Origin of the sequence: Desulfopila inferna (assembly GCF_016919005.1) — a bacterium.
GTDB classification, from domain to species: Bacteria; Desulfobacterota; Desulfobulbia; order Desulfobulbales; family Desulfocapsaceae; genus Desulfopila_A; species Desulfopila_A inferna.
Genome location: NZ_JAFFQE010000007.1, coordinates 229,912 through 287,582, shown reverse-complemented (window position 1 = coordinate 287,582; position 57,671 = coordinate 229,912). Strand labels below are relative to the sequence as shown.

Annotated in this window: 53 protein-coding genes, 3 tRNA genes and 1 other RNA gene (2 of these 57 only partly in view); 22 read left to right on the top strand and 35 right to left on the bottom strand. The window is 49.2% G+C overall.

What is annotated here, in order from left to right:
• From JWG88_RS21695 to JWG88_RS17315, 11 genes are all read right to left on the bottom strand, one after another.
• Positions 1-3,751, bottom strand: the 5' end (the start) of a protein-coding gene (locus JWG88_RS21695) for a calcium-binding protein (RefSeq protein WP_240194543.1). Its footprint begins 4,736 nt before the window's first position; 3,751 of the gene's 8,487 nt are visible here — the first part of the coding sequence; its start codon is at positions 3,749-3,751; its stop codon lies beyond the left edge, outside the window.
• A 3-nt stretch (positions 3,752-3,754) separates the two neighbouring features.
• The gene (locus JWG88_RS17360) at positions 3,755-4,333 is read right to left on the bottom strand and encodes a hypothetical protein (protein ID WP_205235063.1); all 579 of its coding nucleotides are present in this window, start codon (positions 4,331-4,333) and stop codon (positions 3,755-3,757) included.
• A gap of 72 nt (positions 4,334-4,405) precedes the next feature.
• The gene (locus tag JWG88_RS17355) at positions 4,406-4,585 is read right to left on the bottom strand and encodes a hypothetical protein (protein ID WP_205235062.1); all 180 of its coding nucleotides are present in this window, start codon (positions 4,583-4,585) and stop codon (positions 4,406-4,408) included.
• Positions 4,586-5,148: 563 nt separating this feature from the next.
• A complete protein-coding gene (locus tag JWG88_RS17350) occupies positions 5,149-5,388 on the bottom strand; it encodes a hypothetical protein (RefSeq protein ID WP_205235061.1) in 240 nt (79 codons plus the stop codon).
• Positions 5,389-5,603: 215 nt separating this feature from the next.
• A complete protein-coding gene (locus tag JWG88_RS17345) occupies positions 5,604-7,028 on the bottom strand; it encodes a sigma-54 interaction domain-containing protein (RefSeq protein WP_205235060.1) in 1,425 nt (474 codons plus the stop codon).
• A 118-nt stretch (positions 7,029-7,146) separates the two neighbouring features.
• Entirely contained in the window at positions 7,147-7,629 is a 483-nt protein-coding gene (locus JWG88_RS17340) for a response regulator transcription factor (protein WP_205235059.1), read from the bottom strand.
• Positions 7,630-8,075: 446 nt separating this feature from the next.
• A complete protein-coding gene (locus JWG88_RS17335) occupies positions 8,076-10,817 on the bottom strand; it encodes an ATP-binding protein (protein ID WP_205235058.1) in 2,742 nt (913 codons plus the stop codon).
• 166 nt (positions 10,818-10,983) lie between these two features.
• Complete coding sequence (locus JWG88_RS17330; RefSeq protein WP_205235057.1) at positions 10,984-12,099, bottom strand: ABC transporter substrate-binding protein; 1,116 nt, start codon at positions 12,097-12,099, stop codon at positions 10,984-10,986.
• A 292-nt stretch (positions 12,100-12,391) separates the two neighbouring features.
• Entirely contained in the window at positions 12,392-13,522 is a 1,131-nt protein-coding gene (locus JWG88_RS17325) for a 6-phosphofructokinase (protein ID WP_205235056.1), read from the bottom strand.
• A gap of 143 nt (positions 13,523-13,665) precedes the next feature.
• On the bottom strand, positions 13,666-14,805 hold the full coding sequence (locus JWG88_RS17320; RefSeq protein ID WP_205235055.1) for an SO_0444 family Cu/Zn efflux transporter: 1,140 nt from the start codon (positions 14,803-14,805) through the stop codon (positions 13,666-13,668).
• Positions 14,806-14,825: 20 nt separating this feature from the next.
• Positions 14,826-15,176 (bottom strand): ArsR/SmtB family transcription factor, encoded by a 351-nt coding sequence (locus JWG88_RS17315; protein ID WP_205235054.1) that lies wholly within the window; start codon positions 15,174-15,176, stop codon positions 14,826-14,828.
• A gap of 265 nt (positions 15,177-15,441) precedes the next feature.
• Between JWG88_RS17315 and rsmI the strand changes: the two genes are divergently transcribed.
• The 6 genes from rsmI to JWG88_RS17285 all read left to right on the top strand — a co-directional run bounded on the left by rsmI (position 15,442) and on the right by JWG88_RS17285 (position 23,145).
• Positions 15,442-16,314 (top strand): 16S rRNA (cytidine(1402)-2'-O)-methyltransferase, encoded by an 873-nt coding sequence (rsmI, locus tag JWG88_RS17310; protein WP_205235053.1) that lies wholly within the window; start codon positions 15,442-15,444, stop codon positions 16,312-16,314.
• Between the two features lie 19 nt (positions 16,315-16,333).
• Positions 16,334-17,965 (top strand): hypothetical protein, encoded by a 1,632-nt coding sequence (locus JWG88_RS17305; RefSeq protein WP_205235052.1) that lies wholly within the window; start codon positions 16,334-16,336, stop codon positions 17,963-17,965.
• Positions 17,966-18,238: 273 nt separating this feature from the next.
• A complete protein-coding gene (trpB, locus tag JWG88_RS17300; protein WP_205235051.1) occupies positions 18,239-19,474 on the top strand; it encodes a tryptophan synthase subunit beta in 1,236 nt (411 codons plus the stop codon).
• Positions 19,475-19,567: 93 nt separating this feature from the next.
• On the top strand, positions 19,568-20,335 hold the full coding sequence (gene trpA, locus JWG88_RS17295) for a tryptophan synthase subunit alpha (protein WP_205235050.1): 768 nt from the start codon (positions 19,568-19,570) through the stop codon (positions 20,333-20,335).
• A 5-nt stretch (positions 20,336-20,340) separates the two neighbouring features.
• Positions 20,341-22,119: a M3 family oligoendopeptidase gene (locus JWG88_RS17290; RefSeq protein WP_205235049.1), complete on the top strand. Its 1,779-nt coding sequence runs from the start codon at positions 20,341-20,343 to the stop codon at positions 22,117-22,119.
• A 72-nt stretch (positions 22,120-22,191) separates the two neighbouring features.
• Positions 22,192-23,145, top strand: a complete 954-nt coding sequence (locus JWG88_RS17285) for a D-2-hydroxyacid dehydrogenase (RefSeq protein WP_205235048.1) — start codon at positions 22,192-22,194, stop codon at positions 23,143-23,145.
• A 24-nt stretch (positions 23,146-23,169) separates the two neighbouring features.
• Here JWG88_RS17285 and JWG88_RS17280 read toward each other — a convergent pair whose 3' ends face one another.
• The 14 genes from JWG88_RS17280 to JWG88_RS17215 form a co-directional block, all read right to left on the bottom strand.
• Positions 23,170-23,547, bottom strand: a complete 378-nt coding sequence (locus JWG88_RS17280) for a RidA family protein (protein WP_205235047.1) — start codon at positions 23,545-23,547, stop codon at positions 23,170-23,172.
• A 77-nt stretch (positions 23,548-23,624) separates the two neighbouring features.
• A complete protein-coding gene (locus JWG88_RS17275; protein ID WP_205235046.1) occupies positions 23,625-24,806 on the bottom strand; it encodes a M24 family metallopeptidase in 1,182 nt (393 codons plus the stop codon).
• A gap of 84 nt (positions 24,807-24,890) precedes the next feature.
• Complete coding sequence (locus JWG88_RS17270) at positions 24,891-25,877, bottom strand: threonine/serine dehydratase (protein ID WP_205235045.1); 987 nt, start codon at positions 25,875-25,877, stop codon at positions 24,891-24,893.
• Positions 25,878-26,188: 311 nt separating this feature from the next.
• The gene (locus JWG88_RS17265; protein WP_205235044.1) at positions 26,189-27,484 is read right to left on the bottom strand and encodes a TRAP transporter large permease; all 1,296 of its coding nucleotides are present in this window, start codon (positions 27,482-27,484) and stop codon (positions 26,189-26,191) included.
• A complete protein-coding gene (locus JWG88_RS17260) occupies positions 27,481-28,062 on the bottom strand; it encodes a TRAP transporter small permease (RefSeq protein WP_205235043.1) in 582 nt (193 codons plus the stop codon). Before JWG88_RS17260 ends, JWG88_RS17265 begins: the two co-directional genes overlap by 4 nt.
• A gap of 75 nt (positions 28,063-28,137) precedes the next feature.
• Positions 28,138-29,187 (bottom strand): TRAP transporter substrate-binding protein DctP, encoded by a 1,050-nt coding sequence (gene dctP, locus JWG88_RS17255; RefSeq protein WP_240194540.1) that lies wholly within the window; start codon positions 29,185-29,187, stop codon positions 28,138-28,140.
• An 84-nt stretch (positions 29,188-29,271) separates the two neighbouring features.
• A complete protein-coding gene (locus JWG88_RS17250; protein ID WP_240194539.1) occupies positions 29,272-30,468 on the bottom strand; it encodes a M20 metallopeptidase family protein in 1,197 nt (398 codons plus the stop codon).
• Between the two features lie 38 nt (positions 30,469-30,506).
• Positions 30,507-31,235, bottom strand: a complete 729-nt coding sequence (locus JWG88_RS17245; protein ID WP_205235041.1) for an aspartate/glutamate racemase family protein — start codon at positions 31,233-31,235, stop codon at positions 30,507-30,509.
• A 117-nt stretch (positions 31,236-31,352) separates the two neighbouring features.
• Positions 31,353-32,528 (bottom strand): M24 family metallopeptidase, encoded by a 1,176-nt coding sequence (locus JWG88_RS17240; protein ID WP_205235040.1) that lies wholly within the window; start codon positions 32,526-32,528, stop codon positions 31,353-31,355.
• 48 nt (positions 32,529-32,576) lie between these two features.
• On the bottom strand, positions 32,577-33,815 hold the full coding sequence (locus JWG88_RS17235) for a Glu/Leu/Phe/Val family dehydrogenase (protein WP_205235039.1): 1,239 nt from the start codon (positions 33,813-33,815) through the stop codon (positions 32,577-32,579).
• Between the two features lie 65 nt (positions 33,816-33,880).
• On the bottom strand, positions 33,881-34,831 hold the full coding sequence (locus JWG88_RS17230; RefSeq protein ID WP_205235038.1) for a hypothetical protein: 951 nt from the start codon (positions 34,829-34,831) through the stop codon (positions 33,881-33,883).
• A gap of 96 nt (positions 34,832-34,927) precedes the next feature.
• Complete coding sequence (gene panB, locus JWG88_RS17225; RefSeq protein ID WP_205235037.1) at positions 34,928-35,779, bottom strand: 3-methyl-2-oxobutanoate hydroxymethyltransferase; 852 nt, start codon at positions 35,777-35,779, stop codon at positions 34,928-34,930.
• Positions 35,780-35,799: 20 nt separating this feature from the next.
• Positions 35,800-36,606, bottom strand: a complete 807-nt coding sequence (locus tag JWG88_RS17220; RefSeq protein WP_205235036.1) for an IclR family transcriptional regulator — start codon at positions 36,604-36,606, stop codon at positions 35,800-35,802.
• Between the two features lie 448 nt (positions 36,607-37,054).
• Entirely contained in the window at positions 37,055-38,455 is a 1,401-nt protein-coding gene (locus JWG88_RS17215) for a sigma-54-dependent transcriptional regulator (protein ID WP_205235035.1), read from the bottom strand.
• Positions 38,456-38,587: 132 nt separating this feature from the next.
• Here JWG88_RS17215 and tadA point away from each other — a divergent pair, with 132 nt between their 5' ends.
• From tadA to JWG88_RS17135, 16 genes are all read left to right on the top strand, one after another.
• Positions 38,588-39,058, top strand: a complete 471-nt coding sequence (gene tadA, locus JWG88_RS17210; RefSeq protein WP_205235034.1) for a tRNA adenosine(34) deaminase TadA — start codon at positions 38,588-38,590, stop codon at positions 39,056-39,058.
• 95 nt (positions 39,059-39,153) lie between these two features.
• Positions 39,154-39,239: transfer RNA gene (locus JWG88_RS17205), tRNA-Ser, on the top strand.
• Between the two features lie 50 nt (positions 39,240-39,289).
• An RNA gene (gene ffs / locus JWG88_RS17200) (signal recognition particle sRNA small type) lies at positions 39,290-39,388 on the top strand.
• 76 nt (positions 39,389-39,464) lie between these two features.
• Positions 39,465-41,279, top strand: a complete 1,815-nt coding sequence (gene dnaX / locus JWG88_RS17195; RefSeq protein ID WP_205235033.1) for a DNA polymerase III subunit gamma/tau — start codon at positions 39,465-39,467, stop codon at positions 41,277-41,279.
• 23 nt (positions 41,280-41,302) lie between these two features.
• Positions 41,303-41,620: a YbaB/EbfC family nucleoid-associated protein gene (locus JWG88_RS17190; protein WP_205235032.1), complete on the top strand. Its 318-nt coding sequence runs from the start codon at positions 41,303-41,305 to the stop codon at positions 41,618-41,620.
• A gap of 6 nt (positions 41,621-41,626) precedes the next feature.
• Positions 41,627-42,229, top strand: a complete 603-nt coding sequence (gene recR / locus JWG88_RS17185; protein ID WP_205235031.1) for a recombination mediator RecR — start codon at positions 41,627-41,629, stop codon at positions 42,227-42,229.
• A gap of 147 nt (positions 42,230-42,376) precedes the next feature.
• Positions 42,377-42,451 (top strand) — tRNA-Val (locus tag JWG88_RS17180).
• Positions 42,452-42,532: 81 nt separating this feature from the next.
• The gene (gene thrS, locus JWG88_RS17175; RefSeq protein WP_205235030.1) at positions 42,533-44,461 is read left to right on the top strand and encodes a threonine--tRNA ligase; all 1,929 of its coding nucleotides are present in this window, start codon (positions 42,533-42,535) and stop codon (positions 44,459-44,461) included.
• Between the two features lie 57 nt (positions 44,462-44,518).
• Positions 44,519-45,070 (top strand): translation initiation factor IF-3, encoded by a 552-nt coding sequence (gene infC, locus JWG88_RS17170; RefSeq protein WP_205235077.1) that lies wholly within the window; start codon positions 44,519-44,521, stop codon positions 45,068-45,070.
• Between the two features lie 62 nt (positions 45,071-45,132).
• The gene (gene rpmI / locus JWG88_RS17165) at positions 45,133-45,330 is read left to right on the top strand and encodes a 50S ribosomal protein L35 (RefSeq protein WP_205235029.1); all 198 of its coding nucleotides are present in this window, start codon (positions 45,133-45,135) and stop codon (positions 45,328-45,330) included.
• A 93-nt stretch (positions 45,331-45,423) separates the two neighbouring features.
• Positions 45,424-45,777 carry a 50S ribosomal protein L20 gene (rplT, locus tag JWG88_RS17160; RefSeq protein WP_205235028.1) on the top strand — a complete coding sequence of 118 codons (354 nt, stop codon included), beginning with the start codon at positions 45,424-45,426 and terminating at the stop codon, positions 45,775-45,777.
• Positions 45,778-45,875: 98 nt separating this feature from the next.
• Positions 45,876-46,889 (top strand): phenylalanine--tRNA ligase subunit alpha, encoded by a 1,014-nt coding sequence (gene pheS / locus JWG88_RS17155; RefSeq protein WP_205235027.1) that lies wholly within the window; start codon positions 45,876-45,878, stop codon positions 46,887-46,889.
• A gap of 29 nt (positions 46,890-46,918) precedes the next feature.
• Complete coding sequence (gene pheT / locus JWG88_RS17150; protein ID WP_205235026.1) at positions 46,919-49,360, top strand: phenylalanine--tRNA ligase subunit beta; 2,442 nt, start codon at positions 46,919-46,921, stop codon at positions 49,358-49,360.
• A gap of 1 nt (position 49,361) precedes the next feature.
• Complete coding sequence (locus tag JWG88_RS17145) at positions 49,362-49,652, top strand: integration host factor subunit alpha (protein WP_205235025.1); 291 nt, start codon at positions 49,362-49,364, stop codon at positions 49,650-49,652.
• A 17-nt stretch (positions 49,653-49,669) separates the two neighbouring features.
• Complete coding sequence (locus JWG88_RS17140; protein WP_205235024.1) at positions 49,670-50,026, top strand: MerR family transcriptional regulator; 357 nt, start codon at positions 49,670-49,672, stop codon at positions 50,024-50,026.
• Between the two features lie 77 nt (positions 50,027-50,103).
• Positions 50,104-50,180 (top strand) — tRNA-Pro (locus JWG88_RS17135).
• 179 nt (positions 50,181-50,359) lie between these two features.
• Here JWG88_RS17135 and JWG88_RS17130 read toward each other — a convergent pair.
• The 10 genes from JWG88_RS17130 to JWG88_RS17085 all read right to left on the bottom strand — a co-directional run.
• Entirely contained in the window at positions 50,360-50,860 is a 501-nt protein-coding gene (locus JWG88_RS17130) for a hypothetical protein (protein ID WP_205235023.1), read from the bottom strand.
• A gap of 222 nt (positions 50,861-51,082) precedes the next feature.
• Complete coding sequence (locus tag JWG88_RS17125; RefSeq protein WP_205235022.1) at positions 51,083-52,027, bottom strand: HD-GYP domain-containing protein; 945 nt, start codon at positions 52,025-52,027, stop codon at positions 51,083-51,085.
• Positions 52,028-52,041: 14 nt separating this feature from the next.
• Positions 52,042-52,356 carry a DNA adenine methylase gene (locus tag JWG88_RS22220; protein WP_353740690.1) on the bottom strand — a complete coding sequence of 105 codons (315 nt, stop codon included), beginning with the start codon at positions 52,354-52,356 and terminating at the stop codon, positions 52,042-52,044.
• Positions 52,357-52,454: 98 nt separating this feature from the next.
• Positions 52,455-52,805, bottom strand: a complete 351-nt coding sequence (locus JWG88_RS21990; RefSeq protein WP_205235021.1) for a DNA adenine methylase — start codon at positions 52,803-52,805, stop codon at positions 52,455-52,457.
• 151 nt (positions 52,806-52,956) lie between these two features.
• The gene (locus tag JWG88_RS17110) at positions 52,957-53,187 is read right to left on the bottom strand and encodes a hypothetical protein (RefSeq protein WP_205235020.1); all 231 of its coding nucleotides are present in this window, start codon (positions 53,185-53,187) and stop codon (positions 52,957-52,959) included.
• On the bottom strand, positions 53,184-53,678 hold the full coding sequence (locus JWG88_RS17105) for a DUF4376 domain-containing protein (protein WP_205235019.1): 495 nt from the start codon (positions 53,676-53,678) through the stop codon (positions 53,184-53,186). The genes JWG88_RS17110 and JWG88_RS17105 overlap by 4 nt, the downstream gene beginning before the upstream one ends.
• A gap of 10 nt (positions 53,679-53,688) precedes the next feature.
• Positions 53,689-55,053 carry a hypothetical protein gene (locus tag JWG88_RS17100; protein ID WP_205235018.1) on the bottom strand — a complete coding sequence of 455 codons (1,365 nt, stop codon included), beginning with the start codon at positions 55,051-55,053 and terminating at the stop codon, positions 53,689-53,691.
• 9 nt (positions 55,054-55,062) lie between these two features.
• The gene (locus JWG88_RS17095) at positions 55,063-55,629 is read right to left on the bottom strand and encodes a phage tail protein (protein ID WP_205235017.1); all 567 of its coding nucleotides are present in this window, start codon (positions 55,627-55,629) and stop codon (positions 55,063-55,065) included.
• Complete coding sequence (locus JWG88_RS17090; protein ID WP_205235016.1) at positions 55,626-55,886, bottom strand: hypothetical protein; 261 nt, start codon at positions 55,884-55,886, stop codon at positions 55,626-55,628. Before JWG88_RS17090 ends, JWG88_RS17095 begins: the two co-directional genes overlap by 4 nt.
• Positions 55,887-55,895: 9 nt before the next feature.
• On the bottom strand, positions 55,896-57,671 hold the 3' portion of the coding sequence (locus JWG88_RS17085) for a hypothetical protein (RefSeq protein WP_205235015.1). It continues 1,608 nt past the right edge of the window; 1,776 of the gene's 3,384 nt are visible here — the last part of the coding sequence; its start codon lies off the right edge, out of view; it ends in the stop codon at positions 55,896-55,898.

Here is a 57,671-nt window from a genome sequence, read left to right as displayed (position 1 = left end):
CTGCACCGCCGTACAAGGAGTCCTTGCCATTTCCCGTATGATCTCCGTTGTCTCCAAACAAAAGATCATTGTTTGCTCCGCCATAGAGAACATCATCACCCAGATTTCCGATTAAGGTATCATCACCTGCATCACCATAAAGAGTATCATTGTTCTCCTCTCCATACAGCGTGTCGTTTTCACTGCCTCCGTAGAGTCTATCGTCACCTGATCCTCCCATGAGTTCATCAACACCGGTCCCTCCAGATAAGTGATCATTGCCGCTGTCTCCAAAGAGAATATCCATGCCGTTTCCGCCGAAAAGATGGTCCTCACCACTCCCACCCACTAACTCATCGTCATCGTCTTCGCCATAAAGATAGTCGTCATTCCCCATTCCGTATACAATGTCATTACCGCTACCGCCATACAGATGATCTATGCCATCGCCGGCGGTTTCAGCCATATCGTAGCGATCACCAATGAGCAAATCACTCCCGCTTCCGCCCTCAAGACGATCATCACCTACACCTCCGATAAGGGTGTCATGATCATCGCCGCCAAATAGAATATCGTTACCGGCGCCACCCTCGAGATAATCCCTGCCTGCGCCACCGTCCAGAATATCATTTCCGGGCTCTGGAGCATCATTGTTGATGGTAAATCCTACTTCATGATAACCACTTGCGTATCCAGCGGCAGAAAAGCTGAGAGTGACATAAAACTGATCAATATTATCGAGGCTTAAAGAATTACTTCCAGTAAAATAACCGTCGCCGAATAATGCATCGTCACCCACCCCGCCCAGGAGTACAGCATCATGGGATCCGCCGGCCAAAACATCATTACCGCTGCCGCCGCTTATTTGGTCTTCTCCATCATAGCTTTGCATATAATCATGGCCACTGCCGCCATTGATGCGGTCTGAGCCGTTTCCGCCTCGTATCCAATCATTTCCTCCACCGCCTTCGAGCAGGTCACCTTCCGAGGTTTCATTATGATAAAGCGGTGTTCCTCCCCACCAGCCCATGTGGCCGGTAATGATATCACTTCCTTCACCGCCATCGATATGATCATGCCCTGCAAAACCGAAAAGAAAATCACCAGAACCACCGCCGGAAATTTTCAAGCTGGGGGCATTAGCCGTCAGCGGCTGAGCAAATAAATTATTTGAATCATCGCCGGAAAAAGAGGTTAGATATAGCCCCCACGCCGTGGGATTACTTCCACCGACAATCATCCACATCTCGTCTCTGAGAGATGATCCTGTAATATTAAAATCATAACTGTCCGACGGCGGCTCATACTCCTGAAGCGTGATGCCGAGGGCGGAGTCGGTGGTAAAGTTTTCGATGGAAAAACTTTGTATAGTTCCATCTATCTTTTTACTCACCGTGAGAATGTTGCTGCTGTTTTTAGATGCGGTAAAAGCACCATCTTCGGTCTTGTAGATGTTGCTGCCTACCGCTGTCTGGATGAATACCAAAGAAGATATGGTCTGATTGTCAAAGATGATGGTCCCTGTTTGATCTGAGTCGTTAATGATATCACCAGCACCGATATAATAGGTGTCATTTCCAGCTCCGCCTTCCAGGATATCCCTGGCATCGTCATCTGTCAGGTCATCTCTGGTGCCGTAGAGATGGTCATCACCGCCCATGCCGCGCAGGGTATCGCCACCCTCACCGCCATAGAGATGATCTGCATAGTTGCCCTTGCCGCCGGTGAGGGTATCCTCATTCCCGCCGCCATATACGCTATGGATGTCAATCAGGGTGGTGCCGGAAAGATCTATAGTGTCCCCGTCACCCGTGCCGGCGATGATATTATCTCCAGCCAGGCCATTGACCTCTTCGATGGAATTAATGGCGTAGTTAAAATTATGCAAACGGATTACATCCTTCACTCCGCTATTGTTACCACCCAAGATTTTGTCATGTTCGCTACCGCCGTAGAAGATGTCGTAGTCGGTGTCTTCACCCTGGATGAAGAAGGTATCTATACCGGCTCCGCCGTGCATGGTGTCAAGGCCCTGACCGCCTTCTATGTAGTCGTTGCCGCCATGGCCTTTGATGGTATCATTGCCACCCATGCCGTACAGGTGATCGTCTTTGGACCCGCCGGCAATATCCAAATCTCCTTCGTTTGAGCCGAAAATGAATTGCTGATAATTGTCTTTCTTTGCCTCCAAATCAGAATACACTGCATTAAGGGACTGATTTCCGGTAGCTAAATCAGCATGATAATAAGCTGGGAGATTTGGATAAACATCAATATTCATCGGGTCGTATGGATTCTTCGCGCCGGTATCATTAATATTTTCATAAAGAAGCTGGACCAGGAAATTGGCACGGTCCTGGAGATATTTTTCACTTAGTTGACCGTCTGGAGTTGAGGAAGTATAAAGATCAAGCTCCCCATTCTTATTAAATTTCGAATAATCCGCTGCGATAAGGGCAAAGGGATTGAGATTCATCAAGGCATAGCGATAGGCAATATTGTTTTGGGCAAGTATGTTTATTTCCGAGGCGGACAATGGGACATAATTGCCTTCGGCGTCGATAGTGCAAAATGATTTGATAGTTTGGTTTGGAAGCTTGGAGATTGTCGCAGTTATATCTTTGATATCTTGATAGAGTTGATCACGATCAGCATTATATTCGCTCCCTGTTCGTTTGTTCAAATCAGTAACAAAAAGGCCCCCCAACGAGGAAACGACCGATTCGAGGCTATATTCCCCTATATTTGACGATGCTTTGAGAATACCCGTTATTGAATCAAGGGTAAGGTTTGAATCTATCTGTGCTATAAGATCGTATACGGCAAGGGCATCAGCTATTGCCTTCATGTCATGTGCATCAATAGGGCCTTCATTAATGCTTTCGGAAAAGAGCTGCAGCTGATCGCCGGCTCCCTGCAAATCGCCGATTAAGGAAACTACATCTCCTTCGATGCGAGTATTGGTGATTTTACGAAGAGTCCATGAATCACCAGTTAGAGTATTAGTGACATAATTTTCTAATTCAGCAGCACTTAATAAATCAAAAAAGCCTTCACAAGTCAGAGCGGTCGTACTGAGTGTTAATTGTGGAAATGGAATGACTGACCAATCAAGAGCAAAGTTTGTATCAAATCGTGGTGCGTTGAATGTCAATGTTGATGTCACAAGATCTGGAGCAATTCTACTCATGATCATTGCCAGATGACCACCCAGGGAATGACCTGTGACCGCAATGTCCGACTTACCAACCAAACCACCGCCTTCATTTACACCAGCCCCTTCAACAGTTACTTTTTTGCACTCCAACCACGCAGGGTTTATAATTTTACCTAAGGCGCTAATTTCCTTGTGATAAACAAACTGAACCGCCTCTGAACCTACCGGTGTTATCAGACGTTGATACCAGTTGTACATCGCAATGCCCTGATCAATTGCTATGCCATCGGAACCGATATCAGCAATGTTGGTAGGCCAGTCAGTAAGAAATGCAGTTGGTTGCGTCCCACGCATCGCCATGACTACCTTTCCGGATGTATCCTGGAAAACTGTGCCTGAAAAGCCGCTCTCTGGATCTTCATATTGGTCGACTACAGTGTATTTGTTTGCGAAGTCGATAGCTTGGGTTTCGGACATACCACCGTCAATAAGCAAATCTGCGTAGCCGCTGGGATCACCTGTATTTCCGCCACCCAACATATCTTTTATTAAACCTGAAGCGTATGCAGCCTGTGACAATTGGGCTTGTTCAGAATATTCACTTATTGTTGCCATAGCTTATTCCCCACCTTTCGCCATTGTTTGTGTAAATTGTTTTTCTACAAACTCATCCCAATCGCCACCACATCTAATCGCACTATTGTGAGGAGTAAAGTTCTTTAAAATGTACCCTCTCCAATATCGAAATAGCAGTTTTTCGCCTATTATTTCGTTAGTATTTTTATCCAAAATAAATGCACGACGCTCTTGGACACCAAATAGACGATTTACTTTCTTTGAGTCAACCTTATAGAATTTTTTTGATGGTAGCGTAAAATTTCCATTTTTTTCATCGTAAAACCTTGGGCCCCCATCCTCTTCCCAATACTCAGCAGGCAGCTCAATGGTTTGATAAACCTTCACTCCAGCTTCAGTTTCACAAAGGTGATTGAAGTAGATTCTCCCGGCAATTTCGTCGGAGACGGGAAGAAGCAGCATGATCAGAAAAACCGTAACTCCCCCTATAATTTTTAGAGTCAGAGATTTTTTGACTAACTTCTTTCCTACCAAAAACGCTAAGGCAATACACACCGGCACCCATAACACAATCAGAAATAACGGGCCGGTTAATACAGCAAGGCCTAGTAATTGTTTCAATTTTTTCTACCTCTTTTCTCTGTCTGTTGTCTGGATAAATAATACCAGACCAATGTTACACTTGTTTAAGTTTTAACCGCCAATCAACCATGGGAACACATTCTGCGGGTCTTGTTTTTCAACTTTTAGACGCTGCCACATTTCAACTCCACCAATACCAATCCACACTTCCACAACAACATACTTTCGATTTCCCACATTTTTCTCACATTCTTCAATCGGAAGAAAAAATTCTTCTGATGAATTATTCATAGCAGTTCAATCGCTTAAATCAGAGGCAGAAACCGTTACGGTCCCAGTAAAATGTCTTGCAACCTCACTGCTTTTGTTATTCGGCGAACATAGATGATGAAAATATCATCACATCTATGGGATAGGTGGGGCACGCCTGGGATTCAATGAATGAAGGTTGCCGCTTGGAATTCGGGATCTGGTGATGAGATTTACTGCAGATGATCAGATGAGGAAGAATATTGAAGAGGATAAGGACAGGTCCATTTCCAGCAATGAAACCAGATCGCAAGGTCAGGACATTCCTCTGCCCGAATTGATTTGGCGGTGCTAGATGGGGAAAGAGGTCGCACCTCTGTATTTAATATTGAAGAGAAACCAATGCCAAGATGAGAACCCCCGCAATCTATCGCTTGCAGCATTTGAAAAGCATATAGAGAAAATATGAATATTAATATGGAGGCTTGGCGTACTGTCTGAGATTTCCGAAAGGATAACTGAATTATTTCGGTAATGCAGCTTTCCCGCCCAGGGCAAAAACTACCTGCAACGGGAAAGCTGCCGATCAGATAAACCTGAATAAGTTATTTATCCCAGCCGGTATTGAAAAGAAATTCATCATCCAAACCGTCGGGATCAAACACACCTTCAGATAGGTTTAATTTCACGGGGTTTTTTGATTCAATAACATACTCGCTTCCGCATCCATAACACATAATGGTGTCGCCAATGCCAAAGTAATATTCTATAGGAATATACTCCAGACAAATCTGGCATTTCCCAAATCGTTCTCTATCACCGTGATGCTTGTTGAATGTACTCATTTTTCCCCCTCCAATTATAAGACTTAGGAAATAATTGTTTTACTCAATTTTACTAGCAATCGCGGTGCCAGTTTATAAATGGAGGTAACAGGCCGAAATGTTGATATTTACAGAGGAGGCTCACGCCGAAAATAAGTGATATTTGTTCCGAAGAACCAATAAGGATATGGATATATCAGAAGATATATTATTGATAATATGTGTATTTATTTTGATTAAGGAATAGTTCCGATCGGAATCATTGTTCCGTTTTTTTTGAAGTTTTCTTTTTTGAGGCCGTAAATTTTCATTTTATTATAGAGTGCGCGTGGTGTCAGACCCGCAAGCTGAGCTGATTCACCGATTCTGCCGCCGGTGTATTCAAGAAGCTCTACCAGGTATTTTCGCTCTGCCGACTGCTCCAGCACAGCTTTATAGGTTTTAAGTGTCGTGCCGGGTCTGAAAGCCTGATCATCAGGAAGCGAATAGTTTCTCTCTTGGGTAGGCAGAGACGGGATCTGGATTAAATCGGCATCAATCAATTCTGAATCCGCCAGCATTACCGCCCTTTCGATCACATTCTGCAATTCTCTGATATTCCCGAACCAGGGCGCAGACAGTAAAATTTTCATGACCTTGCTGTCAACGCCTTTAACATAGTCTCTGCCGTCTTTTTTCTTTCTGTTGACAAAGTGTCTGGTCAACAGGGGAATATCTTCCATTCTGTTTCTTAAGGGAGGTATATGGATAGGGAAAACGGAAAGTCTATAGTAAAGATCCGATCGTAATTTGCCTGTGGAGAGCAGCTCATCGGGGTGGGTATTGGTAGCTGCGATCAGTCTGAAATCAACACCTATCTCCTGATTACCACCCAGGCGCTGAAATGACTTCTCCTGAAGCACCCTCAAAAGGCGGACCTGCATAGCCTCCGACATCGACTCTATTTCATCGAGAAAGAGCGTCCCTCCCGAAGCCGACTCGATCTTCCCCGTCCTTCTGGTACTAGCTCCTGTAAAAGCTCCTTTTTCATAACCGAAGAGTTCGGACTCAAGAAGGGAATCAGGCAATGCTCCACAGTTAACGGCCATAAAAGGACCGCACTTTCTTTTCGATTCATTGTGGAGAATATTGGCGATCAATTCTTTGCCTGTGCCGGTTTCCCCATTCAATAAGATCGCCGACTCTGTCGGGGCAATATCCTTGATAAGATTGATCAGTTTGAACATCAGCGGGCTTTTGGTCACGAGGGTATCGATATCAGGATGACTTGCAAAGACTCCCGCAAGGTATTTTTCAAAATTGCGCGCGACCTTATTCTCCATCATCTCCTTAAAGATAGCGGCAGATCTGGTCATCACCTCTTCTGTGGTAAGTTGACGCAGAACTACTGATTCTTTTTTTATCTTTGAGATGTAGGACAATCCGGGATCGTTGATAATAATAAGCGGTAATTTCTGATTAGCAAAAAGATCGGGCAGTGACAGGTCCGAGAAATCAGGATGCTCACAATCAATGAGCCAGAGATCATAAACTCTTGAAAAGGCAGTTGAATAAAATTCTGCTGAACTGTTTGCCTTGAGAATTTTCGACGGAAAATCTGAGTAGGCACGGCGAAGCGTTTCAAGTTCATTTTCAAATCCGAATATGAGGATATTGTACATTTTCACCCCCTGTACAAAAAAGACAAGCCGATGAAACTACTGTACAGTTTTCCCCGCAGGACTGTCCATATTTTTTACGGTTAAAGCCCGTTTCGGATAATCAAAAAAAAATATTTGCCTATTCTGACAGATATGCCCCCGGCCCCTCGCGGTCGGCTTTCCGGTTGACCTCGGGAATAGCTTCGCGTTTCAGTTGATGAGAGCGGATAAGATCGGCCAATTCTACTATGGAGAAAGGTTTCTGCAGGTACTCATCAGCACCGCTGTCAAAAGCTGCAGTTTTATAGCTGTCGTCCCGGCTGGCGGTGATCAGAAAAATAATGGCTTCACAATTCAATTCCTTAGCTTTTTTGACCACCTCTATGCCGTTTATTTTTCCCATGTGCAGATCAGTGATAATCAAAGAAAAATCCAGATCGTCACAGAGGATGTCTATCGCCTGCTCACCATCTGCAGCTTCAATGACTTCAAAACCCTTTTTGACGAGGACCATTTCCAGTAATCTCCTGACTATTTCTTCATCATCTACAACAAGCGCTCTCGAGATCATTGTCTGTCCCTCATCTGTTATTTTGAACAGCGGAATTCCACACCGCTGCATTATCTCCCCTTCTTCTCTTTGATTATGCACAAAGTATTCCATTTGTTGCATTTCGTTAATCGTGAATCAAATAAATCTTTATCAACCCGTGTACGGATATGATGATGTGATACCCTCGTAAAAATCATCTAAGCTGCCGAGGTGGATTCTGGAAACAGCTCGACATACCAGGAGCAGTATATAAAACAGAGATCAGACCCTGTATGCGGTATAGGAATTTGCCATTCCGGATTTACAATGCGTAGATCGAGGTTTTTACCAAATCTATCATTATAACAATCATTGGGCAGGAAAAAGGGGGCATTGGCAGGTTTGCGAACACGACAAGGTTGTATGCAGCTCTGTCGTTTTCTGCAAATAAGGCATGTTCCAAATTCTTGAAGTGTGCAAAAAAGGTTAAAATATTTATCCAGGTGGGGAACAAATTGTACTTATCGATTGGGGCCTCAGTTTTTCCAATCGAATCCTAATATCTTCCTAACCGTTAAAGCCAGATCGAGCTTAGTCAGCGGCTTCATCATCAACTCGCGTACTCCCATCTCCTCTGCCTTCAACTCATCAATTCTCTCACTATACCCGGTGCACAGAATTATAGGGATATCATCGCGCTTCTCCAGCATTTTTCGAGCAAGCACGTCTCCGGTTATCTCCGGCATGGTTATATCCGATATGATAAGATCATATTTCTCCGGTTGCTTGGAAAAATGAGCCAATGCACTGATGCTGGAAGAAAATGTGGATACCGTATAGCCCAGGCTTTCCAAAATTCTGCTGTTGACAACGGCAATGGCCTCGTCATCGTCGACATAGAGAATATGCTCACTGCCTCCGGGAAGTCTCCCGGTTACGACTTCCTCTTCATTCTGTGTCTCTATTTTGGCCACAGGCAGATAGACAAAAAAGGTAGATCCTTCACCCGGCCTGCTGTCTACTGTTATTGCGCCCTTCAAGCCTTTGACGATACCGTGCACCACTGCAAGCCCTAAACCGGTTCCCTGTCCTTTTTCCCGGGTTGAAAAATATGGTTCGAATATCCTGTTCATCATTTGCTCAGGAATTCCCTTGCCGCTGTCACCAACGACAAGACGCATATACTCTCCGGCAGCGGCAACCTTTTTCCCTCTGTTGAAAAGATCATGCTTCAGTTTCACATAGTGAAGGTTTATTGAAAGTGTGCCGTCTTTCCCCTCCATGGACTGATAGGCATTGGTGCATAAGTTCATGATCAACTGGTTGATCTTGTCTGGTTCCGAAACCACGGGATATGACTCCGTACCAATATCCTGCGTGATCACAATATTTGCAGGTATGGAAGATCTGAGCAGCTTCAGGGCTTCTTTCACAATAGGCTTGATATCCAGAGGCTTGAGTCCTTCGGCATTATTGCGGCTGAAGGCCAGAATCTGGTTGACCAGGTCCCGTGCACGCAATGCACCTTTGAATATCTGATCAAGATCCTGTTGTATCCTTTCAGGTTTATCGATATTATCCCTGGCCAACTCTGTATTGCCGATTATCACCATCAAGACATTGTTGAAATCATGAGCAATCCCACCGGCAAGGGTCCCTATCGCCTCCAGCTTCTGGGCATGGGCAAGCTGCTCTGCCAGATAGCTTTTGTCTTGCTCATACCTTTTTTGCTGCAGGATATCCCAGGTGTGATTGAAATAGAGTGAAAGCTGCCGGGCATCGGTTTTATCATAGGCCGATTCTTTATTGAGAACACCTATAACGGCCACCATCTCTTTGCCATCGAAAATAGGAACATTCAGTTGCCGCAATACTGCCTCACCTACTGCATTCAGAGTGCCATGTACCGCCCTATATCTTGTGTTTTCAATTAAATGTCTGCGCTTCTCTATACAGTCTCTGCCAAAACCATGGTGTTTCAACCCCTCCAGGGAAAAACCATTTCTTTGACAGAAGGTTTCAACATCTTTCGACCAGAAAGTGTTGACGATATTCCTTTCCTCATCATTGACAATATGGAGGTATCCTATTTCACTCCTGGTCAGATTGACAGCCTGCTCCAGGGCAAATTCCAGCAGCTCGTTTTCTTCCAGCTCTTTAAGATTATGAACGTCAAGGAGCGAAATAAGTCTTTCCTCGTTGATTTCAAGAAGTTGCTCTCGTTTTTCGATGGCAGCGGCCATGTAACGAAACAGGGTCGCCACCTCTTCAAACTCTTCATGTGACTGCCTGGAAATACTGGCCTGATAATCACCTTCGGCCACGGCCTGAATATTTTCCTGGAACAGTCGCAGGGGCTTCAGTAACCTTTGCGACTGGCGAAATGCCAGTATTATGACGACAATCGCCGAAAACAGCGCGGCAAAAATAAATAAACCGGTCATATTCTGAAGAGGCTTTTCGGCATCGGCAAGCCGTTGAACAATGACTACCAGCCACTTTGTTTCCGCTATATTAGCGGTGCTGCCAAGGTATGGCACGTTGTTCAATTCGATTTCATGGGTGCCGAACTTGCCGATTTGCGATTCCCGAAAAGGAATCATATTGGCGAAGCTCTGCTGTTCCTCAACTATCTGTAACTGTGGGTGAAACACCGGAGTTCCGTTTTCATCCAGAATTATGGTAGAGGTATTTCTCCTCCCCGATCGTTCCAGAATGGAGCTATGTAAATGTTCGATATTGATAAGGCCTATGAGGTACCTTCTCTGATCAATCGGGTATATCAAGGCAATGCTGTTTTTCCCGGAAACTGGAGAAAGGAAGGAATTGGACCAATATGGACCCTGCAGAAACTCAATATTTTTCAACATGCTCAATCCAGATAAATCCAGATCCAGGTAATTATCGGCAACGCTCCTATATTCGGGATCCAGTCCAATGTTAATGACATGTTTTTCTGCATTTATAACATATACGGTCTCGAGATAATCCGATTCCGAAACAATCTCATCCAAAATGTCATCGATTTCCGTGACTGCCGGCCTCTCCGGTTTCAACAGGATCATGACCTGCTCCAGAACAATCAGCGGATTTCTCAAGAAAGATGATATTTCAGTCGCCACTGTTTCCGCCAGCAGCTCATTGCTCTGCTTGCCGAACTCCTCGATTTTATAGTTCAAATAGGAGTAACTGAAATAACCGAATAAAATCAGGGGCAAAAATGTGGAAAGCATGAACCCCAGCAGAAGCGAACTCCTGAATGTTTTTATTTTCAACATGATTTTAATCCTGCGGAGCTGCACAAGTGTTTAGGAGGCATGAAAAGGAGTAGATTTTAATATACATTGCGTCAGACGAGCAGGGCGTGAGACACTAGCCGATTAAACCCGGATAAGATCTTGAGACAGATTGTCTTCTCCAAAATGAAAAAAAATCTGCAACTTACTAAAGTGTCACTACTTTACCATTGTCAATCTGCAGCAGGAAGTAATCCCGTTCGGCATCGCCATACCGATCGAAATGAATTTTTCCCTGAACGCCTTCATAGGGGCTGTTGCTTAGAATAAAATTCTTCATGTGCTCAGCAGAAGTCCCTTCCTCCAAGGCCTTAAGGAGGATATTCGTGGCATTATAGGCATAGGCCGAAGCAAAATCGGCCGTATATCCGAACCTATCCTGGAATCTTCTCTTGAATTCAAGATAGACAGGGGCAACGCTGTTACGATCAAAGGAGTGAAAAATTTCCAACCCTTCCACGGCCTTTCCGCCATATTCTAAAATATCTTCGGTAAGCGCCCATTCACTGGCAATCCTGGGAACCTTCACCCCTAGTTTGGCGAGCTGCTGGCTGATCATTGCAGTATCCAGGGCATTGGCGAGAATGACCAGACAATCCATCTTCTTTTTGGAAATGACCCTGGCTAGTTCCAGAAAGTCGTAGCCATTGGTGGAGATATAGCTGAGTCCTTCGATTTTTCCGTTGCCAAGTATCTCATAGTGTTCCTTTAACGTCATATACCATGATTTCGTATAGGAACTGTTACCTTTGTCATATATGACGAAAATATTTTTATAGTTTTTTTCCAATGATACATATTCAGCTGTTTTGATAGCTGCTATGGAGTTTTCAGGAATGACTCTAAAAAAATAATCGTCCAGGTTGGCGAGTTCACTTGAACTCACTGTTGGACTGATTGTGGGAATTTTATATCTGTTTATCTCCGGCACGACTTCGAGGGCCATGGAGCTGGTCATTGGGCCGACAACAGCCACAACCTGTTCTGCCATGAGATCGGCGATGGCTTCCCGACAGACCAGCTTGTCCTGCCGGTCATTACGAGCGACAAGTTCAATGCCCCTGCCGCCGACACCACCCTGACTGTTAGCCTCTTCAATAGCAAGCATAGCTCCGTCTCTACCGTGAATACCCATATCGGCAACCCGCCCGGAAAGACCGGCGATCAATCCAATTTTTATGGTTTCCGGCGATGAACATGACCCCAGCAAAACAAAGGATATTACAATGAAGGCCATCTGGGTGGTCTTTAGGAAAAACTTCAATAGCTGCTCCCTCCTTGAGAAGAGAATATCCTTTTCTCCTTCCCGCTCATCTAAGTGGTTCACAACATGGAACTTTCATTATTTTATAAGTTTTTCAGGTACATACTACATTCTTTATATGTATCGGTAGCAGTTATACCAATCTTTAGTCCGGATATTTCAAGTTCCTGAACCCCGGGTTAGAAATGACACCAGATAAAAAATCCCGGCCACTGGATGGTGACCGGGATTGCATAATCGTTTTTTCTCAGAGATTATAGTGAACCTGGATATCATCCTTGGAAAGCATCACTCAATCGCCAAGACACGTACCTACCCTTCTGGCGCTCAGCAGCCAGCTGTGATCAAGAGGCACCAGCGATCGCTTCCCGACAACCTCTTCCAACGGAACCGCTGCGGTTCCCTGGCCTTTAACAGCAATCATCGCACCGGAAACACCCTCTTCAATATACTGGATGCAAGCGCTGCCGAGGCGTGTCGCCAGAACCCTGTCGGCAGCCGACGGAGTGCCGCCCCGCTGCAGATGACCGAGAATGGTGAGTCTGGACTCCAAACCTGTCATTTCCTCCAACTCCTGAGAAAGCCGCAGGGTATTGGTGCGGTGCAGGACGGAAAATTTTTTCAACTCTTCCGTGACTGTCTTTTTAAGCTTGGAGTCTTTTTCCTCCTTGGCCTTAAGCTTTAATTCCTTAAGCTTGACAAGCTCTATGTGATCCATTTTAGACAGGGCTCCTTCAGCCACCACAACTATACTGAAATTGTTACCCCGCTGCTGACGTTGCCGTATGGCTTTGGCTATCTCAACGGTATCAAAAGGAATCTCAGGAATAAGGATGACATCGGCCCCACTGGCTATGCCGGCGCCGAGTGCCAGCCAGCCGGCATTATGTCCCATGACCTCGACCACAATAATTCTATGATGGCTATGCGCGGTAGAGTGCAGCCGGTCGATGGCTTCGGTGGCTATTTCCATTGCCGTGTGAAAGCCGAAGGTAACATCGGTGTTGGCCACATCGTTGTCAATGGTCTTGGGCAAAGTGAGTATATTCAATCCTCTCTGAGCAAGGCGGTAGGCATTTTTCTGGGTCCCTCCACCGCCCAGGCATATCAGCACATCGAGGTTATTGCGGTAATAGTTGTCGCAGATGACATCGGTCATATCGACAGTTTCAGCACCCACAGGCATCTTGTGCGGCTTATCCCTGCTCGTTCCGAGGATAGTCCCTCCGAGGGTGAGGATGGAAGAAAGAACCTGCAGATCCAACCGCATGATCCGGTTTTCCATAAGGCCGCGAAAGCCGTCACGGAAGCCGATAACATCCATACGATTGCTGTGGATGGCCGATTTGCCGATTCCCCGTATTGCCGCATTGAGCCCCGGACTATCGCCTCCGGCCGTTAAGATTCCAATATGTTTATTCATCTTCCTTTAACTGCTCAGTTTGGTTGATCTCGAATAAAGTCATCGAAGTTGTCGGGATGGACCCTGCTGTAGCTCTGACTTCAAGAGCTTTCGAGAGTCCAGTAGTTTGAAAACCATATTCATAAGAGAGACATCGCCGCAGCTTACTGCCTTTTTTTCTGTGCCTTCCCGATGGCAGGAAAATCACAGAAAGAGGTTGTATTAGGCTTATCGTCTTTATGCAACTTCTTTAAAAGCTCCCAGAACGGTCTTAGAGAAAGCAGGACCAAAATTATACTGGCTGCCACCTTGATCGGATAAGGAACGATCTCACCGGCCTCTCCGATAATTGCCACCGGTGAAATCCCGATTAGCCTGTAGAGAGCATCCACGCCCAGTCCAAAAAGAATGGCCATTACCGAGAGCACCAGGAGATAACGTACCACGCTTTTCTTTCCCAATATACCAATCAGAACAGAAAGCGAAGTGATATTTGTTGCCGGACCCACAAGAAGAAAAACCAGGGCGGCTCCAGGACTTACTCCCTTTAAAATCAGGGCCGCCGCAATCGGAGTGGAAGCGGTGGCGCAGATGTAGAGCGGAATGCCGAAAACCAGCATGAAAAGCATGGAAACCAGCCCGCCGCCGAACCAGCCGGCCATGAATTCACTCGGCACGAGTGCTGTAATAATCCCTGCCAACAGGAGACCAACAAAAAACCACATGACGATATCGCCCCATACATCGACTACTGCATAGCGCAATCCTGCTTTCATTTTTTCAAAGTAGGTATGGTGTCTCTTATGAACCTCCGGAGGGCAGTCGATGCCGTCGCAGCAATTATCCACGGGACAGTTGTTGGCCGCTTTTACATCTGCCTGAGCAGAGGAAAAGGACAGAAAATTCTCCAGCGCACCTGCCGTCATCGCGGTTATAAATGCGGCAACCGGACGGATGACAGTCATGATGGGGTCGAGCAGGGCATACGACACGGCAATGGAATCAACGCCTGACTCCGGCGTGGAAATCAAAAATGCCGTGGTAGCTCCTTTGTTGGCACCCTGCTTCTTCAGTGATGCTGCCGCCGGCAGCACTCCACATGATCAGAGCGGCAGCGGCACTCCAAAGAAAGCGGCCTTGGCAACAGAGGAATATCTCCCCCGGCCCAGGTGCTTGAGAATCAGGTTGGGATTCAAGGTCACCTTGAGGAGGCCGGCAATCACAATTCCGCCTAATATGTATATGGAAGAGTCCAGGAGAATACTCCACGACTCTAAAAAAATTTGATAAAGTGCTTCCTGCATGTCGTTCCTTAATTCTGCTTTTATTCTCGTATATGCTCAAGTCCCGTGTCAATCATTTCTTTAACATGGTTATCCGTGAGCCGGTAATACAAAATAGTTCCATCCCTTCTGTTTTTCACCAGTCGGGAGCCACGCAGATAGCGGAGCTGGTGGCTGACGGCTGACTCGGAAATATCAAGAAAAGCGGCAATATCGCAGACGCACATCTCCTGCTGAGCCAGGGCCATCATAATCTTCAGTCTGCTGGGGTCGGCAAAGGTTTTAAAAAAAAGTGCAAGATCAACCAGCTCCGCTTCCTCAAGGGAGGAATCTTTCGCCATTGTCACTTTTTCCATGTGAATTATTCTGGTGTCACATTTATCTGGTGTCATCGTCATCCTAAATACTGTTTGTATATGCATGTATGCTCATATAGTACAATTGAGATTTTTTTTGTCAAGAGAAACACGCCTGCACCAAGAGATCCCCTGATCTCCAAAGATAATCAGAGCGCAAGGCGCTGTTAAGGTCTAGTGCTAGAGCAGAGAAGGTTTCTTCAGCGGCAGCAGGAAAGGGATGCATTTTATACCTATATTGGTAGAATGTCACTAATGGAACAAGTCAGTATAAGATCAACAAAAACCGTGTAAATTTACCATGCATGATAGCACGTCAGCCAAAACAGGAACACTCTATATTGTTGCCACCCCCATCGGCAACCTTGAGGATATAACTCTGCGTGCCATTCGCATCCTTAAAGAGGCAGACTATATCGCAGCAGAGGATACGCGTCATACCAAGAAACTCCTCAATCATTTAGGCATTGACACCAACCTCATCTCCTACTACCGGGAGCAGGAGCAGCAGCGGGCTGAACAAATTGTCCGTTTCCTCGAAGAGGGGCAGGATGTAGCGATTGTCACCGATGCCGGTACACCGGCTATTTCCGACCCGGGAACCGTCGTTGTGCGCAAGGCTCGGGAACGCGGCTTGAAGATTGTTCCCATACCGGGGCCATCGGCGCTGACAGCCGCTCTCTCCTGTGCGGGTATAGAGGAAAAAGCTATCATGTTTCATGGTTTTGCGCCTGCGAAAAAAACTCAGAGAAAAAAGCTTCTGCAGACCCTGCTTCATGCAGACTATTATGCAGTATTTTATGAGTCTCCCCACAGGATAGAAGGATTTCTTCAGGATGCCATCGCTGCCTTGGGAGATCGCCAGATATTCATGGCTCGCGAACTCACCAAAAACTTCGAGGAGCTGCAACAGACATCACTTTCGGAATTGATCGTAATTACCTCCTCCAGGAAAAGTCGCGGTGAGCATGTTCTCATCCTGGCTCCGGCCGATGCTGTACCTTCTAAAGAGATGGATATTGATGATCTCATTCTCTGGTATAGGGACCACTCCTCGCTATCGCTGAAAGACAGCTGCAAAACACTCGCGGCCGATCTGGGAGTATCGCGCTCAAAACTATACAAAAGAGCGCTGCAGCTCTGGTCTGATGACGAAGGTACTGGTAATTTGTAAAATTAAATAGACGACGGACATGACAACGAAAAGCTATTATAATTGCGTGACTCCCCCCGGTAAGTTTATCTATGGAATCCATAAACCTTCTTACCCTGTCGCCAATCTTCGCCGGGACACCAGGATCGAAGCACTGGGGATTTTCCAGGATGGCGCCGAACACCTCAACGTCGCTAATTATCCTGACGGAGATGTCGCGGTTGACAAAGCCAACTGGATAATTGAGATCCCCAATCCCCTGCCCTTTCGAGGAACTACTTTTATCGACAAGATCTGGGCCGATAGGATAGCCCGGGATCTCTCAGCCATAGCCATTCCCAAACTACAGTCTTTTTCCTTTAGACATCTGCTGGAATCCTATGATATCGATAATGATTTTCTCTCAGCCCTGCCGCGCCCGCTTCTAATGACCCTGGCAACCTGTTCCAACGACCCGGCCGACCTGCGGCAACTCGCCGAATTGAGCTGCAAATTAACAGTCGATCAATCAGGAAACAGAGGGTTGTACTACAGCAAAATTACCGACGGAAGGATCAAAGCTGAAATTTATGACCATGATCTTTTCGAGGCTGTCGCTAACAATCCGGCCCTGCCTGATGCCTATAAAAGGGCAATGGTGCTGCGACCCGGTGCTCAGGGCACCAGTGAAATCATCGGCGAGTGGACAATAGCAGGGCAGAGCCATATCTTCGAGTACCTGCGCCGCAACTCCTATATCGCCGGCGGACATTTTGCCGCCAATATGGCCGATGACGCCGTCCGTTACTCAATCGGCAGCCTGAAAGAAAAAGACATGAAGGGCTTGAGACACCTTTACTACCAGCGCCTCTATGTGCGTCTGGCCGGATTGCTGGGCTTCGAAAATCTGCAGAAAACACCCTTCTCCGAGGAACAGCTCGAAGAACTACGCCTTAATCTTCTGCAGAAAATAGATATGGAGGAGTGCAAAAACCACGCTATTCTCTGGGGCTGGAATTTCGGCTTCGACTATTCGCCGACGGATTATCGGTTGCATGCCTCCCACCAGCAGATTCATCAGCAATACGCTGTCGTACCCGATCTTGTTGAAACCTACTGCGGTGGAACCGTTGCCACAGGCAGCATGCCGGCCTTCAGTAACGGAGATATGATCGCTGGGGTTATCGAAGAGTATCAGCGCCATTGCCAGAGCGATTTCTTTGCCGATTACTATAGAGCAATCACAAGCAACCTGCGGATGGACGGTCTTGCTGAGCTGCCCTGCTCTCTGATTGTCTGGGAGGATGACAATGTCATGATCTTTGTTCCCAAGGCCCAGACCTCCCAGTGGGAGCTGCAAATCATGACCAAACCGGACGCCGAGGGGCGTTTTCCCGGCAATATCCTGGAAACCGACAATAACTGCCGCAACTCGCTCAACCTTGCCATCCTCAAAGCCCAGCAGGTCCTGGAAAAACTCGGTGCACGACTGGTTACTTCGATTGAATACTCCAAACGGATAGCTGAGAGGACACGCTTCAACCAGCCGTTGCTCTACGCACTTCTGCCCAAGCTACCCTTCTCTCCAGGCGCCTTCAGCGAGGCGCAGCTCCGTTTTATCAGCAGACACTACCCCGAAGATTTTGCGGCAGCCTGCAGAAATCAGCTTGATGGCACGGCAAAGGACTCTTAATTGTATATCTGTTGGAACGTCTGCCAAACTTGGAGACCTGGATAACTCTGATATGCCCGAAACCGGTAATACAGAGAAAAGTGTCTCTCCTGAAAACAGCCATTGCCCGTAAATTTCTATTCTTTCTTGTTAATTTTTGGCAAATTGGTGTAGATTTCAGCAATAATCAGTCCCTCAGGAGAAGTTCCGCAAACGGGACTTTGCAAATTGTCAATACAAACGAAAAACAGCGGAATATACTAAAAAATGCCGATGCAGGACGGAGATATGAATATGGTGAAGAAAGGATATTTTGGCAGCTGGGGAGGCGCTTTTATCCCCGAGGTGCTCCATCAGACATTTAAGGAGCTTGAAGAGTATTTCAGCCAGGCAAAAAACGACCCGCAATTCTGGCAGGAATATCTCAAGGTAATGTCCACCTATTCTTGTCGGCCTACACCCCTGACCCATGCCGAAAACCTCTCCAGACATTTCGGCGGAGCCCAGATCTACATCAAGCGGGAAGATCTCAATCATACCGGCGCGCATAAAGCGAACAATGTCATGGGCCAGGGCCTTCTGGTAAAACGCATGGGCAAAAAGCGGGTCATCGCAGAAACAGGAGCAGGGCAGCATGGCATGGCCACCGCCACCATGGCCGCTAAATACGGTTTCGATTGCACCATTTATATGGGAGAAGTCGATGTCCTCCGCCAGCGCCCCAACGTCTTCTGGATGGAAAAAATGGGTGCCACGGTCGTTTCCGTTAAAGATGGGTCGCGAACCTTGAAAGACGCCATCAACGAAGCCTTCCGCGACTGGGTAACCAATGTGGACACCACCCACTATGTCTTCGGCACCGCCTGCGGACCAGCGCCTTTCCCGGAGATGGTCTCCTGGTTCCAGTCCATAGTCGGCAATGAGGCAATAGAACAGATCCTGGCACAGCATGGCCGCAAACCCGTCCGAATCTATGCCTGTGTCGGCGGAGGCTCCAATGCCATGGGGGTTTTCGGCCGTTTCCTCGATGAAGAAGGAGTCGAGCTGGTCGGTGTGGAAGCAGGCGGCCGGGGAATCGATACCGGCAAACACGCGGCCAGGCTCTGCGGCTCCGATGCTTCACCGGGCGTGGCTCAGGGATACCGCACCATGTTCCTGCAAAACGACGACGGCCAAATGCTTGAAACACACTCGGTGGCGGCCGGTCTCGACTATGTCGGTGTCTCCCCCATTCTCTCCGATCTCTGGGAGAGAGGCAAGGTACGCTTCGAGTCGGCAACCGACGCAGAAGTGATCGAAGCGCTCGATCTGACCATGAAAAAAGAAGGAATTATCCCAGCGCTCGAGTCGGCTCACGCTTTTGTACAGGCTTTCAAGGAGGCTCCGGCACTGTCGCCGGACGATGCCGTCATTATCAATATGTCCGGCCGCGGCGATAAGGATATTTTCACCATTGCCCACGCCTTTGACGATCCCTCCTGGAAAAAGTTCATCATCCAGCGAGGCCTTGAATACAGCAAAAGCAAATAGTTGCTCCGGTCTGAATTACTTTTTCCAGAGTTCATCCCGGCAACTTCAATGACTTTTTACGAGATTATCTTATTTAAAAAAATATGGTGAATCATGCATCTTGAAGACCGTTTGATAAATATGCGCAGGGAGAAAGACATCCTGCTCATGACCCACATTGTTTTGGGCTACCCTTCTTTTGAAGCTAACCGGGAGGTCGTTCGGCAGATGGTTGAAAACGGCGTGGACTGCATTGAAATGCAAATCCCCTTTTCCGAGCCGATGGCCGACGGGCCTGTAATCATGAAGGCTAATCTCGACAGTCTGAAACGAGGAACCGAGGTAAAGCAGTGTCTGCTCTTTGGTGCCGAGATGGCGCGCACCCACAATATCCCCTTTCTCTACATGACCTATTACAACATCATTTTCAAATATGGCGAGAAAGAATTTATCGACGAATGCGCCGCCTCCGGCATAACCGGACTGATTGTCCCGGACTTGCCTCCTGAACAAAGCGACGGCTTTTTTTCCTATGCCGCCGAGCAAAACATCTCTACTATACTTATCTATTCACCCACCTCCACAGATGAACGCCTGGCGGAACTGGACAAAGCGGGCAGTGGCTTTATCTACTGCATGGCCCGTCGCGGTGTTACCGGCAGCAAATCCGAACTCGATGATACTTTCGATACCTATCTGCAGCGCTGTCGAAAGGCGACAGCAAAACCTCTTGCCGTAGGATTCGGCATTCGATCACGTGAAGACATAGCGGCCCTCAAGGGCAAAGCCGATATGGCGGTAATTGGTTCTGAAACAATCCGCCTCGTCGATGCCGAAGGCGCCGGCAGTGTCGGCCAGTTTATCACAGATTTACGGAGTTAATCTCTATGACTACGGAAAAATCCCTCAATGAGACACTGAAAACCGTTGATATTCTCTGGAATCTTGAAGATCTCTACGCCGGCGTTGATGATGAGGCCGTTGGAGAAGACAGCGAATGGTGCAAAAAAGAAGGAGCCGATATTGCCGATAATTATAAAGAAAAATTGGCATCCCTCTCCGCCGAACAACTCAATACTCTGGTCGGCCGTCTGGAAAACCTGGAGAGCAGACTCGGTAAGCTCGCCACCTTCGCCTTTCTCAATTTCACCACACAGGTGGACAACGCCAAAGCCGGTGCTTTTTATCAGCAGATACGCGAACTGATCAGCGAGGTTGAGACCGGCCTTGTTTTTTTCGAGTTGGAATGGAATGAACTTCCCGCCGATCATGTGGAAAACATCCTTCAGGAAAATATACTCTCTCATTACCGCCACTATCTCAGATCCATGCGGAGATATCGCCCCCATCTGCTTTCTGAGAAGGAGGAAAAACTCCTCATTGAAAGAAAGGTCGTGGGTCGCAGCAGTTGGAACACCTTGTTTGAAAAGGTTTTCGGAAACCTGCGCTTCGGAGAAAAAAAGCGCACCGAAGAAGAAGTACTCACCGAGCTTTACAGCAACAGCAGGGAAGTGCGACAGCAGGCTGCTGCTGAATTGACCGAAGGACTGCGGAGTCAGAATCATATTCTTACCCATATTTATAACACCCTGGCTGCGGAAAAGATGATTACCGACCGGCAGCGCAAATACACCTCCTGGGTCAGTTCGATGAATCTGGAAAACCAGCTGCACGACTCCACCGTGGAGTCGTTGGTTGCGGCAGTAACTGATCGGTACGATATCGTCCAGCGTTATTATTCAGTTAAAAAGGAGCTGCTCGGTCTGCAGGAGCTCTATGATTACGACCGTTATGCTCCGCTTCCGGCCCTGCCCACAAAGCAGGTGGATTGGCAGGAAAGCCGCTCAATCGTTCTTGATTCGTTTGCCGATTTTTCGCCGCAAATGGCAGATACGGCGAGACTTTTTTTCGAGAAAAATTACATCCACGCACCGGTAATTCCCGGAAAACGAGGCGGTGCCTTTGCCCATCCCTGCGTTCCTGAAGTCCATCCATACGTTATGGTCAATTACACCGGCAGCCTCAGGGATATTTCCACCGTGGCCCACGAACTCGGCCATGGCGTCCATCAGGTAATGGCGGCTGAAAACGGATATTTTTATAGCGACACCCCTTTGGTTCTGGCCGAAACGGCTTCGGTTTTCGCTGAACTTCTGGTTTTTCGAGCACAGCTCGAACTTCTTGAGAACGACGCGGAAAAGAAGGCCTTTATCTGTCAGAAGCTGGAGTCGATCTTCGCCACGGTTTTCCGCCAGACCGCCATGAACCGTTTTGAAGAGGCCATGCACCAGGGTCGCCGTGAAAAGGGAGAGCTGAGCAATGAACAGCTCAGCGGTTTCTGGCTGGAGACACAACGAAAAATGTTCGGGAAATCCGTCACGCTGACCGAAGACTACGGCATCTGGTGGTCCTATATCCCGCACTTTCTCGCCACTCCAGGATATGTCTACTCCTATGCCTTCGGCGAGTTGCTTGTGCTGGCACTCTACGGCATCTATGAAAGGGAAGGCGCTCCCTTCATTGAGAAATATTTTGACCTGCTTCAGGCCGGCGGCTCGGATACACCATACAATCTACTCAAACCCTTTGGCATCGACTTAAATGACAAATCCTTCTGGAATCAGGGGCTCAACCTGATTGACTCCATGCTCAAGGAAGTGGAATAGAGCCCATCATTATGCACAGGAGCGTGTCCGGGAAGAGGCATTCCCGGATAGGCTCCAGAATGAGGTGGATCAATGAACATCGTCGTTCTCGACGGCTATACCCTGAATCCGGGCGATCTTGACTGGCAACCGCTTGCAGCCCGAGGCAACCTCCGGGTATATGACCGCACCCCTGAAGAGCAGATTCCTGAACGAGCCCAAAAAGCGGAGATTCTCTTCACCAATAAAACAGTGCTTTCCGGGTCAACACTCGAGAAGTTGCCGGCTCTGCGATATATCGGTGTGCTGGCAACCGGGTATGATGTGATCGATATCGAGGCCGCTCGGCAGAGAAATATCGCCGTCGCCAATGTTCCCGGCTATGGTGCCGAATCCGTGGCCCAGATGGTCTTCGCCCATATCCTTCATATCACCAATAATGTAGCACAGCATTCCCATGACGTCATTGCCGGAGGGTGGGGCAAAACCAGTGACTATTGTTACTGGCTCACACCCCAGGTTGAGCTTACAGACAAGGTTATGGGCATCATCGGCTATGGCAGGATTGGCCGCGCTACGGCAAAGCTGGCCAGGGCCTTTCAAATGAAGCTGTTGATACATACCCGAACAATTCCCAAGGATCTGCCGGATAACAGCCGTCATGTAGAACTTGAAGAGCTGCTCGCCACCTCCGACATCATCACCCTGCACTGCCCCTTAACCGAACAGACCAGGCAGCTGATCAACCCGGGAACCATTGGGCTGATGAAGGATTCCGCTATCCTGATAAACTGCAGCAGGGGGCAGCTGGTCGATGAGGAAGCATTGGCACAGGCGCTTAATTCAGGAAGAATACGGGCAGCCGGTCTCGATGTACTTTCAGAGGAGCCGGTCAGGCAAGCAAACCCGCTGATCGGCGCCGACAACTGCACCATAACACCCCATATTGCCTGGGCTACACGGGAAGCAAGGACCCGACTCCTGAACATCGCGGCCCAGAACCTTCAGGCCTTTCTTGAGGGAAAAAGTACCAACCGCATCATCTAAACCTATCTCGGCCGGAGATCTGTTTTAAGCCCCGGCAATTACCTCGATTTCCACATCGAGCCCATCATCGAGGTCGCGTACACCGACGCAGTTGCGGGCGGGCCGGTCTGTCGGAAAAAATTTCAGATAGGCGGTGTTCATCTCGTTCTTATGATCCATCGTGCTGAGATAGATATCGACCCGCAAAACCTTTTCCAGACTGGAACCGGCCTCTTCCAGAATGGTCCTGATGTTGGTCATTATCCGCTCGGTCTGGGCAGCCACGGAATCGTGTATCGGTTTATTGGTTTGCGGATCTTCGGAAGTCTGGCCTGAGACAAAAATGAGATCGCCGTATTTAACTGCCTGGGAATAGGGTCCCGGTTCAGGGGCCTTGTCGGTGTATATGATTTCCTTCTGCATTGGTCTTCCTATTTTGTTATTGATTTTTGGGGCTCGCTGCCCCCTCTGAAATACTTTATATAAAGGTCTTAAGAACCTTACTTTACAAACAACCGCCTCTCAAAATCTACAAACAATTCGCAGCCCGACTCTGTAACAAGAATCGGTTCACTGCACTCAAACCCATAGGTATCCAGCCATATACCGGGCATGAAATGCAGGGTCATGCCAGGTTCGAGGATGGTCTTGTCCCCCGGCCGCAGACTGACGGTGTGCTCGCCCCAATCCGGGACATAGTTCAAGCCGAAGGAATAGCCAACCCGGGAAGGCTTGACCACACCGGTATGGGCAATGGCCTGTCGCCAGCGCTCTTCCACCGCTTCGGCGGTAACTCCAGGTCCGATAAATTCAAGGGTCTGCTGCAGTCCACCCACGACACCATCGGCGGTTTTCCTGAGATCTTCAGGCGGATCACCAAGGTACAAAGTACGTGACAGCGGCATATTATATCGATGCCTGGCACCGGCTAACTCCAGCATAACGACGTCGCCCGAACGGTACAGCCGATCGGGCTCAAAGGTCAGATGAGCGGCAGCGGTTCTTAATCCGGAGGGCATGATTGGAAAAATAGCTGGAGATGAACCACCATAGGTTTCCGTCCCGGCAATCTGGGCACGGCATACCTCGGCAGCCGCATCCTTTTCCCACACCCCGGGCGCAATGGTCTCGATTGCCGTCCGCATTACTTTTTCACAGATCACGGCGGCCTCGCGCATATAACCGATTTCCGTTGTTGACTTGACGGTTTTCACCCAGTTTACCAGATTAGTACCGTCCAGCAGTGTCGCCTCCGGCAGTTCCTGCTGTAAGGTCAGGTACATGCGGGCATTAAACCAATAACCATCCATTTCCAAGCCAAGACGTTTGGCAGACAGTCCTCTTTTCTCCAGGAGATCGGCCACAAAACACATGGTATGGGTGTAGCGTGATTGGACATAGTAGTCGGGATAACCGACAATACAGTCATCGGGCAGCCAGCAGGTCTGCCGGGCTCCGTTGGCATCCTGTTCGCGACCGAACCATAGCGGATTCTCCTCCCTCAGATCGACTATGACGCCCTGATGAACATAAAACGACCAGCCGTCGTAACCCGTAAGATAGTTCATATTGGCAGGGTCGATTACCAGCAGGACCTCGATACCTTCATGATCCATGCGCTCCTTTACCTTTCCCAGGCGATTTAAATATTCCTCTCGGGAAAACAATAACTTCTTCTGCATTTCTTCACCCCTTTTGCACACATCGTTAGGTCTTGCAGTTCTTCGGTAACTCCCTTTTCGGCCCGCGCTTTTGCTACCTGCAGCTCATCGTTTCATTCTTTCCTCAATCGCCTTGAGATAAACGGCTGAATCGATAGTGGAGCCGGAGAGCAGAGCCACCACCCGTTTACCCCTCACTTCCACCAGACCGTTGAGCAGCGCGCCGACCCCCACAGCCGCCGCACCCTCGACAATAAGCCTGTGCTTTTCGAAGATGTGAAACATACCGTCTTTCACCTGTTCTTCGCTGACACAGACATGGTCATCGACATACTGCTGCACCAGCGGCATGGTGTAGCGGTTATCCATGCCGATTCCGCCGAGCAGGGAATCGGCCAGGGTATCTTTCTCCTCGATCTCCACAGGCCTGCACGCCTTAATGCTATGAAGCATCGCCGGTGATTGTTCGATGGAGATGCCAATCACATAAATCATGGGATTAATCGATTTTGCCGCCATGGCTATACCGGCCAGCAGCCCTCCACCCGACAGTTGAACCAGAAGGACATCGGTCTGCGGCAGCTCACTCAAAATTTCCGTGGCAATGGTTCCCTGACCGGCGATGATCAAAGGATCGTCAAAAGGCTCCACCCTGGTAAGTCCCTGCTCTTCGGCAAGCGCACAATAATGTCTTTCCGCCTCATCCTGGGAAGCGCCTTTTACCTCGAGCTCGGCCCCTATCGATCTGATCATCTCCACCCGATAGGTAGGAACATGTTCGGAGAGACACACCACTGCCCGAATATTTTTCTGCGCCGCCACGAAGGCAACCGCTTTGCCATGATTGCCGGTGGAAAAGGTGATCACTCCCCTCTTCCTGTGTTCATCGTCAAGACTGAGAATCTTGTTGGTGGCCCCTCTTACTTTGAAAGATCCGGTATGCTGCAGACATTCGAGTTTCAGATGAACATCGGCGGCACCGCATGTTTCAGCCAATGCAGCATCAGAGATAAGCGGCGTCTTCCAAACCATATCCCTAATCCGCTGCCGGGCCTTATAGACATCATGGAAACTGGGCATTTCAATTGTCATATCGCAATCCTGTCTTGTTAATATCTCGTAAAAACATCGAAGCTGCCTGAATATATAATAAAAGAAAGATAACTATTCAGGTTGATCCGCATTATTTGGTCAACCACCAGCCTGTAACTGTTTAACAGTGCGCCATATGTCAATAAGCAGGCCCGTTAGCAATACAGTGGGTATGCTGGAGGCTCTGATCGTGGACAGATGGTGTGCTGCTGAATAGTTACAAAAAAAAGTTCGATCTACAATGAAGTAGATCGAGCCTTTTTCAAGTCAATCATATTTTAAAGTGTTCCTACTTGTACTTTGCGCTTTTTTCAAAATCCTCCGCCCATTGCCATATTCGGCAGCCACAAGGCAATTTGAGGAAAGGCTACCAGGAGAACCGTTGCCAGCATCAGTATCAGTAAAAACGGCAGGGCGTGCCCTATAACTTCAAGATAAGGCCTCCTGAAGATAAGCTGGGCCGTAAATATATCGCAGCCGAACGGCGGTGTCGCCGAGCCGATGGCGGCCTGCAGGGTTACCAGTGTTCCCAGTAAAATGGGATCCACTCCGGCACCTTCTACATAAGGTTGGAATACCGGACTGAGAATAAAAATGGCTACTATCGGATCAACGAACATGCAGGCGACGAAATACACCACGATAACAATGGTGATGACCCACAGCATTGAAGGATCCGGACCGAAAAGCGGCGGCAGCAGTTGCGCCGGAAGCTGCAGAAAACCAATAAGAAAGGAAAAGGCCTGCCCCGCACCGACAAGTATAAATACTACGCCGGTGATCACTCCTGTCTGCAGGAAGGCGTCGATAATCCTCTCAAAGGTGAGACTTCGATATATAACCGTTTCCAGAAGAATTGCGTAAAGCACTGCGGCAGCGGATGCTTCTGTCGGACTCAATATCCCTGTGTAGATCCCACCGACGATAATCACCGGGAAACCCATTACCGGCAGACCTCTCCTTACCGCATTATAGCGCTCGCCCCAGCTGGCCCTGGGCAGCGTCGGGATTTTATTGAACTTTGAATAGCCATAACAGTAGATGGAAAACATCACAAGAATCATCAGGCCGGGAAAAATACCGGCCAGAAAGAGCATGCCGATGGAGGTACTGGTGGCTACGCCGTACACGATAAAACCGATGCTTGGCGGAATCAGGAAGGCGATATCGCTGGCATTGATGATCAGCCCCAAAGTAAAAGGGCTTTTGTAGCCGGCTTCCAGGAGCATCGGCCGCATGGTTCCGCCGATGGCGGCAACCGTAGCCTGGGTTGATCCTGAAACAGCGCCGAAAAGCGTACAGCTGGCGTTGGTGGTAATTGCCAAGCCGCCGGGAAAATGACCGACAAAGACCTTGAGCATATGAATCAGCCTTTTGGCCGATTCCCCCGAGGTGATAATAGTGGCTGAAAGAATGAACATCGGCACGCATACCAATGCCGGCGGCGTCACTCCCGCAATGACCTGCTGCACCATGGTAATGATCATCCTGGGGGCAAAATCCGGCATGTACACAAGCAGATAGAGGATGAGAGAACCCAACAGGGTAACCATGAAGGGAAATCCGAAAAGCAGCATGGTTGCCAGTGAAACAGCAAAGAGTATCATATCGCTCCTCCGATTTCTTCATCTTCATATTCGCTCTGTTGATCCGGAGACTGCCAGGGATCCTTTTCAATCAGATTTTTCAGAATCGTACGAATGTACTGAATACAGGCGAGGCCGAAGCCGATGGGTATGATTACATAAAATGTCCATGACGGCATGCGCAGAGCAGGCGTCATGTGCTGCATTGCCATGGCATTCATCAGATATTTCCAGGAAGCCCAGGTCATTATGGCCATCACCAGGGCGCTTATAAGGGATATAATGATAATGAAGACCTTTTCCATCTTCGGAGGCATGGAATCGAGAAAAGCTCCCATGCGAATATGGCGGGCCTTGCGGACTCCATAGCTGACCCCGGTGAAGGTTGTCAGCATCACCAGGAATTTTGATATCTCTTCGGCAAAATATATACTTTGAAAAAATGTCCGGGCTATAACGTTGGTGATCAGTAATATGGCCAGAGCGCCAACACATGTTACCAGGACAGAGACTTCCACTGCATTGACCACCTTACCGATAGTCCGATTAACACGCCGCAGAACGCCAATTTTCACAGGAGCTTTACTGTCTGTTTTCATGGGTTTTTCTTCGGTCTTCCGGAACAATCTTGCCCTGCCGCCGCACACAGGCAACGACAGGACGGTAACGCCCCGTTATTGAATATTGAGCGCTTTTTCTGCACCTTTGATGTCGTTGAGCAGTGCATCCAGGATCTGGTCGGCCCCTTCGCCGCCGATTTTTCGATATTGTGGATATACCGTTTCAGCCTTCTGCTTAAATTCTACGATGGCCTCATCATCAAGAACATGGAATTTCAAAGAAGACTTGTCTTTCTTCATCTTTTCCATATCTCCCTGATTACGTTCGGTGATCCATTCACCTGCGGGAATAATGGAGTTGATCCAGAAATTGCGCATCTCATCCTGGGCCTCCTTGGTCAAACCGTCAAAAAACTTCTGGTTTGCCGTGGGAATGCCGATAAAAGGTTCGCTTTTCAATTGGGTGACATAGTCCTGAACTTCATAGAATTTCATGCTGTAGATAGCAAACAGGGGGTTCACCTGAGCATCGATCAAACCCATCTGCAGACCACTGTAGACCTCTCCATAGCTCATGGGAGTCGGACTGGCCCCATAAGCCTTGTAGGTCTCGACCAGCAGCTTGGATGACATCAGTCTGAGCTTGAGTCCATTCATGTCTTCCAAAGAGTTGATTTCCTTGTTTGAGGTAACCCACTGCCAGCCTTCAAACATGATTGACAGGGGAACCAGATCATTTTTTCGGAAGGCATCTTCGAGCAAGGGCATGAAATCGCCATTGCGGACAGTCCAGTCAAGGACCTGAGGGACTTGTTCCGTCGGGAAAATATAGTTCAGGGCAAGAGCCTGAGCCTGGGGAACGAAAGAGCTTATCCAGGCATGATCGGAAAAAACAAAATCAACAACACCCATCTGAGCCAGTTCATTGATATCGCCGGTGGTGCCAAGCGTACCATAGGGGTACACCTCGATATTTATCTTGCCATCGGACCATTCTTTCATGTGCTTGGAGAAATTATTGGCCCAGACGGTCATAAAGTCGCCCTCTATCTCCTCCGATGCCAACTTAGCATTTACCGGGGGGCCTGTATAATTCGCGGCACTAGCTATTCCAAATACTGAAATAGCGCAAAGTGTAAGTGAAGCCATCATAAACTTTTTCATGGTGTTACTCCTTTACTTTAGTTCTTTATTTAATGCGGAGCTGAATCTGATCAAATTTCATTTGTGGATCGCTCTTTTTTAGTGTCACCTCCTTTTCTCTTCCCTGCCTCGGTTGAAATAGTGCAGCGCTGCTCTCACATACATGGCAACACCGTTTGTCAAAACATCTTCATCAATATTAAATCTGGGATTATGGTGTGGGAAATCGGTTTCCTTGAGATGATTACCGGCACCCAGAAACATAAAAACACCAGGAACCCGCTCACTGAATTCAGAAAAATCTTCACTGGCAATGGAGATATTGTCGACCAGGCTGCTCTCTTCGGTGAATACCTCTCTTGCCGCTGACTTGGCGACTTCGACCATTGCCGGATCATTTATCAGAGGAGTGTTTTCATGTTCTATATTGATCTCACAGGTACACCGGTGAGTTGCGCAAACCTGCTCGGCGATACGGATGAAACGTTCCGTCGGCTGCTCCACGCTATCAGGGCCTCCCTTATAAATAAAACGGATAGAACCTTCCAGTTCCACACTGTCAGGGATGATATTGCTCTTGGTGCCACCGGCAATTTTGCCAAACATGATCAAAGTGGATTTAAGATTGCTTATCTCTCTGGTCTGAATCATCTGCGTAGTCTGGATAAGATTTGCCGCGGCCAGAATAGGGTCTATCGCTTTTTCAGGCAGGCCCGTATGGCCGCCTCTTCCGAAAATTGTCAGCTTGAAAACATCCAGTCCGCCCATCACCGCTCCGGCGGTAATTCCAATTTTGCCGGATTCCAGAGATGTCCACACATGGATACCCAAGACTGCATCGACTTTGGGTTTTTCGAGTACACCTTCTTCCACCATGTAAATGGCGCCGGCAATTTCCTCGTTTGGCTGAAAAACAAATTTGATGGAACCACGGATATCCTCGCGACGGTTCACCAGGATTCTGGCAGCCATCAGCAACATGGCCATATGTGCGTCGTGGCCGCAGGCATGCATCACTCCGGGGTTTTCTGACGCATAGGGAATGTCATTTTCTTCCTGAATCGGCAGGCCATCCATGTCAGTCCGCAGCATAAGAGTCGGGCCGGGCAGCTCTCCTTCCAGCACGGCAACGACTCCGGTTGTCGCCATACGCTCGGTTTCAAGTCCAAGCGCCTGCAGGTAGGTTTCCACGATCTTGGCAGTACGGTGTTCCTCAAATCCAAGTTCAGGATGTTGATGAAAATCCCGCCGCAGGGAAATTAATTCATCCCGGCACTGTTCAATTTCTTCGTGTATTTGCATGGTATTCCACCTTGATAATATCATGAGGAGAATTTTTGTTAAATGAAACCGTGGTACTTTTTCTTCACAACAGCGGAAAACACAAAATTGATCATGGTGATATAGTCAAAAACAGGCAGGTCAACGGCCTCCTGTATAGCAACACCATAGGGCGGCAGCAGGCTACACTCCAGGAGCAGGCAGGCAACCTCACTATTGGCCGCAACTTTTTTTGCAGCGGCAACAATCTCTTCCTGAACCGCGGCAACATCCAGTTCACCGCTTTCCTCTATGGCAAAACGATAAAAGCTGGGGCAACTCTCAAGCCCTTCAATCACCAGGCGACTACCCTCCGAGACTCCAACCGCTGTCAGCAGAGAGCCATCGAGACTCGTGCCATCGGCGGTCAGAATTCCTACCTTGCGTCCCTCACCGATAATTGTAAGAATAAAGGGAATCTGTAGAAGACTAGAGAGGAATACGGGAATATCGAGTTCTCTGGAAAGCCTGTTTTGATGCAGCGCCATAAAGCCGCAGTCTCCTGTAATAGCCCGGACTCCCTGATGCATCAGATCTTTGGCGGCGGAGAGCAATGAAGGATAAATAGAGGGATCCTTGCCGATGGCCCTCGCCACCGTGAACCCCTCTACCTTTTTATAGCGAACCGGAAAATCATAGGTGGTAGCATTGGCCACATCGCCCGGAATAAAAGGAACGGAAGTATCGAGTAAAAGTATACCGATAGCCTCGCCGCTTGAAATCCGGCCTTTTCGCGTGTGATAAATCATGATGATATCCTCTCCGCTTTACAGTGGTATGCTGTTGTGTAGCTATTGTGAAAGTCTGCTTTTAATCACAGTCTAAAATGAAGCCTCCAGGTACCTTGAATCGAACATTATGCCCGGTCATCCCTTGACAAAGAGTTTTCTAGGCACATCGGCAAAAGTTTCGCAGCCATTTTCGCTCACTCGGAAGGATTCACTGCACTCGAAGCCATAATTGTCCATCCACATTCCCAGGATCATATGAAAGGTCATATTCGGCTGCAGAACGGTGGTATCTCCCGGACGCAGGCTGGCGGTATGCTCTCCCCAATCCGGTGGATAATTGAGTCCCATGGAATAGCCGATACGTGATTCCTTCTCCAGGCCTGCCTTGGCTATATGACGCCGCCAGACCAGCTCCACCTCCTCTGCACGCATTCCCGGACGGATACTTTCCAAGGTCAGGTTCAAACCATCTACGGTCTGCTCGGCCAGTGCCACCAGCTTTGCCGGCGGATTTTTGCCAAGATAGGCGGTGCGGGCGATGGGGCAGTGATAGCGGTGCCGGCAGGCGGCCAGCTCCAGGTTGACCATCTGCTCATCCTGATAGGGCGCATCCGTCCAGGTCAGGTGGGGTGCGGAGGTTTTCTCCCCGGTGGGCATCATCGGCACGATCGCCGGATAATCCCCACCGAACTCCGCGGTTCCTGACATCTGCGCCTGATAGACCGCGGCAACGGCATCGCATTCACGCACACCGGGTTGAAGACGGTCAATCGCTGTAGACATGACCTTGCCGGCAATAACACCAGCCTCGCGCATGAAACCTATTTCAGCATCGGATTTTATCAGACGAATCCAGTTAACCAGCAGATCACCATTGACGAAACGGGCATCACCCAGACTTTTTTGCAATTCCGCATAGGAACGGGCGGTAAAGTAATAGGCATCCATCTCAACCCCGATTGTCCTGCTGCCCCAGCCGCGCTCTCGAATTCTGTCTCCGACAAAATTGAGAGGGTGACGCTCGAGCGACTGAACATATCGATCCGGATATCCGATAATATTTTCCTCATCCAGAAAGGTTGTGTGCCTGGCTCCGGCCGCGTCCATGCCGCGACCGATCCACAAAGGCCGCTCCTCGTCAACGGCCAGCACCACGCATTGGGGAACATAGAAAGACCAGCCGTCGTAACCGGTGAGATAGTTCATATTGGCGGGATCGGAAACCACCAGAACCTCCACACCAGCCTTTGACATGCTTATTTTAGTCTTTTCAATCCTTTGCAGATATTCGCCTTCTTTAAAAAGTGTCAATGCCGTATCTCCTTGAATTTGAATAGCCTGTTTCACCTGAATGTTACCTTAAACCCATCCACGCAGCTTCATCGCTTTTTCCAGCATCTTCAGGGCATGAATCCAGGCGCCATCCCTCAGGGAAACGCCTCCTGCCTCTGCAGCCCGCTGCGCCGCACATCGATACGCCTCGAGGATACGGTTTTCCAGCTGTTTATTGACCTTCTCCAAATCCCAATACTGATCGGTAAGCCCTTGGGTTCTCTCAAAATGGCAGACAGTAGCTCCACCGCTGTTGGCAACAACATCGGGTACTATAATCACACCCTTGTCATGAAGAATGGCATCGGCTTCGGTGGTCACCGGGCCATTGGCACCCTCCACGATCAGCCTGGCTTTGACGCCGGCTGCATTTCCCTGATGAATCACGCTCTGTACTGCTGCCGGCACCAGGATATCGCAATCCAGGGCGAACAGCTCTTCGTTGGAGACCGGTGTAGCTCCAGGAAAACCCTCAACCTTTCCGGTTTTGGCTACATGCTCACGCAGGCCGGCGATATCAAGACCACCCTCGGCATAAATGCCGCCGTAGACATCGCTGACGGCGACAATGCGGCAACCGGTTTGCATCAACAGATCGGCAAGAGCCGAGCCAACCTGACCAAATCCCTGTACCACCGCTGTAGATCCGCTGACATCCAGCCCCATATCCTTTGCCGCCGCCATCAGCGTAATGAAAACACCGCGTCCTGTGGCCTCTTCACCACCCAGAGAGCCACCGAGAATCGCCGGCTTATCGTTGAGCGCCGCCGGACAGTGCTGACCGGTTATCTGCTCATACTCATCCAGCATCCAGGCCATGGCCTGCTCGCCCGTACCGATATCGGCACCGGGGACATCGGCCCAGGGACCCTTAGGCTGAAGATTTCTGATAAAGGCCCGAACCAGCTGCTCCATATCCCGTGAACTGAGCTTTGAGGGATCAGCCTTGATGCCGCCCTTGGCTCCGCCGGCGGGAATTGCTGCAGCACAATGCTTGACCGTCATAAACAGTCCCAGCGCCTTGATCTCGTCCAGGGACAGATCGGGACGAATCCGGGTACCGTTGCGGAACGGTCCGAGCGCGTCGCAATAATGCACGCGATAGGCCTGGAATACCTGGAAACTGCCGTCTTCCAATTTGAGGGGAATACGAAACTGCTGTATACGCTTGGGCTCCTGAAGAATATCGAGCACACGCGGATTGATCCCGCCTAGTTTTCCGGCGCGATTAAGCGTCTGAATTGCTACCTGAAATACATTGTCCATGAGTCAGTTCTCCTGTAATGTCAAACTTCGCTGTGTTAAAAACAGCGCTGAGGGCTAAATTGAGATCATACCTTGGCAGGTAAAATAAGATCTGCCGCACCTTTGGGAGAGGTCTTGAGATCCGGTGCATGACGGGCCATTATCTCCTGAATTACAGAGGCCATTTTCACCTTCTCCCGAATCAGGTTGGCATGAAACTCTTCGGTTACCCATGGCTTATAGATATCAGCCTCCGATGTTCCCGGCTCTATCTTGAAATAGACAGGTGAGGCTACACGGGCAATTTCCGGAGTTTCATAAATTCTGTACATACCGCCGAATTCATCAACAATGATGATATAGACATCCAGAGGTATATCCACCGCCTTCCTGATGCTGGAGAGAATAGGCAGTGATACGTCGGAAATGGGATTCATGGAGTTGACTCCCATGTTTTCAATCACTTTTGCTCCCGCTGCACTGCAATAGCCGCCGAAGACGGAGAATTTAAAGATGGTTTCCGCAGGAATGAGACCTTCGGCCCGCATCTTGTTAAGTAGAAAAAGCACGCCCTCGTCATAAACCAGAAAGCCGCGGAACCCTGCTTCAATATTACGCATTATATCGGCAATGTGATACGAAATATTGTCGGAGCCGCGCAGCCGGAAGCCCTGCAGGCCACCCTCCCGATTAGACATCTCTTTGGAGCCTGTATCCCAGCCTTTACGATGCCCCACGGTCATGACTACCTCGATCTTTTCGTCACGCGCCATCTGGGCTATATCCCTGAGTTCCGCCATGTCGCAATAGGTCGAACCACCAACAGTGGCAATGGCCCGATGAACGACGACATTGCGTTTTTTCGCTTCGGAAATCATTGCCTCCATGGTCGAGGCCCGCTCAACACCGGCTATTTCAATTCTCCACTTGGCACCATCGGCAAAACCTTTTTCGGATGTAGCCAGATCGTAACCGTCACGTCCCGGTATTCCTTCCTTTTCCATAAACTTCCGGATGGAGTTCAACGTCTCAGACATAATACTTTCTCCTTATACCTCTTATCTCGAGATAAAAATGATTTATAATTGGCGGCTCCTCCGCCCAAACAGCTGCCGGCAGCCCTGAAAAAAAGATTATTGCTTCAGGAGGTTCTGCAGTTTTTCCATCTCTCCATCGATCATCTTATAGGTGTGCTCATCGGCTGGAAATTCTTTGTTCCTGGCATCGGCAACATAATTCTTGAAGGCATCGACGGTCTTGGCGCCGAGATTTTCATATTTTTTGACAAATTTCGGAGTAAAGGCCTGAAAGATACCAAGCACATCACTGCAGATCATCAGCTGCCCATCGGCTTCGACACCGGCACCGATGCTGTATACCGGAATTTTCAGAGTATCACGGATGATGCCGCAAACCTCGGGAGGAACTGCTTCGACGAGTAAGGCAAAGGCACCGGCCTCTTCAATGGCCTGAGCATCCTCGATGAGTTCCTTGGCGGCATCGGCATTGCGGCCCTGCGCTTTAAAACCACCCTGCTGTCCGGAGCTCTGCGGCGTCAATCCGATATGGCCCATGACCAGCATACCGCCATCGGCAATAGCCTTTATCTGCGGGCAGACCCGTTTTCCACCCTCGAGTTTGATGGCATCGACGGCGGCCTCTTTATGAAAACGTCCGGCATTGCGTACCGCTTCTTCAACACTTACCTGATAGGAGAGAAAAGGCATGTCTCCGATTATAAAGGTGTTGGGAGCTCCGCGCCTTACTCCTTCACAGTGATAAATGCACTGATCCATGGTCACCGGCACCGTGCCGCTGTACCCATAGATGCACATCCCCAGAGAATCGCCGACCAGGATCATGTCCATGCCCGCTTCCTCGGCAAATGAAGCGGTCCAGTAATCATATGCGGTGATCCAGACTGCCGTTTTCCGTTCCGCTTTCATCTGATCCAACTGAATACGTGATAATTTTTTCTTACTCATCTTTTTTCCTCCTGATAGGATTACATTCTTGCTGCAGGATGCTCAGCTTCTGTTTTCTCGGGAGCCCCGGTCTTCCGTTCAAGCCTATGACAGACAGCAAGCAGCTTTTCCTGAATATTCTGTATTTTTTCTACGGACATCCTCTGCGTAGGCCCGGAAACGCTCATCGCATAGGTTGGTCGCCCGGCATAATCCAATATCGGCGCGGCTACACATCTCAATCCCAGACTGAGTTCTTCATCGTCAACAGCATATCCCTGTCGGCGAATCTTGTTAATCTCGTCTTTCAATTGCTGCGCTGTAATGATTGTATTGGGTGTAAATGAGGTGAATTTCACCGACTGCAGATAATTTTCCAGCTCAACCTCCGGCAGAAAAGCCAGGATGGCCTTGCCAAGACCTGTACAATAAGCGGGTGCCTGTGCGCCAAGTCCCAGATCCATGCGCAGGATCTCCGTGCTGTCTATTTTATCCAGATGAACGATGGCTCCCCTGTCCCAGTGACCGAGATTGACTGTTTCTTTAAAGGCAAGAGCAATCTCCTGCATATATGGATGGGCAAAATGGCGGATCTCAAACCGGTCGAGCGTCTTCATCCCGAGTTCGAGGGGCTTGAAAGTTAGACAGAATTTCCCTTCCGGAGTTTTTTCGACATAGCCCAGATCGCGCAGGGTACTGATAAATCGGTGGCCCGCCGCCCTGTTGGTCTCAAGATGTGCGGCTACCTGAGATGCGGACAACTCACCCTCTTCGGCAAGAAGCTCGAGAATACGCAGACCTTTTGCCAAAGAAGAAACAAAATAATATTTTTCATTTTTTGCCGTCATCACACCTCCCGCTGCAACAATGGTTCCGACACCAGCACTTCTATTGTCGGAGTTGATCGCACTTGTCACACTATTTGTGACATCGTCTCTTTATTTGTGACATGCAAGAAAAGATACGTGATCCCCTAATGCTTGTCAAGCAATTTTTTAGTACCTGATTAAACGGAAATTTAATTACTTGGATTAAAAAACAGCGATGATTGTCGCAGGCGGGAATGGAAAAGGGTGCAAGCAATCTGCGATCTTGCTTGCCGCAGCAGGATCTTGACTGGATGGACTGAAGTCAGTAAGCGAAGTTATAGAAAAGCATTGACTCCGGGCTATTTATAGATGGAAACGGTATACATTATTTCGTTTCGCAACGTATCAGTAACGACGATTTGCATGTGGTACGGCAAGTCGCCGTTCCAGATCTACAACGCCGCAGTTCAAGCTTTCTTCAGAGTCGCTATTTGTTCCTACGCCAATGGGGATGCCTGATGCCAAGCTTGCGAATCTTGTAATTGAGGGCTCTTGGACTGATTCCGAGTCTGCCGGCAGCATTTTTCTGCACCCAAAGCGACTCCTCCAGAACACGCAGGATCAATTCTTTTTCCTGGCCGGCCAGTGAGATACCAGCTTCAGATTGTAATTCCGAAGTACCGCTGAACTCTTTTTCTTCGTCCGTTACCGATTTTTGCGGAGTTGGGGCGCCGTTGCCGGGCAGCAGAAGATTGTGGGCGGTGATCTGTCTGCCATCTGTCAGAATGACGGCACGCTCTATGGTATTGGCCAGCTGCCGTATATTGCCCGGCCAGCCATAGGATTGGATTCTGGCCAGCGCATCGCTGTGGAAACCCATGATTTCTTTCCGGGTCGACTGGCAGCATTTCTTCAGAAGGATGTTGGCCAGGGGAATAATGCAGAGATCCCTTTCCCGCAAAGGCGGCAGTCTGACCGGCAGGACATTGATCCGGTAATAAAGGTCTTCGCGAAAGAGGCCCTTTTCTATCTGGCTGATCAGGTTCTTGTTGGTGGCCGCAATAACGCGTACATCGACATTGATCGTTTTGTTCCCGCCAACCCGCTCAAAGGCCTTTTCCTCCAGAACCCTCAGCAGTTTAGTTTGCAGGGCGATGCTCATCTCCCCTATCTCATCGAGAAAAATGGTGCCGCCGCAGGCTTGTTCGAACCGCCCGACACGCTGCTTGTCGGCACCGGTAAAAGCACCTTTTTCATGACCGAAGAGTTCTGACTCGAGCAGCGCCTCCGGAATATTGGCACAGTTGATTTTCACAAACGGTTTTTTCTTTCGCGGAGAATTAAAGTGTACTGTGCCGGAGAGGAAACTCTTGCCGGTTCCGGTTTCCCCGGTTATCAGGATGGTGGAGTCCGTCTGGGCGAATTTCTGCAGGCTTACCAGAACTTCCCGCATGCTGTTGCTGAAGGCGATAACATCGCCAAAATCATAAACCACATCCTGTCTTCTTCGATGATAATCGATTTCAAATTTCTGTTCCTTGCTCTCTATGGCCTTCCGCATGGCCACGGCAAGGCGTGTTTCCGTTAACGGATGAACTAAAAAATCGGAAGCTCCCCGATTCATCGCCTGTACGACAACGTCAGCTCTTTCCGATTTGCTGGTGATGATAATAGGAGTATAAGGACTCTTCCGGTGTGCATATTCGAGGAGTTCCATATTGTGGCCATTTTGAGAATTGATCTCCAGAAAGATCAGGTCGAACTGGCGCCGGTCAAGCTCTACTTGAAAATCCTTCGCTTCCGATTTAAAGATGAGGTCGGACTGCCCAAATAAAGCTGGATCAATCGGAGCAACATTTTGCGGTTCGTACATCAATATTGTATACATTGTTTTATTACAACAGGGTAATTTATGTTTCCAATTTGTAATTGGCCTCTTTATCTTATAAGCAAGAACGGCCATAAATGCAAATAATGGTAACACAACTTTCTACAATTTTTTTCGATTGATGAATATAATATGGACAATATCACGAAAGATGAGTACTGGATGGAATTAGCCCTGCACCAGGCAGTACTTTCCAGAGAAGGCGGCGAGGTTCCCGTCGGCGCGGTGCTTATCAGAGACGATCTACTTCTGGCCGAAGCAGGCAACATGCCGATATCGACGAATGATCCTACCGCCCATGCCGAAATTCGCGTATTGCGCCAGGCTGCGGCAAGAATTGGCAACTATCGTTTGCCGGACACTACCCTCTACGTCACCCTGGAACCCTGCCCCATGTGCGCCGGGGCAATTCTTCACGCCCGCGTCCGCCGTGTTGTTTTCGGCGCTGCGGACCCTAAAACCGGGGCGTTGACATCACGTTATACCATGGGCAGCGACGGCCGCTTCAACCATACCCTGAAAATCAGCAGAGGAGTTCTGGAAGAGAGATGCGCCTTGTTATTGAAAGATTTTTTCGCTGGCCGCCGCAAAAAATGTCCGTGAACAATTTTTGCCGATGGACTACTTTTTCATTGAATAATTTGATTACACGGTTTACATACAGGCTCACAATTTTATATTGATTGATACAGAGAAACGGAGAGGTGACCGAGTGGCTTAAGGTGCACGCCTGGAACGCGTGTGTACGAGAGTACCGTGAGTTCGAATCTCACCCTCTCCGCCAGAAAGTGTTTGTCCAGGAATGGGCAGACGCCAGCCAAGATTTGGTGTGATAGCCGGGTCCTGTGCAACGAAGAATCACGAACTCCGCCAGGTCCGGAAGGAAGCAACGGTAGTGAACCTCTTGGTGTGCTGCAGGGTTGCCCGGCTATCACTTTTTATTGCCTCCCGTCAATTCATCGTGTATTTTCCGGTAATCGCTAACGCTCAATTCCTGAAACGGTGACTCATGTCTTACCTGGTTCTCGCTCGAAAATACCGCCCCCAGTCCTTCACCGACGTCGTAGGCCAGATTCCGGTGGTCAAGACCCTGCAGAACAGCCTGTTGCGACAACGCGTCGCTCACGCCATTCTTTTCTCAGGAGTCAGGGGCGTCGGCAAGACGACACTTGCCCGTATTATGGCCAAGGCTATAAACTGCGAGAGTACCACGGAAACCCGACCGTGCAATCAATGCCGGTCATGCGCCGAGATCACAGGCGGTCATTCCCTTGATCTACACGAAATAGACGGTGCCTCCAACAGGGGCATTCAGGAAATCCGCGAGCTCAAGGAAAAGATACGCTTTCTGCCGACTTCATCGCCATACAAAATTATCATCATTGATGAAGTGCACATGCTCACTACGGAGGCCTTTAACGCACTTCTAAAGACACTGGAAGAGCCGCCGGCGCATGTCTATTTCATGTTCGCCACCACCGAACTGCACAAAATCCCCATTACCATCCTTTCCAGGTGCCAGCGCTACGAACTCAAGAGAGTCAGCACAACTGACCTGACGACTCATTTTCAAAAAATCGCAAATTCGGAAAAGGTATCCCTGGACCCGGCCGCGCTGGCCCTCATCGTCCGGGAAGCCGAGGGATCGGTCAGAGACGGCCTGAGCCTGCTGGACCAGATGTTCTCCTTCGGCGATAATACCATCAGCCATGAAGATGTCATTGAGGTACTCGGTCTGATCGACAGGAATACCCTGATGACCATCACCAGGGCTCTTCTCGCCGAAGACCGGGTAACCGCGCTGAAAGCACTGGAAGGCGCCTTCGACTACGGCATCGACATAAAACGATTCACTTCGGACCTGCTCGAATGTTTCAGGACTGTGCTTCTGGTCAAGCTGGGGAACTGCGGAGAACTTATAGACCTGCCGGAAGCTGAAATCACCGACTTCGGCAAAATCGCAGCCGAGTATTCCTTCGAAACCATCCATTTCAAACTTGACCTGCTCATGAAGGCAACAGAGGAGCTGCGCTTCACCACCCAGCCCCGGCTTGCCCTGGAAACAGCTTTTCTTAAAATTATCGAAGCCGGCAATGTCATCCCCGTTACCGCACTTTTGAGCAAGATCGAGAACCTCATGGCCACACTTCCGGCAGAGCGTGAGGTTGCCGACAGCACGGATCCCGGCAAAAAAAAAACTGAACCCGAACGGGATACGCCGTTAACTCCAGCACAGCCTGAACTTCAGCCGCCGTGGCATGAAGTGCCTCCGCTATCGGATGAGGAGCCGCCGCTCCCCGAAGAACCGGATTGTTCTGCCCCACCACAAGAATCATCCGTAAGGACTCCTGACACCGAGCCGCCCAAAGCGCTGCCGCCGCAGGAACAACCAGTGCAAACCGAAGAGACTCCCGCAGTACCGGAACCACACCCGCACATCCGTGATGTCCGCAAGGACTGGATGGAATTCACCGCTTATGTCAAGGAGCGCAAGGTGTGGATGGCCCAGGACCTCCAGCGCGCCGCTTCCGCCAAAGAAGTAGAAGGCGAACTGCACCTGCACTACAACGATCCGGCCATCTGCACATTACTCAGAAATAAGAATAACCGTAAGCTGCTTACCGAATTCGTCCTTGATTTTTTCCAAAAAGACCTCACTGTACGGTTTATACTCCCGGACTTGAGCAACGGCAAGGATGACGATGATTCGGAGAGTCCGCACAGAAAACGACAGCAGCTTACCCATGACCCGCTGGTGCAGATGGCGGTAGAGATTTTCAACGGCCAGATAGGGGATATTCGAATAGGCCCACGAAGCAGATAACAACAAATGTGAGTGAAAATATTATGGACTTACAAAGCATTATGCAGCAGGCTCAGCAGATGCAGGCCAAAATGGCGGAGATTCAGGAACAGCTCGCCTCTAAAACCATCACCGGCAGCGCCGGCGGCGGCATGGTCAATGTGATCGTCAATGGCAAGGGCGAGGTTCTTTCCATGACCATTGAGGACGCCATTCTCTCTGCCGAAGAAAAAGAGATGCTCCAGGATCTTATTGTCGCCGCCACCAACGATGGTTTGCGCAAGGCCAAAGAGCTCGGCAAGGAAGAGATGAAGCAGCTCACCGGCGGCCTCAACCTTCCCGGTCTCTCCAATATGTTTTAGGATATTATGCAAATCGTTCCCCCGGCCCTCGATAGGCTCATCCAGGGATTTTCCACACTCCCCGGCATCGGCAAAAAAACAGCAACCAGGCTGGCTATGCATGTTCTCAGGCGTTCACCGGCAGAGGCCGGCGAGCTGTCTTCCGCCCTTGCCGCCCTGCACGGCTCGATCCAGCTGTGTTCCAGCTGTTTCGCCTTTTCCGAAAATGACCCTTGCGTCATCTGCGGAGATGCGCGCAGAACCGCGGAACTTGTCTGTGTGGTGGAACAGGCGGGTGATCTCATGGCCATTGAGAAAACCGGGATTTTTCGCGGACACTATCATATCCTGCACGGCGTTCTCTCGCCCATAGACGGCATCGGACCCGACGAGATAAAAACACGGGAGCTGATCGCCCGCTCCCGAAACGGGGTGGTCAAGGAGGTGCTCATCGCCACAAGCTCAACCGTTCCAGGAGAAGCAACCGCTTCCTATCTGATCGACAAGCTGCACGATCTTGATGTCAAGGTCACCCGTCTGGCTTATGGCATCCCCATGGGTATGGACATAAAATATGCTGACAGCCACACCCTTTCCCGGGCAATAGAGGGCAGACTTGCCGCCTTCTAGGAGGAGTGAAAAAAGCGCCAAGTATTGTGGTATTATTCTGGTAATATATTTTGGATTTTGCTTGACACCTTCTGCAAATGTTGGTAATTGAATCAGGTTTACACATCAATATGTCACCTGCGCGGCATATTGAAATATCAGGCTCGCAGGCGCGTAGCTCAGTGGGAGAGCGCCACCTTGACGTGGTGGATGTCGGCGGTTCAATCCCGCCCGCGCCTACCAAATAGAAGGCTGAAGGAATGATTTTCGTCAACGGGAATCAACACTTTGGCCTTTGTTTTTATGTGGAAGTACAATTTAAAAATGGCTGAAATTACCGTATCACTACACGATGGAGAAGAACTGAAGGTACCTGAGGCTACCCCTGTCAAGGATGTGCTTGGTCAGCTGATGTCCAATAAACAGAGGAAGCAGGTAGTCGCCGTTTCTATTGAAGGCAATGTCGTTGATCTTCAAACTCCCCTGCAGAAAGATAGTGTAATTACGCCCATTACTAAAGAATCCGCAGAAGGATTGGAAGTTCTGCGTCACAGCACTGCTCATGTCATGGCCAAGGCCGTTCGCGATATATTCGGCGATGATGTCAAGGTTGCCATTGGCCCGGCCATCGAAAACGGCTTCTATTACGACTTCCAGCGCAAAGAGCCATTCAGCCCCGATGATTTTGAGGCGATTGAACAACGAATGTCCGAGATCATCCAGGGCAGAGCGGAATTTGTGCGTAAGCTTGTGCCCTTTGAAGAAGCCAGGGATAAGTTTGCCCGGGAAGACGAAAAATATAAGCTCGAAATAATCGAAGATCTGCGCGGCGAGCAAATTTCCACCTATCAGCTCGACGACTTTACTGATCTGTGCCGCGGTCCACATCTTCCCGACACCACTCCCATTCAGGCGTTTAAGCTCCTCAGGGTTGCAGGCGCCTACTGGAGGGGAGACGAAAAAAAAGATGTACTGCAGAGGATCTACGGCACCGCCTTCTATGACAAAAAGGCGCTGAAAAAATATCTCAATGCCCTCGAAGAGGCCAAGAAACGAGACCACCGTAAGCTGGGCAAGGAGCTGGAACTTTTCACCATCCAGGATCAGATCGGTCCGGGACTCATCCTCTGGCAGCCCAAAGGTTCGCAACTGCGCCGCTTGATTGAGGATTACTGGAAAGACGAGCACTACCGGCATGGCTATGAACTGCTCTACACTCCGCATATAGCCCGTCAGGATCTATGGAAAACCTCGGGACATCTCGATTTCTACGGCGAGAACATGTATTCTCCCATGGCCATTGACGACGTGCAGTACCAGCTTAAGCCGATGAATTGCCCATTCCATATAGGCGTGTACAATTCACGGAAGCGGAGTTATCGTGAGTTCCCCCTGCGCTGGGCCGAGCTCGGCACCGTCTACCGCTATGAGCGGGCCGGAGCCCTTCACGGTCTTCTCCGGGTGCGCGGCTTCACTCAGGACGATGCCCATATTTTCTGCAGGCCGGATCAGCTGGAAGAGGAGATTTTCAATATACTCAACCTCAACCTGCATATTCTCAAAACCTTCGGCTTCAGCGAATATGACATTTATCTTTCCACCAGACCGGAAAAATATGTCGGCAGCGACGACAACTGGGATAAAGCTACGGAAGCGCTGAAACAGGCTCTGGAAAAGAAGGGACTCGCTTATGCCCTTGATCCGGGCGAAGGTGTATTCTACGGTCCCAAAATCGATATCAAAATCAAGGATCAGCTGGGCAGATCCTGGCAGTGCTCCACCATTCAAGTGGACTTCAACCTGCCCGACAGATTCGAGGTAAGCTACATCGGCTCGAATAATGCCGAACATCAACCCATCATGATCCACAGAGCACTGATGGGATCCCTTGAGAGATTCATCGGTGTGCTTATCGAGCACTATGCCGGGGTCTTTCCATTGTGGTTCGCACCGGTGCAGGCACGCATCATGAATATCACCGATGAGCAGATCGACTACTGCGAAGATGTCTTCGAGCAAATGCGGAAAGCAGGCCTGCGCGTCGAAAAAGATTTGCGTAACGAGAAATTGAACTATAAAATCAGAGAAGCACAGGTTGCCAAGGTTCCCTATATGCTCATTATCGGCGATGCGGAAAAAAACGACGGCACTGTCACTGTTCGTCTGCGCGACGGTAAAAACCTGCCTGCCATGCCGGCGACTGATTTTATTGAAAAGATTATAGAGGAGTGCCGGGAAGGTCGCGGTATCTGAGGATTCGCAACTACATTGGCACACTATTCATTAAGTTCGTAGAGAGGAGGTATAGATATTAACAGACGAAGCAAACAAGCTCCGGTCCAGAGGGATGATAAAGCTGTTATCAATGATAAAATTCGCCACGAAAGAGTGCGACTTATAGGCGCGGACGGCGAACAGCTCGGAATCTTCACCTCCAAAGATGCACTGGAGAAAGCTTATGATGAGGGACTTGATCTGGTAGAGGTGTCTGCAAACGCCAGTCCTCCGGTATGCCGGATCATGAACTATGATAAGTTCCGCTACGAACAAAAGAAAAAACAGCAGGAAGCCAAGAAAAAGCAGACGACGGTTGAAACCAAGGAAATCAAGTTTCGGCCCAAAACAGAGGAACACGATCTTAACTTCAAGATCAAAAATATCAGAAAGTTCCTGGCACAAAAAAATAAGGTTAAGATTACCATGCGATTCCGTGGCCGCGAGATTGTCTACTCACAATCCATCGGCATGGAAGCAATGCAGAAAATTGCCGAGGAACTAGAAGACGAAGCAATAATTCTTGCTCCTCCGCGAATGGAAGGACGACAAATGGTTATGTTTGTCGGCCCGAAAACGTCAGCATAGATAAAAAAAGCCGGATTGAAGGTAGTGGCCGGTGCCGTATTGATGTATAAAGGAGTGCAACCATGCCGAAGATGAAGACAAACCGAGGTGCTGCAAAGCGCTTCAAAGCAACCGGTACAGGAAAGATCAAACGTAGCAAAGCCTACACCAGTCACATCCTGACCAAGAAATCAACAAAGCGTAAGCGCGGTCTCAGACAAGGCGATCTGGTCGATGAGTCCAACGTCAAGTCAATCAGGAAGATTCTGCCTTATCTTTAGTCAGCGGTCGATCACAGCCGATTTCGGCTACGGTTTGACCATAAGGTACGGTACCCCTTAAGAAGCGTACCGGATCATTAAAGGAGTTATTTCATGTCACGCGTTACCAGGGGCTTTAAGGCCCGCCGCAGAAGAAACAGAGTATTAAAGCTTGCCAAAGGATTCAGAGGAGGACGCAGCAGACTCTTCAGGACAGCCACCGAGGCTGTTGACCGCGCCCTCGTCTACGCCTACCGGGACAGACGAACTAAAAAACGTGATTTCCGTCGTCTGTGGATCGCACGAATCAACGCCGGTGCCAGGATGAATGGTATAAATTACAGCCAATTCATCGGTGGCCTCAAAAAAGCCGGAATCGAACTGGATCGTAAGGTTCTCGCCAATATGGCGGTACTTGATCCCTCAGCCTTTGCCGAAGTCGTCAAAGTAGCCAAAGCAAAGGCCTGATCCACAACCTTACATTAATGTATTCGTTCATGCCGGTTATGATTGCCATATCGTAACCGGCTTGCTGTTTCTTCGCCTACCAACTTTTCTGAAATATCATGGAGCACGAGCTACAGAGGTTAACAACAGAGGCGCGTGATACCCTCGCCACCCTGCAGGATATCGACCAGCTTGAAGAATTCCGCATCAGATACCTGGGCCGTAAGGGCCATTTCAGTACGATCATGCGCAAACTCGGCACTGTGTCCCAGGATGACAGGCCCCGACTCGGTCAGCTGGCTAATAGCGTTAAAGCGGAAATAGAGACACTATTCAAAGAACGCCAGGAGATTCTCCTGCAAGACAGGAAGACCACTCAAAAAGAAACAACGGAAGATCTCACCCTGCCCGGCAGAAAGCCTGCTCTCGGAAGACTGCACCCGGTTACCCAGATAATGAACGAGGTCTGCGGAGTTTTCGAGAAGATGGGATTTTCCGTGGCCGAAGGGCCCGACGTCGAAACCGACCATTACAATTTCGAAGCCCTCAATATCCCTGCCCATCATCCGGCCAGAGATATGCACGACACCTTCTATATCAGTGATTCCCTGCTCCTGCGCACCCATACATCACCGATGCAGGCTCGCATTATGGAGAACCGGGAACCGCCCCTTCGCGTCATCGCACCGGGCAAGGTCTACCGCTGCGACTCGGACATCACCCATACCCCGATGTTCCACCAGGTTGAGGGATTCCTGGTCGACAAGCAGGTCTCCTTTGCCGATCTCAAGGGTGTCCTCACCGTTTTTACCCAGAAGATGTTCGGCGAGGATCTGGCCCTGCGTTTCCGCCCCAGTTTCTTTCCCTTCACCGAGCCCAGCGCCGAAGTGGATATAGCCTGCGTCATCTGCAAAGGCCAGGGATGCCGGGTATGCAAGCGCACAGGCTGGCTGGAGATCCTCGGCTGCGGCATGATTGATCCGGAGGTCTTCAAAATGGTAGGTTACGACCCCGAGGTCTACAGCGGATTCGCCTTTGGGCTTGGGATCGAGCGCATCGCCATGCTCAAATACGGCATCGACGATATACGACTGTACTACGAAAACGACCTGCGTTTTCTCTCACAGTTTTAATTCCTGCTATCAAGCGAGATTAGATTACTATGAAGTTCACCATTGACTGGTTGAAGAACTATGTGGATTTGGACGGTCTCTTGCCGGAAGAACTGACCGACAAACTTACCATGCTCGGACTCGAAGTTGAAGGGATGACCACTCTTTTTGAAGAATTGGCCGACGTCAAAGTGGCCAGAATCCTGGAAGCCGTGCCCCACCCTAACGCCGACACGCTCCAGCTCTGCAAGGTTGCCGTAGGCGATGAGCAGTATGAAATCGTCTGCGGGGCACCCAATGCCCGTGCAGGGCTGCTCACTCCCGTCGCCCTGTCCGGCACCGTCTTGCCGGGCAATTTCAAGATTAAAAAATCCAAGGTTCGCGGCGTGGTTTCCAACGGCATGCTCTGCTCCGAAAAAGAACTCGGCCTCAGTGAAGAATCCGACGGCATCATGGAACTGCCTGAAAACCTGCAGCACGGCGATAGTTTCATCCATGCCATGGGGCTCTCCGATATTCAGATAGAGGTCGATCTGACGCCCAACAGGGCCGACTGCGCCTCGGTTATCGGCATCGCCCGGGAAGTCGCAGGCTTTCGCGGCACCGCCCTGAAACTGCCACTTGAAAACGGTGCAATCTCCAGGCAGAGCGAGGAGTTTTCGGTGGAAATCGAAGCCCCTGACCTGTGTCCCAGATATGCCGGCCGCCTGATCAGAAATGTCACCATAGGGCCATCTCCCTGGTGGCTGCAGAGAAGGTTGATTTCCATCGGCCTGCGGCCCATAAATAACGTCGTCGATGTCACCAATTTCGTCATGATGGAATACGGCCAGCCGCTCCATGCCTTCGACTTCGATACGCTTGAAGGCGGCAAAATAATCGTCAGAACACCGCGGAGCGATGAACTGAACTTTGTCACCCTCGACGAAAAAGAACGTAAGCTCGACCCGGAAATGCTGATGATTTGCGACGCTAAACATCCTGTTGCCGTGGCTGGTATCATGGGAGGCATGAACTCCGAAGTCAGCGAGACCACAACCAATATCCTACTGGAATCAGCCTGCTTCAATGACATATCGATCAGGAGAACGGCTCGAAAATTGAACCTTGCCTCCGACGCTTCCTATCGCTTCGAGCGCGGGGTTGATCCGGAAGGAACCATCAATGCCATGAATCGCGCAGTTCAACTGCTGCTTGAACTAGCCGGCGGCAGCTGTCCGGAAAGTGAAGGCATAGATGCCTATCCCGGACGTAAACCAGCAAAAACGCTGGCTCTGCATATTCAACGGTGTAACGAACTCAACGGCATCGAGCTTTCCAGAGCCCAAATCGCCTCGATGCTCGAATCTATCGGCATCCATTGCGAGAATCCTGATGAGGAGACCCTGCTGGTTACTCCTCCAAGCTTCAGGGTGGATATAGAGCGCCAAGCCGACCTGGTCGAGGAAGTGGCACGGCTCTACGGTTATGACAGGATTCCGGTATCGCTGCCAACGGTCAATCTGAGCTATCCCGAACAGGACCCCGCCAGACTACTGCGTCTTGAAACCAGCGACATCTTCGCCCGTCTCGGCTTTTCCGAAGCTATCAACTACAGCTTCTCCAGCAGCGATCATCTCGATATGATGAACCTTACCGCAGATGATCCCAGACGCAAACAGGTGGAACTCCTTAATCCCCTGAATGAAGAGCAGTCGGCAATGCGCACCATGCTGATCCCCGGACTTCTTGAAAATGTCGGCAGAAACATCAGATTTCAGAAGACCAGCCTCAAGCTCTTCGAAATCGGCAAGGTATTCACCCCTACGGAAGAGAATCTCCAGCCTGTGGAAAATACCAGATTGGCCGGAGTGCTCAGCGGCAATATATACGGAGAATTTGACCCTCTCTACCATAAGCAACGCAATGTCGATATCTTCGACGCCAAAGGATGCATCGAATATCTTCTGCAGGCCCTTCGTCTCAATACGACCGCCGCCGATAATATAGTTTCTTTTGAAATTCTTCAAGAAAAAGAGCCTTTTGTCGAAAGCGGCCGGCATCTCTCACTGTTTTCTGATAAAAAAGTTATCGGAAGTCTTGGCAAACTCAGCGATGATGTGGTAAAAAGTTTCGGCATCAAGCAGCAAGTGTACTTTTTCGATATCGACTTCGACATCCTCTGTTCACTGACTGCCTTGCCCAAGTCCTTTTCCCCACTGCCGGTTTATCCTTCGGTCAAGCGTGATATCGCGCTGGTGGTTGCAGACAATGTCTCCGCCGGAGAACTCCTGCAAAGTGTACGCGAGAGCAGGGAAAAGCTCATTGAGCATAGTGAAATTTTTGATATTTTCAAGGGTGGCAAAATACCTGAAGGGTATAAGAGCGTAGCGCTCTCTATCACCTACCGCTCACCCAGTAAGACTTTAACTGAAAAAAATGTGGAAAAAGCCCATTCAAAGATCGTGAAAACACTCACCGATACCTTTGGCGGCCAATTCCGTGAGGCATAGCATGGACAAAAATAATCTTACCAGAAAAGAACTGGCCGAGGCCGTTGCCGGCCAGCTAGGCTACCCGCGCTCCACCTGCGCAGATATTGTTGACTCCCTCTTTGACAGCATGAAATCCTCTCTGACCGGCGGTGAACCCATCAAAATCGTGCATTTCGGCACATTCACCCTGCGCGATAAAAACCCCCGCAACGGCAGAAACCCGCGAACCGGCGAATCTATCTTGATTAAAAAGAGAAAGATGGTAAGCTTTAAGCCAAGCAAGAAACTGAGAGAGCAGATAAACGATTAAAACCACATCATTATAGGATGGGCTTCAATATTCCCGATAAACTCTATTATAAAATCGGTGAAGTTAGTAAGCTGGCCGAAGTGGCGCCGCATGTCATTCGATACTGGGAAACGGAGTTCAGGCAGATCACTCCGAAGCGGGCCAACTCCAATCAGCGGCTCTACCGAAGGGAAGATGTCGAACTCATCCTCAAGATTAAAACCCTGCTGCACACCAAAGGCTATACAATCGCCGGCGCCCGCAAATATTTAAAATCCGGCGAGAAAGTTACGACGCATGCACCACAACCAGCCCCGGATGACGCAAACCGGAAATTAGGCAGGATAAAATCAGAGCTTCTTCTGTTATACAAACAACTTGAACAAAAAAAGTGAGCAACTGTATAGGCAATCTCTACAAACAGTTGACACACTACCAAGCTTCTGTTAGATAAGCAGCAGAGTAAATAGGTCGGGATGTAGCGCAGTCTGGTAGCGCACCTGAATGGGGTTCAGGGGGCCGGAGGTTCAAATCCTCTCATCCCGACCAGCAATTTCAAGCACTTACAGTTCAAATACTGTAGGTGCTTTTTTGTTTTTGCACCCCTTTTGCACCCATTTATTACAATATCTCTATTTTGGGTGTAGCGCGTCGCGTAAAATCAGAATTTTTTGCAAATGAGCGGAGAATTTTCTTTTAGTTATGTAGCGCGAGTGAGCACAAAACTATTATTTCTTCAGCGAGCTGATTATATTCTCACAACTAGAAATTAGATATCGATTATGTTGAATCATCGACTCTAATACCTCATATCGCCCTTGACCCTGGAATCTCATATTATTTGGAACTTCTTGGTTTAACCAAGACATCATCTCTTTGAGCAATTCGTAATCACTAATCAGTTTGATGATATTGACTGCCACCTCACTTTCAAACAGACCAATCTTTTCTAAGGAAGAGTTGATAAAAATCAAATCGGCCCCTCTGCTTATATAGATTGTGCCAAGTCCTCTTTTCCCATGATCTAGAGCGGCCTGTATGATGTGGCCGCATTGTTTATTGGCATATTCCAACTCTGCCTTTAAGTTATCAAGCTCTGCAACAATTCCTGTCCTGATGATTAGTTTTTGGTTTTTGTCGTCTCTTTGCTTTAACGCAACCATTCCCGAGAAACTTATCATCCCACCAACAACTGCACCCGCTAGAGCCGCCACCAAGTTAGAATCCATAATTAAGTCTCCAGTCTCAATAAGAAATATTTCTGTGAACTATTAGCAGGTTAAAGAATAATTTAAAATCAGTAATTCTGTTTTTACTTTTCATTTGTGCTAACGTTTGGACTCAATGAATATCTCAAAGACACTGTAGCGCGCGCCGCGAAGTTCATTGTGGCTTAAAAAAATGTAGCGCGGCGCGAGGTTGGGAACCAATTCACGCAAACCATTTTCGCATCAATTAATCGCTTGCTTCGCCTTTTCAAATAGCGGTGCCACTTTGAGGAAGGTTTCAACCAAAATTGGATCAAAATGCCTTCCCGATTCCTGCTCGATATAGTCCACAGCCTGATCATGCGGCCATGCTTTCTTGTAGACTCTATCTGAGGTGACCGCATCGTACACATCACATAGAGCAACAATTCTTGCGGATAGAGGAATTTCCTCACCAGCCAATCCGTGAGGGTACCCGCTCCCATCCCACTTCTCATGGTGACTTTCTGCAATGCTCTGGGCAAGCGTAAGATAGCTTTGTTTTCCAACTCTTTTCCTGAATTGATTGTCGGCCGCAAGTAATATCTCTGATCCCAATATCGTATGCCTTTTAATGGTTTCAAATTCTTCCTCAGTCAGGCGGCCGGGTTTGATTAAGATGGCGTCTGGAACGGCAATTTTTCCTATGTCATGAAGGACGGACGCGTTCATTAAATCTTCGATATATCCGTCTTGACACATGATATATCGGCCATAACGGGATTCTTTCAAAGATTCAGTGAGGATTTCTATGAAGGCCCGTATACGCAATAAATGCTCAGCTGTCTCAGCATCCCTATATTCAGCCAGTGAGGCCAGTGCCTCGATTGCGACAGTTTGTGTCATCTTCAACTCGAATCGCTTCTCTTTCATGATTTTTATATCAAGAAAAATAAGAAGACAGCCTAGGCTCACCATGAAGGCAACTTCGATTAGTGTGTGAATAATATCTTCAGTGGTCGCAAAAGGTAAGTGATGGTGGGAGAAGATACCAAAAATCAATTCTCTAAGAATTGGTGCAAAAACGAGAACAGAAAGAAGCAGAAGATATTTGAAGTGTCGTTTCTTTAAATATGTTGAGGCAACAGGCCATAAAGTCCTTCGCATGAATTGTCCCTGGGATACTCCCAGGATTTCGCCATCATTCAATTTTTTACTCCATTTCATTCATTTGATATAAGCAGTTCGTTTCTGAGCTTGCTTCTCGTTTTTCCCTTTGGGCTAATTGAATACTTCAATTGAACGTTCTCAATTTTAAATTTTTTAAAAAGAGACTTTATCTCAACCTTATCGTTAATTGTCATTAAAAATTTACCTTTTATATTTTTCAAGACGTGATAAAGGTCATGAAAATCCTGCTCGGTGAAGTCATGCCTATAACCAGGTATATTCCAGTACGGAGGATCCAAGAAAAACAGCGTATGCTCCCGGTCATATCTGGGGATGAGATCGCGGAAGTCCTTGCATTCGATGATCACCTGGGCCAGGCGCTGCCATGACTGCTCCAGGATGGTTTCCAGGGTAAAGAGATTGAGCCTTGGCTTGCCGGTGGTGGCAGTGCCGAAGGTCTGGCCGGTTATATGGCCGCCGAAGGCTGTTTTCTGAGATATAGATATCTCGCTGCGCGTTGAATATCCGTGAGCGTATCGGCGTTGACTTCCTTCTCCCGCTCAAACTCCGCTCTTGATACCAATGAATATTTGAACTGCCTATAAAGCTCTTCAGGATGGTTTTTAACCGTCCTATATAAAGTCACCAAGTCCCGATCGAGATCGTTGAGCACCTCGACCTTTGATGGCTCTTTGGCAAAGAAGACGGAGGCACCGCCTGCAAACACTTCGACATAGCAGGTATGCTCCGGAAACTTCGAGATGATGGTTTTAGCGAGTCGTGATTTTCCTCCGAAATATGGTACTAATGCTCCCATTTTATTCCTTTCTTTTTATCAGGCCATCTGCTAGATTCGCTCCCCGTGCTACCACAGCATCGGGACCGAAGCAGGTGTACCTGTGGACTACCTTCCGTGTTCGCGCACGGTTGGCTGGTTCGGGGATGTTGGTCGCATCCCCGGTCCCGTCCTACCTCCAAACAGCGTCCTTGCCCTCATCCTCCTCGATCGATTCCCGGCAGTGATTTCTGTCAAAGCCATGCAACACCCGGCAAAGCAGCTTCCAGAGACCTCCTTTCCCGGCGCGTACCTCCTTTCCGGCTCGTGAGGATATGGTCTCATCCGGATCGCCGCCGATCGCCGCATTAGCCAGCTGATCAACACCTATGAGGATATTTTTGATATACTGCTTCAGCATCATTCAACCGAGTCCCAGGTGATGGCTTTGATCTGCACTTCGGTCGTCGCCTGATCGATGGCGGCTTCCTTGGCCCATTTGCGCTGATAGAGGGTCAAACCATGTTCCTGAATCTCGTTAATGATGATCTGCAGATCAGCTACGCTTACCTCAGCAAAATCGTTGTTGTGCAGGCGGATGGACGTCCCCGCCAGGCTCTTGCGAGTGCAGTAATCCAGCAGTTCCTGGAAGTTGTCTTTATCCTCTCGCTTGCAATCGACCTTTATACCAAGTGATGTTGTCAAACCGGACTTGGGCGCTATCACAAATGCCTGTTTGATCTCATTGACTTTATCCTGTTTACGCTCCAAAAGGGTTTTCCACTGATCCGGCTCGTTCCCGCCTTCCCGCCAGTCTAGGAACTCTTCCCAGCCTGTACCATTTTCAATAACATATGTTCCCGGATACCTTATAACAGCTGTCCGCTCTTCGTTGGCCCATTTATATCCAATCATATTAACTCCATCAAATTTCAGAATTCGCTTTCCAGTAGAAAATAATGCCATCAATATTTGAGGCGGCTCCATGGAGAACGCTGAAGTTTTTATCTGTTTGGTTCCTCACTCCGTGGGATGGAGTAATATTGTGAGTTTGTGATGTATTTCTTGTTTCCGTAATTCTGTTGATGTTTCCATCAAAGTCGGAAAGTGTTACCTCCGGGGCTCTTATCTTCCGTTTGTTAAAGACCACATGTTGCCGTATAAACCTTGTGGTATCTACGCCGAATTCTTGCCAAGAATATCCTTCTTCATAATACAGAGTGCATATATCTCTTGTCTCCTGCTCATAGGGCCGTCTGCATGGCAGTTCCTTTTCCCCCGCATGGATTTTTATTTCCGCAAGATCAAAAATGCCCGACTGCTGGCCAAGCCCATTAGTCCTGGAATCGAAGTCAGAGCCTGCATCGAACCAAAACGTTATCTGATTGTATGACTGATTACCTATTGTCTTGCCGCTTACAGAGGGAAAATCGATGAAGACAACTCGTTTATCCCAGGCTACCGGCAATTCGACGAGCTGAGCCGAGATTCCTTCAACAGCAACACTTCCACCGCTGCCGAAGTTCTGCATGCCTTCAACGGCGATATTTTTCACAGCATCTGCAGCGCTATGAAAGACAACAGCGACCCGCTTTCCGGAGTATTTAGTGACATCAAGCACCCGGTGCACCTTACGTACATAATTGGCTACTCCAGCAACCGAGGTGACAACGGTCCGTGAAAAGTATTTAGGATTGCCGGGTACTGATATCTGGCCAGGTGTGAATACCTGCCTGCTGTGTTCTTTGGTGGATCCTGAATGCTCGTTTGAAAAACGGCTGTCGCTCCCATAGCCTGAGCTGGTCTGAACCGTGTCATAATCCCAGATATCAAACGTCCCATTAATACAGTCATTCTCCACGACACCCTCAACCGGTTGAGCCAGAGGCCGCAGATCTGCGATCCTAAGAACCCCCGCATTATCAGAATCAATCAATGCCAAAGGCAAATAATCACCGGTAGGCGGAACATTCGACACCTGCAGCTGCGGTGTATCATCTATATAGATCCAGTTGAGCTGCTCTTCTCCAGGCAGAGCAGCACTCAGCCCCAGTGTATCCTCGGGAAGCGAGAAGTAATCTCCCGCAAACCGTCCGGTAACCGCCGACACATCGACAAGCAATCCACCGGCGTCGGCTACGACTCCACCAGCCTCAATGCGATTGGTCGACATAAGGGCGGCCAGGGCAACCTCATTGATGTACTCGTTGGCATGCCCCTCATCGTCCCAATTGGGATCACCGGGACCAATAATTCTCTTCTTCAGTTTTTCTGTATAGCTGTTCGCCATGATATACCTCTATGAAGATATGGTCAGGACCCAGGTCAATACCATGGATTCACCTGTCTCTTTATTCTTCACCGGGTAAACGGAGCGGCACAGCATCTGCCCGGCCGATGGTGAATTAAATATGGCCGCTTCGGTAAGCGCCCCGGTGCCGTCTCCGGCCGCCCAGGTGCAGGTATAGGTAATTTTATTGGCATCGGAGTCTGTCCCCTGGACAACGGAATCCAGCTCGTTACGGTCAAGCTCCGTCTGCAGGGCCGTATCACTTGCCAGGGCTGCGGTGGTACCGGTGCCGACAGCCATATGCGACATGGCCGCCTGAGTCCTGCCGGAGAGCTGATCGGCGATATGATTTTTACCGGCAGTGGTAACCAGGTTGGGATGCCAGCCGCCATCCCGGACCGCCCCGGTTGCCTCATCGACGAAGAGAAAATGCACCCGTCCGATCGGCTTGACGCTGCCGCCCAGGGCGGTAAAATACTCCTTCAAATTCGTCCAGGAAGAGCAGACCAGCAGCACCGCACTGCAGAAGAAAAAAACAGCTGCACGGCATCTGTTGAATATGGATTTAACCTTCATTTCGAAATGTACCCCCTATCTGTTAATAATGATGGCTCAGGCGAAAACGCCAGAAAAACCCGACCGCATTTCGGGCAGGCAGAATCATGCGGTACGGAAGCACCGGCCAGAGGCACCAGGTTATCCAGCCCGGTACCGCCGTTTTCCTTCTTCATATAAAAAACATGCTCCCTGCACGCCGTGCAGAGCACCTTGACCGCAGGCTGTTTGGTAATGTTCAGGACATCCGTTGGAAATATCCGATTCAAAAGCGACATAGCCTCTCCTTAAATGCCATACGGCGTCCGGCCATAGCCGCTGCCGATGCTGCAGCCGTAGCCGCTGCTCATATAGAGATCGTCCGTTACCGTCACCTCGGCCAGCTGCAGGGCGCTTAAAGCCATGAGCAGCTGCTCGAAGATTATCGCCCGGTCCGGATTCTTCTGTTTAAATTCGACCACGCCGCCATAGGGAGCAACGCCATACCCTCCGGAACCGTAACCGTAGCCGCTCCAGAACTCCTTAGCTTCCTCGATAATGATCGTATCCTGCAGCAACATGTCCATATCAAACAACGGCGGCTTATCGGAGACAGTGGCACTATCGGCCAGCTGCTTCTTGATATCCATCAGAGTCTGCAGTGTATCGGACAAGGCCACCTGATCAGCCCTGGTGACATTGAGCCGGACAAACAATTCCTCCAAGGCCTGCATCGCCTCTTCAAAGGTATGAGATTCAAAAAACAAGAATGTAATGGTATCCAGCACGGAGACGGCATCAGCCAGATTGTAGCGCTTGACGATGTAATAGAGGTTCTCCGCCACAATACGCAGCAGGTTGATCTGGCCGCGCTTGCCCGAGCCGAATACCCGGTTCACCGAGCGCACCAGCATCGGTACCTTCTGCATGCGGTTGAACAGACTGCTTACATGCAGGGCATCTTCTTTTTCCAGCTCGAAAAGATCAAGATAGGCGTTGAAAGTATAAAAAGAAGAGGGCTGAGCCAGCTCCTCGAGGAGATATTCGGCAACAGATGCAGCCATGGCCTCCGAGCCGATCAGATCAAAGTTCCATTCTCCTTCCAGCAGACCAAAACGCTGAATCGAAGAGGCTCTTTCCCGCATCACCGAACCATGAAAACCCGATGAGTCATAATCGCCGGAGAGCCAGTCCTTTTTATAGTAAAGCTGAATGCGGTTAGCCAGATCACGCACCGGCTGCCGGACAACCTCGATCGATTTAAACTCCAGATCATCCTGGGTCAGCTCCTTAACAGGTGCAGCATCCACACCCTTTTTAAAAGCCAGTTTAAAACGCCCGTGGTTGGAAAAGAGCCGCGACCTGGTTTGATAACAGATCTTCTTGATTGCCTCGCGGATGCTCAGTTCCGCATCCAGCATACCATCCAGGCGGTAGGCCCCGGCGGCATAAAGAGCAGCGGTCTCATCAAAGCTTGCCGCATCAAGAGCAGATGGCGCCACACCGCCCTTATCCTCAAGCAGCTGCCGGATAGCCCGATCCGGCAGCGCCCGTGTCGCAGGCCCTACAACCTCGGCCGTCACTTTGTTGGAAAAGACCGTTTCCTTCGGCGCAAATTCAATATGAAAATAGGCATGCTGGATCTGGACTTCCTTGGCCTCACCCGAGTCCGCATTAACATAGATCAGGCGTATTTCCCGCCCGGTAAACCAGCTCCAGCTGAAGTTGACATGATCGGTTATATCGACAATATCGGTGATGGATCGGGTGGCGTTGTCCTGGCTATAGATATTCAGCGGGCGGTTTCCGGTGATCAGGCTATTGACATCATCGTCCGCCTTGATGGCGTTGCCGTACTTGTCGACACTCTGATCGTATACATCACCGGCAGCTGTACGGTCGGTATACACCACGGCCGCTTTAGGATTAATTTCCTGCGTGGCGTGCCAGACCAAATTGCACGAACTGAGCTTGAATTTATATTTGGAATACCCCGTCTCATAAGACCGAGCGTAGCGGATATATCCATAGCCGACGCTTCCTGAACCGCTGCCCAGATATATTTTCGTCGTACCCGCCGAAGT

What these genes read in the sequence shown, in the direction of transcription:
- JWG88_RS17355 (WP_205235062.1), bottom strand. Translation starts at nt 4,585, where the DNA reads ATGAATAATTCATCAGAAGAATTTTTTCTTCCGATTGAAGAATGTGAG.
- JWG88_RS17350 (WP_205235061.1), bottom strand. Translation starts at nt 5,388, where the DNA reads ATGAGTACATTCAACAAGCATCACGGTGATAGAGAACGATTTGGGAAA.
- JWG88_RS17345 (WP_205235060.1), bottom strand. Translation starts at nt 7,028, where the DNA reads ATGTACAATATCCTCATATTCGGATTTGAAAATGAACTTGAAACGCTT.
- JWG88_RS17340 (WP_205235059.1), bottom strand. Translation starts at nt 7,629, where the DNA reads ATGCAGCGGTGTGGAATTCCGCTGTTCAAAATAACAGATGAGGGACAG.
- JWG88_RS17335 (WP_205235058.1), bottom strand. Translation starts at nt 10,817, where the DNA reads ATGTTGAAAATAAAAACATTCAGGAGTTCGCTTCTGCTGGGGTTCATG.
- JWG88_RS17325 (WP_205235056.1), bottom strand. Translation starts at nt 13,522, where the DNA reads ATGAATAAACATATTGGAATCTTAACGGCCGGAGGCGATAGTCCGGGG.
- JWG88_RS17315 (WP_205235054.1), bottom strand. Translation starts at nt 15,176, where the DNA reads ATGACACCAGATAAATGTGACACCAGAATAATTCACATGGAAAAAGTG.
- rsmI (WP_205235053.1), top strand. Translation starts at nt 15,442, where the DNA reads ATGCATGATAGCACGTCAGCCAAAACAGGAACACTCTATATTGTTGCC.
- JWG88_RS17305 (WP_205235052.1), top strand. Translation starts at nt 16,334, where the DNA reads ATGACAACGAAAAGCTATTATAATTGCGTGACTCCCCCCGGTAAGTTT.
- trpB (WP_205235051.1), top strand. Translation starts at nt 18,239, where the DNA reads ATGGTGAAGAAAGGATATTTTGGCAGCTGGGGAGGCGCTTTTATCCCC.
- trpA (WP_205235050.1), top strand. Translation starts at nt 19,568, where the DNA reads ATGCATCTTGAAGACCGTTTGATAAATATGCGCAGGGAGAAAGACATC.
- JWG88_RS17290 (WP_205235049.1), top strand. Translation starts at nt 20,341, where the DNA reads ATGACTACGGAAAAATCCCTCAATGAGACACTGAAAACCGTTGATATT.
- JWG88_RS17285 (WP_205235048.1), top strand. Translation starts at nt 22,192, where the DNA reads ATGAACATCGTCGTTCTCGACGGCTATACCCTGAATCCGGGCGATCTT.
- JWG88_RS17280 (WP_205235047.1), bottom strand. Translation starts at nt 23,547, where the DNA reads ATGCAGAAGGAAATCATATACACCGACAAGGCCCCTGAACCGGGACCC.
- JWG88_RS17275 (WP_205235046.1), bottom strand. Translation starts at nt 24,806, where the DNA reads ATGCAGAAGAAGTTATTGTTTTCCCGAGAGGAATATTTAAATCGCCTG.
- JWG88_RS17270 (WP_205235045.1), bottom strand. Translation starts at nt 25,877, where the DNA reads ATGACAATTGAAATGCCCAGTTTCCATGATGTCTATAAGGCCCGGCAG.
- JWG88_RS17265 (WP_205235044.1), bottom strand. Translation starts at nt 27,484, where the DNA reads ATGATACTCTTTGCTGTTTCACTGGCAACCATGCTGCTTTTCGGATTT.
- JWG88_RS17260 (WP_205235043.1), bottom strand. Translation starts at nt 28,062, where the DNA reads ATGAAAACAGACAGTAAAGCTCCTGTGAAAATTGGCGTTCTGCGGCGT.
- dctP (WP_240194540.1), bottom strand. Translation starts at nt 29,187, where the DNA reads ATGAAAAAGTTTATGATGGCTTCACTTACACTTTGCGCTATTTCAGTA.
- JWG88_RS17250 (WP_240194539.1), bottom strand. Translation starts at nt 30,468, where the DNA reads ATGCAAATACACGAAGAAATTGAACAGTGCCGGGATGAATTAATTTCC.
- JWG88_RS17245 (WP_205235041.1), bottom strand. Translation starts at nt 31,235, where the DNA reads ATGATTTATCACACGCGAAAAGGCCGGATTTCAAGCGGCGAGGCTATC.
- JWG88_RS17235 (WP_205235039.1), bottom strand. Translation starts at nt 33,815, where the DNA reads ATGGACAATGTATTTCAGGTAGCAATTCAGACGCTTAATCGCGCCGGA.
- JWG88_RS17230 (WP_205235038.1), bottom strand. Translation starts at nt 34,831, where the DNA reads ATGTCTGAGACGTTGAACTCCATCCGGAAGTTTATGGAAAAGGAAGGA.
- panB (WP_205235037.1), bottom strand. Translation starts at nt 35,779, where the DNA reads ATGAGTAAGAAAAAATTATCACGTATTCAGTTGGATCAGATGAAAGCG.
- JWG88_RS17220 (WP_205235036.1), bottom strand. Translation starts at nt 36,606, where the DNA reads ATGACGGCAAAAAATGAAAAATATTATTTTGTTTCTTCTTTGGCAAAA.
- JWG88_RS17215 (WP_205235035.1), bottom strand. Translation starts at nt 38,455, where the DNA reads ATGTATACAATATTGATGTACGAACCGCAAAATGTTGCTCCGATTGAT.
- tadA (WP_205235034.1), top strand. Translation starts at nt 38,588, where the DNA reads ATGGACAATATCACGAAAGATGAGTACTGGATGGAATTAGCCCTGCAC.
- dnaX (WP_205235033.1), top strand. Translation starts at nt 39,465, where the DNA reads ATGTCTTACCTGGTTCTCGCTCGAAAATACCGCCCCCAGTCCTTCACC.
- JWG88_RS17190 (WP_205235032.1), top strand. Translation starts at nt 41,303, where the DNA reads ATGGACTTACAAAGCATTATGCAGCAGGCTCAGCAGATGCAGGCCAAA.
- recR (WP_205235031.1), top strand. Translation starts at nt 41,627, where the DNA reads ATGCAAATCGTTCCCCCGGCCCTCGATAGGCTCATCCAGGGATTTTCC.
- thrS (WP_205235030.1), top strand. Translation starts at nt 42,533, where the DNA reads ATGGCTGAAATTACCGTATCACTACACGATGGAGAAGAACTGAAGGTA.
- rpmI (WP_205235029.1), top strand. Translation starts at nt 45,133, where the DNA reads ATGCCGAAGATGAAGACAAACCGAGGTGCTGCAAAGCGCTTCAAAGCA.
- rplT (WP_205235028.1), top strand. Translation starts at nt 45,424, where the DNA reads ATGTCACGCGTTACCAGGGGCTTTAAGGCCCGCCGCAGAAGAAACAGA.
- pheS (WP_205235027.1), top strand. Translation starts at nt 45,876, where the DNA reads ATGGAGCACGAGCTACAGAGGTTAACAACAGAGGCGCGTGATACCCTC.
- pheT (WP_205235026.1), top strand. Translation starts at nt 46,919, where the DNA reads ATGAAGTTCACCATTGACTGGTTGAAGAACTATGTGGATTTGGACGGT.
- JWG88_RS17145 (WP_205235025.1), top strand. Translation starts at nt 49,362, where the DNA reads ATGGACAAAAATAATCTTACCAGAAAAGAACTGGCCGAGGCCGTTGCC.
- JWG88_RS17140 (WP_205235024.1), top strand. Translation starts at nt 49,670, where the DNA reads ATGGGCTTCAATATTCCCGATAAACTCTATTATAAAATCGGTGAAGTT.
- JWG88_RS17130 (WP_205235023.1), bottom strand. Translation starts at nt 50,860, where the DNA reads ATGGATTCTAACTTGGTGGCGGCTCTAGCGGGTGCAGTTGTTGGTGGG.
- JWG88_RS21990 (WP_205235021.1), bottom strand. Translation starts at nt 52,805, where the DNA reads ATGGGAGCATTAGTACCATATTTCGGAGGAAAATCACGACTCGCTAAA.
- JWG88_RS17110 (WP_205235020.1), bottom strand. Translation starts at nt 53,187, where the DNA reads ATGATGCTGAAGCAGTATATCAAAAATATCCTCATAGGTGTTGATCAG.
- JWG88_RS17105 (WP_205235019.1), bottom strand. Translation starts at nt 53,678, where the DNA reads ATGATTGGATATAAATGGGCCAACGAAGAGCGGACAGCTGTTATAAGG.
- JWG88_RS17100 (WP_205235018.1), bottom strand. Translation starts at nt 55,053, where the DNA reads ATGGCGAACAGCTATACAGAAAAACTGAAGAAGAGAATTATTGGTCCC.
- JWG88_RS17095 (WP_205235017.1), bottom strand. Translation starts at nt 55,629, where the DNA reads ATGAAGGTTAAATCCATATTCAACAGATGCCGTGCAGCTGTTTTTTTC.
- JWG88_RS17090 (WP_205235016.1), bottom strand. Translation starts at nt 55,886, where the DNA reads ATGTCGCTTTTGAATCGGATATTTCCAACGGATGTCCTGAACATTACC.